A 57,671-nucleotide genomic window follows, 5' to 3' on the forward strand; every position below is an offset into this window, starting at 1 on the left:
GAGCCGTGTGATGGGAAACTATCAAGCACGGTTTTGGAGAGCGGCGACTCTCGTGAGGGAGTCGCCGACTTTAATTTCTTAGACCGAGATTTTCTGCCAGTGAAAGTTGGTGAAAAACCTGACAATTGGCAACCATCAGGTAAAAGAATCAAAAGAGGTTTGTACCGTTCGGCGAGCGGATTAATACTGAATGCAGATGTAAATGGTGCTGCCAATATCATCCGAAAATCAAATGTAGCCATAGACTCAATTGTTGAGCGAGTGGGTAGTGGCTTGCTGACAAACCCTTTAAGAATCAAACTTTGGGTGGATTCATCCCCCAAAGTTTGTCCTTAAGAATCCCCGTGTCTTCAGACCGGGGAGTGTCAAAATCAAACTTAGGGTAAAATATCCTAGCAGTTTTTAGAGCAGTTTTTAATGGTGTAAGCAAGTAGGAGCGATCGACAATGTGGAGTGGGGAACAAACAACCGCAGAATCACCGACAAAACAATCCCGTCAGACGTTGCTGTGGGACGGTGACGGGGGACTTTGCCAGCGGGCTTGGGTAGAAATCGATTTAGCAGCTTTAACTCACAATATAAAACAGCTTAAAAAGCTCTTATCTACCCACACAGAACTGATGGCAGTTGTGAAAGCCGATGCTTACGGACACGGTGCTGTTGCAGTCAGTCAAACAGCATTGCAAGCAGGTGCTAGTTGGCTGGGAGTGGCGACAATTCCCGAAGGAATAGAATTGCGAGAAGCTGGGATAGAAGCGCCGATTTTGCTGTTGGGGGCGACGCATACAGCCCAACAGGTAAAGGCGATCGCCCATTGGCACTTGCAGCCCACTATTTGTACTGTCAAACAAGCCCTAATTTTTTCAGAAGTTCTCGCAGGCATTAACCAATCTTTGTCAGTTCACGCTAAGTTAGATACGGGAATGTCTCGCTTGGGTACACCCTGGCAGGAAGCTACAGAATTTGTGCAATTAGTCAAGCGGTTGCCCAATTTAAAATTAGCCAGCATTTACTCTCACTTGGCGACAGCAGATAGTCCCGACCCCGCAGTTATGAGAGAGCAGCACCAGCGGTTTCAACAGGCGATCGAGCAAATTAAAATAGCAGGAATTAACCCCCCTCGCCTGCACTTGGCAAACTCTGCTGCCGCCCTCGCTGACCCGGATTTGCACTACGATTTAGTGCGAGTCGGTTTAGCTACCTACGGTCTTTATCCAGCACCTCACTTACAGTCGAGATCCAATTTGAAGCCCGCAATGCAGGTAAAAGCTAGAGTAACCCAGGTGAAAACAATTGAAGCAGGAACCGGCGTCAGTTATGGCTATCAATTTATAGCTCAGCGGCCGACACAGATTGCTGTAATTGGTATCGGCTATGCAGATGGTATTCCGCGCAATCTTTCTAATAAAATGCAGGTTTTAGTTAGAGGTCAATTCGTGCGGCAAGTGGGAGCCGTGACGATGGATCAGTTAATGCTGGATGTAACTGATATTCCCGATTTAGAAGTCGGGGAAGTGGTGACGCTGTTGGGCAAAGATGGGGAATATCAAATTAGTGCAGACGATTGGGCCGCGACTTTAGGAACTATTTCCTGGGAGATTCTCTGCAGTTTTAAACACCGATTGCCCCGCGTAGCAGTACACTATTAACAATAGTCCGGCAGGGGTTTAAACCCCTGCCTCATAGCAAAAGTCGGTTAAAACCGACTCAAGAGTTTGAAGGAGAAAATTATCGACTTTAGTCCTCTTTTAGAGGACTTTAGCGATGAGACAGGGGTCTTCAACCCCTGTCGGACTCTGGGAGTGAGCGATAAGACTAAGACTGCGTTTACCAATGCCCAATGCCCAATTCCCAATTCCCAATTCCCAATTCCCAATTCCCAATTCCCAATTGATATGACAGTTATTCAGACGTTTTTACCAATAGCCCAAACCTTTTATTCCCAGCTAAATGCAGAAAGAACACAAGCCTTGGAACTAGCCCAAGAATTCTCTAAAAAATTCGTAGAATTGGGGTTTAAAATTGTACCTCAACTGCTGTGGGCGATCGGCATTTTGTTAATTACGCGATTTGCGATCGACTTTGCCGGCCGCGTGACTCGCCGAGCACTGAGTCGCACCGAAGCCACGCTGCGGAAATTCTTAGTTCAAGCTGCTGAAATTACGATTTTGGTAGTGGGAGTAGTCGCCGCTTTGAGTCAGTTGGGAATTCAAACTACCAGTGTGGTGGCGGTGGTGGGTGCCGCGGGTTTGGCCATTGGTTTGGCGTGGCAAAATACTTTGTCGCACTTTGCTGCTGGGGTAATGTTGATTAGTTTGCGCCCCTTTGAAGTCGGAGATGGGATTGAAGCTGCGGATGTTAAAGGAGTGGTGGACAGCATCGGGATTTTTTCCACAACCGTCGTGACAGACGATCGCATAAAAATTATTGTCCCGAACAATCAGTTGTTTAACGGTACACTGAAAAATACAACGGCAATGGGAACGAGGCGAGTAGACTTGAAGATTGATATTGGCGATCGGCCGATCCGTCCAACTGTAGCTGAGTTATTAGAAATTGCCCACTCTCACCCGCTGGTGTTGGAGAATCCGCCCCCGACTTGTTTGGTAGCCGAGATTACTCCCGATACAACTATTTTATCTCTCCGACCTTGGTGCGCGTCGGTGGCATATGAACAAGTGCGATCGCAAGTTCAACAATACGTCAAAGAGGCAATGGATGCCGACAAAGATCAAGAACAATAGATAGAAATCTCAAATCTCAAATCTCAAATCTAGCCGAGGTATTTCCCATGAGTAAGTGGTATCCGCAGCAAATTTTGCAAGAACCCGGTGTCAGAATCACCGCCACCGAAAAACAAACAATTCTCAGCAAATTTCCGCCTCCAGACGAAAACGGTGACATCTATGCCGACGGGGTTTTTGAAGGCGGCGGCGTGCGCGGAGTTGCGTTTTTAGGAGCACTCAGATGCTGTAGCGATTTGGGCATCCAGTGGCGAAAATTGGCCGGCACTTCGGCAGGTGCAATTACTGCCGCAGTATTGGCAACCGACTTGTCAATTGATGATTTAGAGGAAATTTTAGGACAGCTCGATTACAGCATATTTTTAACTAAAAAAAATAGTCCTCTAATTTTAAACGGCGACCCGGCCGACGACTTGCAATCTCCTGCTTGGACTCTACTTTTCTTAACAGTTAGCCGTCAGATGGGAGAATATTCGGCGCAGCCGTTCCGGCAGTGGCTGGAAGCAATGCTCGGTCGAGGTAACTTGCACACTTTTGCCGATGTCAAACAAATCGTAAAAGAGCGGGAATTAAAAGTAGTAGTATCCAACCTCTCTCGCGGTGAAATGTTGGTGCTGCCCGACGACTTACACCGACGCGAATCGACTGATTCCGATCCTTTGTACGAGCAGTTGCGACTCCAAAGTGCTGAACATTTTAGTGTTGCAGAAGCCGTTCGGTTGTCGATGAGTATTCCGTTATTTTTTGAACCGGGAAAACTCGGCGATGACTTAATTGTAGATGGAGGAATTTTGAGCAATTTCCCCCTGTGGATTTATGACAAACAATCCGTCGGTTCGACTCCTGCGGCGCCGCGCTGGTTTACCTTTGGGTTTCGATTAGTCGATACCGGAATTGAGACTAAAGTTAATATTGATACTCCGCTGTCGATGCTGGCGGCGATGTTCAGAACGATGATGAAAGCAAGAGACCGCTATCACCAGCGGGAAATGGATAAGGGCAGGGTGATTAATATTGATGTGACTGAAGCTGGGGTGACAACGACGGACTTTAATCTCGATGGCGATCGCAAGGCTCACCTGTACCGCTTGGGGTATTTGTATACTAAGAGGTTCTTTTTGAGTTCCAATTTTAGTTGGGAAAAGCACTTGAAGGCTAGGGGCTTTGGGGAGTAGGTTTCGAGTCTGGAGTTGGGCCAGAGGCGGATATTAGGGAAAATCTGCCTCTGGCCTGCGACGGAAAGTATACAGAGTAAGGGATTGAGGAATTTTTCAATTAGGGGTTGGCAAGAAGAGGATGTGTGTGCTATAGTTAGTTACTGTCATCTTGGAGAGGTGGCTGAGTGGTCGAAAGCGGCAGATTGCTAATCTGTTAAGGGTGTTAACATCCTTCGAGGGTTCAAATCCCTCCCTCTCCGTTCTATTCGAGATATATCTAGGGAAACGGCATTTCCGTGTCCGTATGTGTCAACAAGCGCCTTAAACCCTCAGTCCGGCAGCGGTTGAAACCCTTGGCGGTCTTTCACGTTAAGTTGAAACTCAGGGACGCGCCATTACCGTTTCCCTACCGGGCTGCAAAACAAAACTCTTGAAGTTTAAAACGTATAGCAACCGCGCCCGGCGGCGCCGGACGCAAGCCGTAGGACATCCTCGATTGTATCTCGTAAGCAATCAAACTTATCTAGCTGTTTACGAATTCGACTTTTTAGCCAAGACTTTTCTTTGTTCAATTGTGTTCAAATCAGGCGAGTACGGCGGTAAATACAACAGTCTACACCCTACACTTTGAATCAATTCCTCAATTCGACCACCTTTATGAAACGTGGCATTGTCCATCACTACCACCTGTCCTGCCAAAAGTGTTGACAGTAAACTTGTTTAAGGCCAAATTTCAAAAACTGTTCGATTACACACTCCAACGACGGTAAAAGGAGCGAGCAATTTTTGGTTACAATTAGCAGCAATCATCTTTACCCTACCCTCACGCCGAGAAAGATTTCAGTGCATGAAACCGTTGCCCCTGTTGGTTCCAACCATAATCATACTGGTCTCTATTCTCCATGCCAGATTCATTAAGATAAACAATCTGAGCCGCGGGAATGGCACACAATTCGGCTACAAAAGCCTGCCGTTTGACTTCCAGAGCCTTCTTGGAATGCCGTAAGTCTTTTTTTCGAGTAAAACCAATTTTTTTCAAAGCTCGCGAGATCGTGCGTGAGCTAATTTCTCCATCTCAAAGTGAGATCATTTCCACCGCTCGTTTTATTCTCATGAATCTTGGTTTTCCCCACGAAAATGCTCAAGCGTCAGTGATTTTATGGCCATTACCCGGAGGCTAATTCGGTAAAGCTAGAAAGTCTCTTGTTTGCTCTTGTCGCTTCAGCCATAGGGCAATCATGTTGCGACTAATGTTGAAGAGTTGACGGGCGTCCATAATTTTTAAGCCATCAAGCTTTATAGCTTGAATGACTTTCTGGCGTAGCTCGCAGTTGTAGGGTTGAGGCATGAGGTGCGCGATCGCTCCGCAACAAAAGAGACTATTCTCACTTTACGCCATAACCGACGAAAGCGGTTGCCATAGTAACTCCTCACTCGTTGGGGAAACTAATTGAATGGGAAAACCCGGATAGCCTGTATGGTGACTGTCCGGGTTTTTCTGTCTTCATTCGTTGAGGGAAAGTTATACGATGACGCTAGAGAGTTTGTGATGGGTGCAACTAAGGCCAAGAAATCGCATATTGCGATGGTCTGTAGTGGTTCCAAGTCATAGAGGGGAAAATTTGAGCTTCCCAGGTACTTGAGTTGTGACTTTTTGGAATAAAACATCTCCCCAAAACCAGCCGAAGTTATTGACGGCAGCTGTATAAAAAGAAATGACTCTATAGTTATAGGGATGTAGGTAATTCAGAATTTCTACAAAATCTCCATGAGGATCTAGATTCTCTGCCTGATAAAAGCTACATTCTGCTAGGATGTAGTCAATCTTACCCTCCTTCAGAAGTTTTTCAGCTCCTTTGAGGACATTGATCTCAAAACCTTCAGTATCAACCTTGAGTAAATTAATAGACTGAATATCTTTCTGCAAGCAGAAACGATCAACTGTGTCAATATTTACAGTCACCATTTCTTCTTCAGTATCGGAGGCTTTTTTTTGTCTCCGATTGACAAGAAGAGTGTTAGTTTCACATAAAGGAGTCGTCAGAATTTCCGCCTGCCCAGCTTGCTCCCCAAAAGCGATATTGACTGGCTTAACATTCGCAAAAGGTTTCATCCGCTCAGTTAGTAAGTCAAACGTTCTAGGAATAGGCTCAAATGAATAGATCGTGCTATCAGGAAAGTGTTGAGTTATTAGCTTAGCTGTCTGTCCAACATTAGCACCTACATCAAAGACAGTCTCTAAACTTTTGTCCTGGAGGAAATATTTTATATCGTAATGCCAATAAACCCCAAAAGGGATATCTTTTTGAGCCTCTAACAAACCTATTTTACGCAATCCCTTTTGAAGCAGTTTGGTTAACATAAGCTCTTTTTCCCAGTCCCAAATTTTCTATCTTATCAATTATTACACAATTCTTTTACAAAAGTAACCCAGCCGGGATCATCTCATATTTGTAAAAACACTTCTTCTGGCTCATTCCTTCTGACTCTTTCCTCGCAGCCTCGAACCTCGCAGCAAGAGAGCCTCAAAACTCCAATTTCTAGCTTGGCTGCTTTCATTGAAATCCTCCCAACCCAGCCTCACTCTGCAACTCACACACCCTCACCCTGTACCATAAGGTGATCGCCTAACTTTTCCTAAATAGTTTCCAGGTCGGGACGAAACGAAACTACTATCGAGCTATGCACATAGCACGAATGACAAAACTAAGCCATAATCGATCCATTCACACAATTCGATTGAACGTAAAAAGTTAGATGGCAGTGAACCCAAAATCCCTTAACAACCTTTTACCTGGTGGCAACCACAAAAATGCTGTAAGGGTGACGTTGGCACTTAGCCCTTTAAAAGTAGAGTTTTTAAAAGCACAGGGCAACATGAGTGAGGCTTTAGCTTGAATGACTTTCTGGCGTAGCTCGTAGCTGTAGGGTTGAGGCATGAGGTGCGCTCGCTCCGCAACAAAAGAGACTATTCTCACTTTAGGCCATAACCGACGAAAGCGGTTGCTATACTATTCGAGATGTAGGTAGGGACACGGCATTGCCGTGTCCCTACGAGTTTCAATACTGTATTTAAATCAATCTAGCCCAATAATCAACTACTAAATCTAATTAAGTGCTTTCATCGCTTCGACAAATTGCCGCGAGATAAAAGGCAAAATCTCTTCATTCTTGCTATTCTCTTTCCCCTCGGTAAATACAACTAACAAATACGGCCGCAAACCGGATATTTCAATATAAGCAGCATCGTGACGCACTTGGCTTGTCAGTCCGGCTTTTGACCACAATTTTGCTGATTCTGGCAATCCGCCACCCAAAAAACCTGTAACTTGATTTTCGGGATCTGCCTCTAATTCTGCTGGGTCTAAAGTGCGTTTCATTAAACCCATCATTTCTTGCGATGCTTGGGCAGAAACAGCTACGCCGCCGATTATACTGTGCAGCAAACGCGCTGCAGCATTTGTGGTCAGCATATTTCTATTTTCCATTAATTCTCCCAGACAAGCTCGCTCGCGACCATAGGGGCCGTCACACCAGGTTTTCTGATTGACGTTAATATTTTGTAATTCCGGCCAATCTAAGGATTGAAAGTAACGGTTGACGATGTTTCGCTGCTGTTTCCAACTTTCAAAGGGGCCTGGTGATAATTCTGGGCCACTGGTGGTGCCGGTTAGGGCGTCTACTACTAAACTGGTGGCGTCGTTGCTGGAATCAACTATCATATCTCGGACGGCGCGTTCTAATTCTGGCGATGTTTGAATCATGCCTTTTTGCGCCCATTCCCAGATGGCAACGAGGTAGAATAATTTGACGATGCTGGCGGGATAAATTCGTTCGGAAGCTCTAGCGCTAAAACCTCGCGGTTGATATTTCCAAAATTCTTCTGGACTCAGGGCGCCGCCTGTATTGACTCGCACCGGCGGATCGTAGACTATCCAGGTAATGGCTGTACGATCGCCACTTAATCCTGTAAATTCTGACAATGTGGAGTCTATAATGCTACTGCCGAGGTTTTCTAATTGTTCGTCTTTGTGAAAAAATGTCATAGTTAATGGCTGACGGTTAACGGTTAACGGCTAGCAGCTAATGGCAATCTCTTATCGTTAAATGCGAACAATAAATGCGAACAATTAACAGCAAACAATGAGCAATTAGCAATGGCCAATTATCAATTATCTGATGTTGTGGAGTACCGAGCGCGATCGCACATAAATATTTACGATTCCCCAAAGTGCGATCGATTGGCAACTCAAGCAGCGCTGGGGCGGCATTTGCGAGTAGTTGACCCCCCCCTTCATAAGGAGGGGAGAAATGGCATAGACTCGGTTGTTGAGGGGGATACAACGGCTGTAATGGTGCGGCTGTGCGAAGATGATTATCCGGGATGGCTGGATATTCGAGATGTTGAGTTGCTCGATTTGGCAGAAACAGTGTATCATCCTCTGGTGGTTTCTGAGGCCCAAATCCAGGAAAAATTACCATTTGTAATTACTTTCGCTCGCGAGTCTATGAACCAATCCAATTATTATCTTTGGGGCGGCACAGTCGGGCCAAATTATGATTGTTCGGGCTTAATGCAGGCGGCGTTCGTGGCTGCGGGAATCTGGTTGCCGAGGGATGCTTATCAGCAGGAAGCTTTTACTAAACCTATTAGTATTAGTGCTTTAGAACCGGGGGATTTAGTATTTTTTGGTACGCCCGAAAAAGCCACTCATGTAGGATTATATCTCGGAGATAATCGCTACATTCACAGTTCTGGACAAGCACAAGGTCGCAACGGTATCGGTATCGATGTTTTGTCGGATGATGGCGATCGAGTCAGTCAAGCTTATTACCAGCAATTGCGGGGATATGGTAAAGTTGTGGCAAGTTATCAACCTAGTTAGTTGTTGACGGTTGACTGTTGACGGTTGACTGTTAATATTATCGAATAAAAAAATGGACGCTGCATTATTTTTGGAAAAATTGGCTGCACAGCAGGCTGGCTCTGAGGTTGTTCTCGACGTTTCAGTGGTGGTGCCGGTGTATAATGAGGTGGAAAGTTTGCCTCATTTGATTGAGGCGATCGCCTCTTCTATCCAACCATCTGGACTCAGCTATCAAATTATTTGTGTAGATGACGGTTCTAAGGACGGTTCTGCTGAACTTCTCCAGCAGTTAGCCAGCACTCGCGATGACCTTTGTGCTGTAATTTTGCGCCGCAATTACGGGCAAACTGCTGCCATGTCTGCAGGTTTCGATCGCGCTCGCGGCCGTGCTATTGTTACCCTAGACGGCGATTTGCAAAATGACCCTGCTGATATTCCGCTATTGTTGGCAAAGTTAGATGAAGGCTACGATTTAGTTAGCGGCTGGCGCAAAAATAGGCAAGACAATACTATTAGCCGGTTGATTCCTTCTAAAATTGCGAACTGGTTAATTGGTCGCGTTACAGGCGTAACTTTGCACGACTACGGCTGTTCTTTGAAGGCTTATAAATCCGAGTTGGTAGCAGACTTGAATCTCTACGGGGAATTGCACCGCTTTTTGCCAGCGTTGGCATTTATTGAAGGGGCGAGAATTGCAGAACTGCCGGTGCGACATCACGCCCGCCGTTTCGGTCAAAGTAAGTACGGAATTTGGCGGACTTTTCGGGTGTTGATGGATTTGTTAACTATTTCTTTTATGAAAAAGTTCCTGACTCGACCGATGCACGTTTTTGGACTTTTGGGACTGAGTTCTATGACGTTGGGAACGGTTTTAGGGATTTATTTGACCGTCTTAAAATTTGCTTTTGGTCAAAGTATTGGCAATCGTCCTTTGCTGATTTTGGCTGTGGTTTTGCTGTTAACTGGCGTGCAGTTATTTTGTTTTGGTTTGCTGGCGGAAGTGATGATGCGGACTTATCACGAGTCGCAGGGAAAACCGATTTATCGGGTGCGCGAGGTGTTTGGTTCTAAGTAAGATACCAATTAGACTCGGCGATTGAAATCGATCCTAGCCTACCAAAGTTCTATCCGAGGGAAACTAGAAAAATAGGAAAAGTTTTGAGTTTTAAGTTAAATAATTCGTAACTCAAAACTCAAAACTCAAAACTACTTTCTAACTCATTACTTTTTGAGCTTGTCGGAGAGATTGAATAGTTGCGATCGCGTGTTCGGCGACTGCATCTATTTCTGCTTCGGTATTGAATCGGCCAATACCGAACCGAATTGAAGCATAAGCTAATTTGTCCGATCGCCCGATCGCTGCTAAAACATGAGATGGAGATATTTTCGCCGAAGTGCAAGCAGATCCCGAAGAAACTGCCGCCGCCGGTTGCAAACCCAACATCAATGCTTGACCGTCAACGCCGCCTACACTAATATTGAGATTCCCCGGCAATCTCTTCGTAGCGTGACCGTTGAGAAAAACATCGCCCAATTCACTCAAATTTTCCCACAAACGCTGCCGCAAATTAACCACTCGTTCTGTTTCCGACGGCATTTCTGCAATTGCCAATTCTACTGCTTTGGCAAACCCAACTATTTGCGGTGGGTAGAGAGTTCCAGATCGCATTCCCCGTTCGTGCCCTCCTCCGTGCATTTGCGGCGCTAGCTGCACTCTCGGTTTGTTGCGGCGCACGTAGAGAGCACCGATCCCTTTTGGCCCGTAGATTTTGTGGGCTGTCAAGGACATTAGATCGATATTCATCTCCTCTACGTCGAGGGGAATTTTGCCGATCGCCTGTGCCGCATCTGTGTGAAAAATAATGTCATTTCCGCGACAAATTGCAGCAATTTCTGCGATCGGCTGGATGACACCAATTTCGTTGTTAGCCGTCATCACTGAAACTAAAATTGTCTCGGCCCGAATCGCTTTGATCAAATCGCCTATATCAATCAGCCCGTCGCTTTTCACCGGTAAAACAGTAATGTCAAACCCCAATTTTTGCAAATAGGTACAGGGGTCGAGAATTGCATTGTGTTCGGTTTTTACTGTGATAATGTGCTTTCCTTTACTGAAATAAGCTTCGGCGATGCCTTTGATCGCTAAGTTATTTGCTTCGCTGGCACCGCTGGTAAAAACAATTTCTTCTGGCGAGGCGTTGATCGCTTCTGCTATGATTTGTCGTGACTGTTTTACCGCTGCTTCTGCTTCCCAGCCGTAGACGTGATTGATACTGGCTGCGTTGCCGAATTGTTCGGTGAAATACGGCAGCATCGCATCAAGTACCCGTTGATCTACGGGGGTTGTGGCGTGGTTGTCGAGGTATATAGGACGTGCGGACATAGTGCAGTTTTGGGTGAAAAAAGTGTTAGGTTTATTGTAGACGAGCCCCTTGTTCTACTACAAAACTTTATAATTAACAAATATTTGTAAAGATTTATGCGAGCTGACATTCAGGGATTAGAAATTACTCTCGGTGAGCTCAAGCACCTCACCGGCGCGGGGCCCGATCGCGTATACCGGCCGCCGACAGCGACTAAGTTTGCCCGCGAAGCTTTGAAAACTGTCGGTTTAATTGTTTTGGTTCTCATCAGTTGTTGGCTACTGGTTGCGATATTTCCTAGAGCTTATTTGTTGTGGTTCGCTCTCCACTTGGTTGCGATAGTCGGTTTAATCCTTGAGGATGCGTGGAAAATTCGATGCAGTCGGCAAAACAAAGATTTAATCAATCTTTTTGATGATGTCGATCGCTATAATGGTATAATCGAAGCGATCGCCATTAATGATCAGATAGAAGATGCTGGAAATGCGGAAGTCAAAATCGGCGATCGAGCAAAAGTTATTGAAGCCTTGCAGCTAATCAGAGACGATTTAGTTCGAGCTTTGAAAACCGAAAGAATTCTCAGAGAAAACAAAAAATTTGTCGATACTAACTCCGAATTGTTTGCCAATAATTTGAGAACTTTGAATGCCCTGCAAATTAGCGATCGAGCCAGCGAACAAGGGCGATTGCTCAACGAAGCTTTGCAGGTAGCCGTGGGAGTTCAAGCAGAAATGAAAAAGTTGCAAGCTCGAAACGCTGCTAATTTTAAAAAGGGCAAAACTTAGTAGCGTATACGGCTGCGTGCACCTCTTACCCAGTAGCAATATGCAGCTTACTGAACCGAGCGAACTCAAACACATTCTCCAAATTAGGAGTTATGATAATTGTGAAAAAAATATCATAATTATTGTAAATTTTTACCTGTTACGTAACAGGTAAGGATATCTTGGAAAGGTGACGTTAACAACCAGGTCATATCATTTCCGGTTACACCGGAATGATGTTGACTGTTGACGGTTGACTGTTGACGCCGTGAACAGTGAACAGTGAACAGTCAACAGTGAACTCGAATTTACTATTCCGATGCTAACGGATTTGATATCAGTATGTCTTCTGCCAAACCCAAGATTATAGTTCTCGACGACGATCCGACTGGTTCTCAAACCGTGCACAGTTGCTTGCTGCTGACACGTTGGGACGAAGACACCCTGCGTTTGGGGCTGCGGGACAAGTGCCCGATTTTCTTCATACTGACAAATACTCGATCGCTAACTCCCGAAAAAGCAGCCTCCGTCACCCGCGAAGTGTGCCAAAATCTAAAAAGGGCGATCGCCAGCGAAAAAATCGAAGACTTCCTAATAGTTAGCCGTTCCGATTCTACCCTGCGCGGTCACTATCCCATCGAAACCGACGCGATCGCCGAAGAACTCGGCCCCTTCGACGCTCATTTTCTAATTCCCGCCTTTTTTGAAGGAGGGAGAATTACCCGCCACAGCGTGCACTACCTAATAGTTAACAGTGTCCCGACACCAGTACACGAAACCGAATTTGCCAAAGATTCAGTCTTCGGATACAGTCACAGTTACCTGCCAGACTATGTAGAAGAAAAAACCAAAGGTCGCATCCCCGCTGATGCAGTCGATCGCATTTTACTCGCAGACATTCGCTACGGAAGTTTAGATAGACTGATGGACATGACAGACAACCAATGTGCAGTTGTTGACGGCGAAAGCCAAGGCGATTTAGACACATTTGCCAAACACATTCTCGCGGCAGCCAGTCAAGGCAAAAAGTTTTTATTCCGTAGTGCGGCGAGTATTTTAACATCCTTAGCTGACCTCGGCCCGCAGCCAGTAGCAGCCGACGAAATGGCAAAATATGTGAGGGATGGCAAACCCGGTGCAGTAATAGTTGGTTCCCACGTTAAGAAAACTACTGAACAATTGGAGCGCTTGTTAAAAGAACCCAATATAGTTAGCATTGAAATAGATGTATCTCACTTGCTAGAAGATTCACCAGAGTATCGCACCCAAATGCTCGATGAAATTCTAGAAAAAGCCAGCACTGCTCATGCCGATGGCAAAACGCCTGTAATTTATACCAGCCGCAAGGAACTCGAATTTGAAAATACCGAAGTCCGGTTAAAATTTGGAGAGGCGGTTTCTGCTTTATTGATGGATATCGTGCGGGGACTGCCCACAGATATCGGGTTTTTGATTAGCAAGGGCGGCATTACTTCTAATGATGTCTTGAGTACAGGTTTGTCGCTAAAAAGTGTCAGGCAAATCGGTCAAATTATCGCAGGTTGTTCTGTGGTGAAAACCGAGGCTAATCATCCTCTGTTTCCCAATTTACCAGTTGTTTTGTTTCCGGGAAATGTGGGGGATAGCCATGCTTTGGCTACGGTTTACAAGCGGCTGAGTAAGTAGTATAGCTCGTTGAATCGCTGATTAACCCAGATGAATTTAGCTTCAAGTCAGGGAGGATAATGTTCATCTGCGGTTGGTCGATGGGTTTCAAAGCTCGATCGAACTTTAGGGCAACTGCCACTGCACGGTCACTTCAAAAAAAATCTCTAGCCTACTTTTTCTTTGCCAAATCCACCCAACTATGATATAATAGAGAGTCTGTCTTTAACTAAAGCCGATCGCCCCATCTCCAAATCCCCCCTCAGCATTCGCTGTCCAAAAAATCAAATTTAGGAAAAAAAATTAAGGCAGAACTCTACATATAGAGCCAACAGCGCAACAGTTACTGCTATCAGTAGCGTTTCCAGCTTGTACCCGCCTAAATTTTAAAATTAAGTAGAAATTTCCACATAGTAATTTTCAGCTCAAAGGATTAGCATATAAGGGTGACAGAACATTATCATCCCCTAAACTCATTAAAAGATGGCCATTGGTTCAAGCTGATCTGTGGGGCGAGCTTTCAACACCTGCCTGCTGTACGGAATCTCACCTTGGCTTACACCCTAGCAGGCGCTGACTGTATCGATGTCGCGGCAGATCCCGCCGCCGTCGCAGCAGCGAAAGAAGCCCTACAAGTGGCCAGCGACTTACAGGCAAGAACTCAAAACCGCAGGTTTGGCGGCAAAGGGTTGCCGTTGCTGATGGTGAGTTTAAACGATGGGGAAGACCCGCATTTTCGCAAAGCCGAATTCAACCCAGCCGATTGTCCGGCGGACTGCTGGCGGCCGTGCGAAAAAATATGTCCAGCCGAAGCAATAGTTTTTCAGAGTGCTGGCAGTGGTTTTTCCGGGGTGATAGACCAGCAATGCTATGGCTGCGGTCGCTGTCTGCCGATTTGTCCGAGCCAACTAATTTATACTCGTTCTTACGTGTCTGCTCCCGCCGCGATCGCACCTTTAATCTTGCAATCCGGTGCGGACGCCCTAGAAATCCACACGCAAGTAGGCAGAGAGGCAGATTTTGGGCGACTTTGGTCGAGCATAGCTCCCTGGGTCGGTCAACTCAAGGTAATAGCAATTAGTTGCCCAGATGGAGACGGTTTGATTGATTATTTGCGGACACTCTATCAAATAATTTCCCCCCTTCCTTGTCCGCTAATTTGGCAAACGGACGGTAGGCCAATGAGCGGAGATATCGGAACAGGAACTACTAGAGCCGCGGTCAAACTCGGTCAAAAAGTTTTGGCTGCCCAGTTGCCGGGATACGTGCAACTTGCAGGCGGCACTAATGCTCACACTGTCAGCAAGTTGAGAGCCGAGGGACTGATGAAGAATGTCGGGAAAAATTTCTCAGATCCCCCTGTCCCATACATTGCAGGTGTAGCTTACGGCAGCTATGCCAGGGTTTTGCTATCGCCAATTTTAGAACAGTTAGAAACAATGCAGACCGATCGAGCCTATGCCGTTCCGGTGGCAGTCGCGCGGCCAGGAGCCGGAGTTCAAACATCTCGGCTACCTCAGCTCGAAGCCGTCCCAGAACTTCTCTCACAGGCCGTGAGTTTAGCTCGTTCTCTAGTTTCCCCGCTCAAAGAATTTTAGTCAGTAGTCATTAGTCAGTAGTCATTAGTCATTAGTTAGTGGTTAGCAGTTAATTCCAACAACAACTGGCAACTGACACATAACAACTGGCAACGGACAACTGACAACTGTTAACTGACTAAAAAGTTGAAAACGTCACCGAACACATCGAGGCGAATGCAGATTACAGACGACCTCAACAGATTATTAGACATCGTGCCAGATGAGATCCGGCAGCCCTTAGAGCAGCACCCGCAGCGCAACAATCTCATTGAGATTGTCATGGATTTGGGCCGCCAACCTGAAGCTCGTTTTCCATCCTCGGCCGAACCTCTTTCCCAAACCCCGGTTTCCAAGGCACACCTCAACTATTGCATCGAGCGAGTCGGCCACTTCGGCGGCGACAACCGAGCCGGTATCGAGCAAACCCTGCACCGAATTAGCGCCCTTCGCAACCGCAGCGGCGAGATTATCGGCTTGACTTTGAGGGTGGGCCGCGCTGTGTTCGGGACGATCGGCATTATCCGCGATTTGGTGGAAACCGGTCAGTCAATTTTGATGCTCGGCCGCCCTGGGGTTGGCAAAACCACGGCCCTGCGGGAAATTGCCCGCGTGCTTGCCGATGACTTGGAAAAACGGGTGGTAATCATCGACACCTCCAACGAAATTGCCGGAGATGGAGATATTCCCCACCCAGCGATCGGTAGAGCTCGCAGAATGCAAGTTTCCCGTCCCGAACTCCAGCACCAAGTCATGATCGAAGCAGTGGAAAACCATATGCCGCAAGTGATCGTGATTGACGAAATCGGCACGGAACTCGAAGCTTTGGCTGCTCGGACGATCGCCGAAAGGGGCGTGCAGTTGGTCGGTACCGCCCACGGGAACCGGATCGAAAACTTGATGAAAAACCCGACTCTGGCCGATTTAATTGGGGGCATCCAAGCGGTGACGCTGGGAGATGACGAAGCAAGACGGCGCGGTTCTCAAAAGACGGTTTTGGAGCGCAAAGCACCGCCAACTTTTGAAATTGCCATCGAAATGCTGGAACGCCAGCGCTGGGTGATCCACGAGCGAGTTGCAGATTCGATCGACACTCTGCTGCGGGGACGCGAACCCAACCAGCAAATCAGAAGCGTCAGCGAGACGGGAGAAGTAATTATCGAGCGCGAGTCAGCCGCTCCCCCCGCCCGGTTTCCGGGGATGTCAGCTTCCAGCGGCCCGGCTGCTGTATCGCCAATCCGACCCGTCACACCGATCTCTGGGTGGCGGAGTGCTGGCAAAATGGTGCCGATGCCCGCTCCCAGCGAGAACTTAGCTGCTAAGAGCGCGCCGGTTGCTGAGACTCGGTATTTCGAGCAACTGCTCGAAGAATCCCTGTCCGTCGAACCAGTACCCAAGGCCGGACGCTATTCCCATAATGTCGGCCCTAACGGCGAAGATTTGCCCCTCCACGTTTATCCTTACGGCATACCTCGCCACCAGCTCGAACAGGTGATTTCGACGCTGAACCTGCCGGTGCTGCTGACGAAGGATATTGAGAGTGCTGACGTGGTTGTGGCTTTGCGATCGAACGTTCGGAACCAGTCGAAATTGAGGCACTTGGCCAAAACTCGCCAAGTTCCCGTGCACACAATTAAGGCCGCCACTATTCCCCATGTAGCGAGAGCTTTGCGACGGCTGTTGGACATGGATGACCCCGGCACCCCGGAAGTAGCAGACCTCGCCTTATTCGCCCGCAGCGGTTCTTCTGATGAGCTCGAAGCTCTGGAAGAAACGCGCTTAGCAGTCGAGCAAATTGTCATTCCCAAGGGACAGCCGGTGGAACTCCTGCCCCGTTCTCCCAACGTCCGCAAAATGCAGCACGAACTTGTGGAACACTATCACCTGAAATCCCACAGTTTTGGGGAAGAACCCAATCGCCGCCTGCGGATATATCCAGCTTAAAGTTGGAGATTACTGCCTTTGAAGGCAGAAGGTGGAAGGCAGAAGGGATAATTTTTTCCTGGTTTCTGTCTTTTACCTTTTGCCTTTTTCCTTTAAGTACCAGGCAAGTTTCTGATATGATGTGCTGTGACACTGTTCTTGTTCAGTCGATCGGCTAAATTCCCAATTTATAATTCCAAATTCCCCAATTTCCAATTACCAATACTTCGACTACACGAGCTTACAAGTTCCCTAATTCCCAATAGTTCAGCTACGCACTTCCCTTCGGCTCCCTTCGGCTGTGCGAACCGACGAGCCGCAGGCTAGCAGCTATGCTCAGGACAAACTCAGCACCAGCTCAGTAAAAGTTGCCACTTCCCAAATTATTTATTTAATTAATTTACCTCAGTTGACATGAATGATTCCATAATTCAGCTATTTATCAACTTAATTACTACGGAGATGGGTGTGCGAATTAGGTCCCAAGATAGACCTGGTTTGTCTCATAAAATCATGATTCGGATGAGAGAAAAAAAAATTGCAGAACCCGAACAATATTATAAACTTTTAAACGCTAAAACTTTTGAAAGTAAAAATGAATGGGCAAAATTAGTATTGCTATTAACAACAACTGAAAGTTATTTTATGCGAGACAAAGGACAGTTCGCTCTCTTAAACAGAGTGATTTTTCCTGAATTGATAGAGCAGAAAAGAAACTTGCACAAGACCTTGGGAATGCAGCCGACACTGCGAATTTGGAGTGCGGGCTGCTCCACCGGTGAAGAACCTTATTCTTTAGCTATTGTTTTAAAACAGTTGATTCCCGATTGGAATCAATGGAAAATATTAATTTTAGGTACAGACATCAATGAAAAAGTAATCAAAAAAGCGCCCCAGGGAGTTTACAGTCATTGGTCGTTTCGCTTGGTTGAACCGCAGATACAAAAGCAGTATTTTCATCAGAGGCAAAATGATTGGGAAATCAATCTAGAATTGCGCGAAAGTGTCAACTTTAGTTGTGTAAATTTAATCACAGATGACTTTCCTAATATTTACCAAAATCTTTATAACATAGACTTAATTTTGTGTAGAAACGTTTTTGTGTATTTTGAACATAAGTATATTTCACTGGTACTGAAAAAATTTTCCAAGACCCTGAGACCTGAAGGATATTTAATGACCGGTCACGCTGAAGTTTACGGTCAAATTATGAACGAGTTTGAACCCAAGGTTTTCCCCGAATCGGTGGTGTATCAGCATCGGGAGGCAGTACCGGAGGAACACTGTCAAATAGAGTCTAGGTTTGCGACGGTAGGGGAAGCGAACTCGGCATTTCGGGAATTCCCGAAAGCAGATAATATGGGCGATGATAGTGGTGAGTTGCTAACAGGGGAAACGATGCCACCTCGTTTTACTACTAACAGCAATTTTCCAGAGATAGAGATGCCTCCGGTATTAAAAATAAGTAATCCGCTGGGGAATATGCTGCCCTCTCGCTATCTGGAGGGCGCCTTGCCGAACAATGCCGTGTCAGTTACAGAAAAAATAATAGCAGAAAATACTCAAAATCCCACGCCTCAAATGTTAATTTTAGAGGCTAAAAAATTATTTAAAAATCAAGATTATGCTGAGGCTATCAATAAGGCACAAGAGGCAATAGACTTGCAGGGGCATAATTTTGATGCTTATTTTTTAATCGCTCAAGTTCAGGCAAATGCCGGCAATTATTCTCAGGCAATAGAATACTGTAATCGAGCTAGAAAAGTAGAGCCTGGATCAGTATATACTGATTATTTACAAGCTCAAATTGCTGAAGAACAGGGGCAATTGGAAATAGCCAAAAAATTATTAAAGAGGACTATTTATATGTGTCCCTTTTTTGTTTCAGCTTATATAGAACTAGGGAATATATACAATAAAGAAGGTCAAGTAAAAAGAGCTATTAAAATGTACAATTCATCTTGTGAAATCCTGGAAGGACTACCGGCCAACACTCCCATTGATTCACAGGGAAAAATGACAGCTAGTCAAGTGCTGATGAATGTTAAAAAAAAATTGTTAAAATTATACAGTAAAGAAACTGTACACTAAAATATGGAAACTAAACCGTATCTTATCTTTGAACAGAACGGTTTTCTCTGCGGTATAGAAGCCTGCTTCGTTCGGGAAATTTTCTTTCTGCCGGAGTTGACAGCAATTGCAGAAGCACCTCAAGATATTGTTGGGGCGATCGACCTTCGGGGCGAAATTCTGCCCGTGATGGATCTGAATCTTCGTTTTGGATACGTTTGGCAAGAGTATTCTGTGACAGATAGTACGATCGTCATAGAGTGGCAAGAATCGAAAATCGGTATAATTGTCAATCAAGTTCGCGAAGTTAAGGAACTCTCAGAAGATGCCATCACTCCGCAGCTATCTTACGGGCGAGAGAATTCAGAAGCCTCTCATCATTTTGTAGCTGGATTGGCCCGCTGCGAAGCCGATATTATCATGCTGCTGAATCTCGATCACTTAATTCGATATTCTCCCGAAAAGTCAGAGGAAAGCTGGCCTGTTTCTCCAAACAATGCAGGTAGTGAAGCAGCAGCCGGTGAGGCAGAGACGGAAAATTTACAGGGGCAAATAAGTGCAAATTTGTTAGGTAAAAATCCTAAAAGTTTGAGCAATCGTCACGTTTTTTGCCCGCAGGCTACCCCGGAAGAAAAAGCAATTTTTCAATCGCGCGCTAATCATTTGAGGCGGCGAAGCGAGGGGGAAAATGATGCTGCAATTAATATGTCCCTGGCGGTGTTTGTTTTGAATAACGAATACTTTGGTATTCATTTAGATCTAGTCCGCGAATTTACTGAGATTAACCAAGTAACTCCGGTTCCTTGCACTCCAGATCGCATAGTGGGAAATATAAACTTACGGGGAGAAATTGTGACGCTAATTGATATTCGCAGTGTTTTAAATATGTCTTTAAATATGTCGGAGACTGCCAATTATCTCTCTAAGGCGATCGTTGTTGAAGTAGCTGATTTGGTCGCTGGTATAGTTGTTGACGAAATATTAGATATTATATACTTAGATGTGTCGGAAATTGCGGCTGTTCCGGTAGCACTGCATTCTGCCAACCGCGAATATCTAAGGGGGACAGCTATTTACGGGGAAAAAATGATGGCTATTCTGCACTTGCAAAAACTGCTGACAAAAGGAGGAGTAGTTGTTGATGAAGAGGTTTGAATCCAGAACAGGACTTAGGCAAAGCATATCTGTCATGAGTCAAGTGAAGCATCTGGCTTGATACTTCATTTCCTTCGCAATCGCGATCCAACGCAGAGATATGGACTGGTAACGAGCGCGACTCAGCATGAGAGAATTATCTTGAAATACCTCCAAGACTAAAGAAGTTAGTTATACCATAATACGCTTGGGTTAAGCTCGCTCCCCCCGTGCCCGTCCAGCCCATAGACGAGCGAGTCGGGGTTTCAGATATGGGGTTTCTTCACGAGGGATTGCCCCTACAAGAGAATGAAACAGCCCTGCCTACGAAGGGTGGGACAAGAACTTACTCTTGCGTCCCCGCAACGATGGGGGGGATGCGAGGGGGATCTCTGAGGAACACATAGTTTTAACCAAACCGTATTGAGTTATACTAAATGCGCTTTTCAAGCGAGATTTTACTAAGCAATCTAATTCGTGTATGCACGTGCTTAAATTAAGGAGAAAAATATGTTTTCTAAGTTAATAAAATTAAATATTAGAAATAGAATGCTGCTTGCATATGTAGCACCCGCAACTATATACTTGGGTTTTCCTGTGCTAGTTTATACAACCACAAATCAGGTATTGAATAATTTTCAAGAAGTAGAAAGGATCGAAAATGTGATCAGATACACAAATGAGATGTCCGCAGGTGCTGAACAAATGGTACGGGGAATGCGGGGGTATTTCATTAATAAAAATTCTCAGTTTTTAAAGGATTTTCAAACAGGTGGAGAATTAGCTAGTCAGTCGGGTAAGAGTGCGCTGTTAACAATCCAAAATCCTGAACAGAGAAGTCGTTTAGACAAGATGTTATATCTCTGCCAAGAATATTATGATGGTTCTAACGAAATAGTTGTTTTAGTACAACAAAATAAGAGAAGCGAAGCATTGGCTATATTTAACACAGGAAAACAAACAAAATTTGTGCAGGAATTTGTAGAAGTGAATAAGCAATTTCGCGAAGTAGAAGTAAAAGCGATTAAGCAAGCTACAGAAAAAACCAAGCAATCTTTAGTTTGGTTGATCTCGGCATTGGTATTTGGTTCCGTGTTTTTATTGGTGTTAGGTGCGGTTATAGCTTGGCTGATTTCGTCAGGAATTGCCCAAACTATCGATCGGGCAATTAGCTCGATCGCCACTTCTTCCACTGAGATTGCAGCCACCGTGGAAGAACAGGAACGGATGGCAAGTCAGCAGGCAGCTTCAGTAAATCAAACTACTACTACAATGGACGAATTGGGAGCATCTTCTAGGGCGACATCACAGCAGATCGAAACCGCCGTGGTTCAAGCAATGCAAGCCTTGAATTTAGCTGGAGGTGGCACAAAAGCTGTAAAACAAACTTTAGAAGCAATGGCAACTCTGAAAACTAAAGTTCAGGATATCCAAGGACAAATTATAGAGTTGAGCGAACAAACAGATCACATTGGTAATATCTCAACTTTAGTTAGCGATTTGGCCAATCAAACTAATATGTTAGCACTCAATGCTGCTGTTGAAGCAGTGCGGGCGGGAGAACATGGCAAGGGGTTTGGCGTGGTGGCGTCAGAAATTCGCAAACTTGCCGATCGCAGTAAAAAGTCAGGAGTGCAAATTAATCTATTAGTTGCTGATATTCAAAAGGCGATCAACTCAACAGTAATGGTGACAGACGAAGGAACTAAAACAGTGGAATCGGGCGTAAATATTGCCTCAGAAACCGCCGCGGCATTTGCAGGAGTTGCCAATGCCATTAATAATGTGGTTTTGAGTTCTCAGCAAATTTCGCTGAATGCCAAACAGCAATCGATCGCGATCGAACAGGTAGTACAAGCTATGAACTCTCTCAATCAAGCCGCAGCCCAAACCGCTTGCGGTATCAGCCAGACTAAAGTCGGTACTCAAAAATTGAATGAAGCAGCCTTAGATTTGAAAGCAATTTTGTAGGAGATAGATGAATTATGAGTAGTTCCCCAAAAATGCCACATATATATACCCTTAAAAATTAAATCAATTGCTTTGGCGATTGACCTCCCTACAAATTCCAGCCATATTAACCGGAGTAATAACTTGTTTATGTGCAAATTAGAACGTAATCTCAAATCAGCAGTATAGTTGTGAGTTGTGAGTTATTATTTGGGAGTTGTTATTTTTTCTTTACTACCAATTCCCAATTCCCTATACTTCGGCTACGCGGGAGCATCTCAATGAAAGCAGCCCAGCTATAATTTGGAGCCAGCAACCAGGAGCCAGGAGCCTGAAGGAAGAAAGAAGAAGGAAGGAGCCAGAAGAAGTGTTTTTACAAATATGAGATGCTCCCGGCTACGCAAGCGTACAATTTCCTAATTCCCTATACTTACGACTATGCGATCGTACAAGTTACCAGTAACCAATTCACCGTAACAAATGATGAACAAATTTTTCCAAAAAATGCAGCATCGCCTGCTCCTTCTCCTAATTTTAAGTACCTTGATTCCAGTATCTATTGTTGGTTGGTATGGAATTTCTTCTTCAACAGCAGCACTACAAAATCTAGCATTAATAACCCTTAGTGATAGTGTTAATTCCACCGCCAATCAAATGATTAACAAATTTGAAAATCTGAGAACCGATATTTTGTTTCTCCGTAAAACTCCCCCAGTCCAAGGAATGATTAGAGCTAGAGAAGGAAAGGGAGTAGACAGACAAACTAATTCAACTTATAAAGATTGGGTTTATCGAATGCAACTCACATTTTTATCCCTGATGGAAGCCAAGCCATATTATATGCAACTGCGTTATATAGATAACAGCGGTAAGGAGATCGTGCGCGTAGACTCTGACGGCACAAATATTAAAGTTGTTCCCGATTCTCAACTACAAAATAAAGCAGACACAGATTACTTCTCGGCAACTATGAAGCTAAAACCAGGAGAAGTATATGTGTCTTCCTTAAACCTGAATAAGGAAAGGGGGAAAATAGAAATTCCTTACAAGCCAACAATTCGCTACGCAACTCCAATTTTTGATACCAAAGGAGAAAGACAAGGCTTTCTCATTACGAATGCTCTGGGTAGCACTCTGCTCGATATGGTTGAAAATTTCAATCCTGAACTATCAGACCAATCTTTTATCTTAAATCAAGATGGGTATTATCTGGCTCATCCCAATCCTAAAAAAGCATGGGGATTTGAACTAAAAACTAAGGAAAATGTCAAAAATGATTATTCAGGAGACATTATTGCTAAAATACTCTCAGGTAACCAGGGAAATATTGATAATAGGGATCTAGTGATTAGCTATAATACAGTTTTCCCCAGCAAACAAAATCCAAATAAATTTTTAGTAATTGTGGATACTTCACCCAAAAAGTTGCTATTTTCTTCCATCGACTTTTTTCAAAAACTAGCAGCGTTGATTACTGTTATTTCCCTGGCTGTGGTGCTGGGATTTGGATGGTTTTTTATGCAAAAGATTGTTGCTCTCATTCGGGGGATGATTTACCAGATCTCGTTATTTTCCATGGAAATAGAATCTAATATGAACAGGCAAGAACAAATAGCAGATAGGCAATTTGTTTCGGTTAATCAAACAACTATAACTCTAGAAAATTTGGGCCGATCTTCTCAGCAAACAGCCGAGCAAGCTGAGTCTGTTGCCATTGCCGCTCGCCAAGCTTTAAATCTAGCTGAAGAAGGTGCTAAAAAGGTAGATAAAACTCTTAATCAAATGCTGAATCTTAGAGAAGCTGTGGTGGCAATTTCTAAGCAAAATCATCGACTCGACGACAGCACGAGTCAGATTGGCAATATATCGACTCTCGCAAGTTTGGTTAGCGATTTAGCCAGCCAAACTAATATGCTGGCTCTCAACGCTGCTGTTGAAGCAGTCAGAGCCGGTGAGTACGGTAAAGGTTTTGCGGTGGTAGCAAGCGAAATTCGTAAGTTAGCAGATGAAAGCCAACAAGCTGCACAAAAGATTAATGGTATTGTTCCAGAAATTAAGGGCGCGATCAACTCAACGGTGAAAGCCACTGAAGATAGTCGCAAAACGGTTGCAGAAGGGGTGAAAACAGCACAAGATACGGCAGAAGCTTTTACGGGCGTGAGGGAAGCTTGCAATCTGGTGTTTGCTAGCAACCAGCAAATTTCATTTAATGTTAAACAACAGGCAATCGCGATTCAGCAAGTAGGTGATGCCATGACTTCTATGAAGGAATCCGCCTCTCAAACAGTCAGCGGCATTACTCAAGTTAAAATCGGTACTCAACAACTCTCAGAAGCTGCCTTTAATCTTAAAGAAGTAGTGTAGTTATGAGTCATTAGTCATTAGCAATAGACTGAGTATTCAACATAATTATCATTACCAATTACCCATGAACCATACTCAATTACCTATTACTTAACAACATATATGATGATTGAAGATCAAGAACTTCGAGATGTATTTAAAGTCGCTAGTGAAGAACACTTACAGAAACTAGATGACGGATTGCTCTACTTAGAACAACATCCCAACGACTTAGCTAAGTTAGAACTATTGTTGCGGGAAACCCATTCTCTTAAAGGTGATGCTGGGATGCTGGGAGTAAAAAATGTAGCATCTTTAGCTCATCAAATGGAGCATATTTTGGGAGGTGTTAAGCGGGGAGAAACTCCACTAAATTCAGATATTAGCGATCGACTTTCGCAAGGTTTAGACGCCATGCGGAAACTCGTTGACGAAGCCGTTACCGGCGAAGATTCCGGCATTAATACATTTTATATCCTCGCTAGCATGATGGGGGCTTCTAGTCAGTTACAGCCACAGGCTGCTGACTCAATAGTAGAGCAATCATCTTCACAAGTACCAGAACAACCGTTGGTAGAACTGCAATTTACTGAGCCTGCTACCCAAGAACTAGAAACAAATGTTCAAACTTCTGAAGTCATTAACTTAGAGAAAAATTCCTCTTTTTTACCCTTACATTCCAAGCCAGAATTTCTACTACAAGCTCAAAACTTGCCTGCACCTTCTGGGCCCGCCACTGAGTCGGCTTCGCAGTCGGCAGTTACTGCATCCTCAACCTCATCTTACCGCATTGAAACCATTCGCGTTGCTACTCAAAATTTAGACGATTTAATGACTCAAGCAGGGGAACTTACTGTCACAAAAACTCGGCTAGGACACCGAGTTGCAGAGATAGAACAAATTACAACTTTGTGGGAAGAGTGGAGCCGAGAATATTTTGTAACGAGCTTGACTTTTGATCGGATGCAAATAGATGAAAACGGTATTAAAGCCAACGGTAAATTTAGCCAATTGCAGGATTACTATCAACGTACAGAAGAACGTTTAGAACGTCTCGGAACTTTAGTCAACTGCTTGAGAAATCGAGTTTATGAAGATACTGCCAGACTCGAATTAATCGCTGAGGCATTAGAATCAGGAATTCGCACTCTGAGACTGCTGCCTTTGTCTACTATTTTTAATTTATTTCCTCGAACTGTACGAGACTTAGCGAAACGGGAAGGTAAAGAAGTTGCATTAGTTATTGAAGGAGGCGAAACTACAGCCGATAAACGCATTTTAGAGGAAATGAAAGACCCTTTAATGCACATGATTAGAAATGCGATCGATCACGGTATTGAAACTGTTGAGGAGCGGAAAAAACTAGGTAAATCTCCTGTAGCCACTCTCCGAATTAAAGGCTATAACATTGCTAGCAATATTATTATTGAAGTTGCTGATGATGGCCGGGGACTAAATCTAGATAGCATAAAACAAACGGCTGTTAAACGTAATATTTGTACGCTTGAACAACTGGCAGAGATGACAGAAGCTCAAGTACACTCTTTAATTTTTACTCCTGGTTTTTCGACCAAAAAATTTGTTACCGAAGTATCGGGGCGCGGGGTTGGTTTAGATGTAGTTCGTACTAATGTTGAAGCCCTAAAAGGTAGTATTCAAGTAGAGTCTTTACCGGGTAAAGGATGCACTTTGAGGCTGCAAATCAGCACGTCTTTAGCTACAGCAAATGTATTAATTGTCGTAGTTGAAGACATTCCTTATGCTCTGCCAGTCGAGTTTGTAGACACTGCACAACAGGTGTCTCAGTCTGAGATATTTGCTATAGAAGGTAAGGAAACTATACTTTCAAATGGTCAGCCTTTGTCAGTTGCTCATCTGACAGATTTACTAGAATTAAACAATAGACAAGAGTGGCAAAAAAATCGGTATTTGAGACAGGAGAACGGGAGAGAAATTCTGAGAAAAAATTCCAAACAATTCCTAAATTCAACTTATTCAAAAATTCCTTGTATTGTTGTGAAAGTTGGAGAGGAAAGATTGGGATTATTTGTAGATGCTTTGATAGACGAACAGGATGTGGTGATGAAACCTCAAAGTCAATTGCTGAAACGGGTGCGAAATGTTGCTGGTGCCACAATTCTCGGTACAGGGGAAGTTTGTATGATACTCAATCCCCACGATTTGATAAAATCTGTACGCCAGCAAGTTTCGTCCCGTGGGGTTTCTGGTGCGCGATCGCAACTTGAGACTGCCAGCAGAAAACAAGTTATACTATTAGCAGAAGACTCGATCGCCACGCGCACTCAAGAAAAGCGCATCCTGGAAGGTGCGGGTTACGAAGTTGTGACTGCAGTAGACGGATTGGATGCTTTCCATAAATTGAAAACTCGCGATTTTGATGCTGTGATTTCTGACGTACAAATGCCAAATTTAGACGGCTTGGCACTGACTATTAAGATTCGGGAGCAAAAAGAATACAGTGAGTTGCCGATAATTTTAGTGACATCTTTGGCATCGGATGAAGATAAAAAAAGAGGGGCTGATGCGGGGGCAAATGCTTATATTCCTAAAGGTACTTTCAATCAAGATGTGCTGGTAGAGACACTAAAAAGGTTAGTTTAGTCATTAGTCATTACTCCTTGGTTATTAGGGATTTGTTATTTACTACCAATTAGCAAGGCCCAATATCCAGTACGCAGTGCACCATTACCAGTGCATCGATGCCCAATGCCCAATACTTTGACTAAGCGGTTACTGAGCGATTCGTGCTGGGATTAGCCACTCGCCCTGCGCGGTTTGCCCGCTCAGCTTCCCCGAAGGAAAGTAAGTCGAAGGGCAGTACAAGTGCCCTATTCCCCATTCCCCATTCCCCATTCCCGATTTTCCATTCCCGATTTTCCCATCCCCCATTTCCCAGCAAACTGATGTTATCGCCCATTAAACTATTGTTAGTTGAAGATTCTCCAGTAGTTACGCTCGTCCTCAAACGAATTTTTGAGTCCTCGCCAGACATCCAAGTTGTAGGAACCGCTTGCAACGGATTAGAAGGACTAGAATTAATCCCCAAACTTCAGCCCCAAGTAATCTGTACGGATTTGAACATGGCACCTATGAACGGGTTAGAATTTACGGAAGAAGTAATGAAGAAATATCCGCTACCCATTTTAGTAATTAGTGCTTCAGTGCAAGCGAATGATACTCAGAATGTATTTCAAGTGTTAAGGGCTGGTGCATTGGATGTTTTTCCGAAACCGATTGGCGGGTTAGTATCTGATTACGCTCGCCTCGCCAATCAATTAATAGCTAAAGTCAAAATACTCTCAGGAGTGAAAGTATTTACACGGCATCAAAAAAAGATGCCAACCGAAGATCATAATCCACTTGTAAGAATCAACCAAGCACCAGTTCATAATTACAAATTTTCCAACGAAAATGTTAACTCTCCAACTATTAAAGTATTGGCTATAGGGGCTTCGACAGGGGGGCCGCAAGCACTATACGCAATTATTTCTAAACTTCCGGCTAGTTTTCCTGTGCCTATAATTTGTGTCCAGCACATCAGTGAAGGTTTTTTGCAAGGATTAGTTGATTGGCTGGGTTATGAATCAAAACTGCCTGTTAAGATAGCGGCTTTTGGAGAATTGCCACAAGCAGGAATTGTTTATTTTCCGCCAGAAAAACGTCATTTAGAGTTGGACTCTCAAGGGCGATTTGTTTATTCAGAAGATCTTCATGCTGCGGGACACTGCCCTTCTGTAACGGTGACATTTAAGTCGGTAGCTAATTTTTATAGTCGGGCAGCAGCGGGGGTTTTGCTGACAGGAATGGGTAGAGATGGTGCTGACGGAATGTTGGCTATCGCCAGAGAAGGGGGGTTAACAATCGCCCAAGACGAAGCTAGCTGCATTGTCTTCGGAATGCCCAAGGAGGCGATCGCCCTTGGTGCCGCCCAATATGTTCTACCTGTCAGTGCGATCGCTCCCTTACTCCTGGCAAAATTAAAAATTTAGGACTTACCTCGCAAATTGTGCAGAATACCCCGCCCCCCGACTTGTTAAAGAAGTCGAGGATCAGAGAGGGCGATCGCAACTTTTTAGTTCATTAATTACTCAAATTACTTCATTAATTACTCAAAACTGATTTTTTGTCGTCAGTCCAATTATTTGATTTTGATAAACTTACCAATGACCTCGCGCAACTTATCAGCATCAAACGGCTTAGTTAAATACTCTGTTGCTCCCGCCAAACGCCCCTGTACCTTATCAAAGGCTCCATCCCGCGCTGTCAGCATTACGATCGGCAAATTCTGAAACTGAGGCAAGCTCCGCACCGTGCGGCAGAGTTCCAATCCGTCAATACCAGGCATCGAAACATCGAGCAACAAAACCGAAATTTGTTCGTGATAAATCGTTGACAAAGCATCCACTGCATTGTCGGTTACGAGAACTCGAAACTCTTTGCTTAAGGCCTGTTTAACAAGTCCTTGCATCACGACGCTATCATCAACTGCCAAAATAGTTGGTACTTGACTGCTACTTGCAGACATATTCTTCTCCCTGTTTATTTATAGTTCTTGAAAATACAAAACATACTTCCTGCAGTTATTTTGTGAGAGTTGCCTCTACGTAATAATTGTCAACCCCGTTGGAGCGTTAGTTGAAAATTGACCCCTGTTTTTTTACCTCAAACTCGAAAAAAGGGATTGGGAGAGTGGTCGATCGGCAATTACAACAGTTGCAAAATGTGCATCCGGGCCCAGAAACCCTAAAAGGTCGAGTTTGAACAACTATTGTTACAAAGTTTAACATCTTACCAATCTTTTGTAATTCATCTCCTAACTGTAGTTGAACTCCCGGCTAAGGCACAGCTCGGTAAAGGACATTGGTATTGTGGCACAAACCCCTGATTTAAATCTACCAGCAAGCCAGCTACCCACGATTAGACAAGTCTGTTAAAATACAATTAAACTGATAAAAAAAATCTAGGTAAGCAATAGTCATATATTTGGGAAAGCTGCTTCATCCCAACAGAGGCTCTTAGATTTAGAGAGCCGGAGGTATTCAAAAGCATAGTCAACTGGAAGTATAATTTATATAGTCTTAGATCTGGGGTACTCTAACTGCGATAACTCAAAAGTTTCCAGATCAGTCAAGAGGTTAGTCTGAATTTGGCACAAGCAACCTGCGCCGAACTTGCGCCCCGAGTCTCCCAGCACAGAATTCATAGCTTGTTTTTCAAGGGAAGTATTGAGAAGGGCGGTTGCCAGCAACTAGACGGGCAGTTACACATGATGAAAGCACCCTTGCCTCTTGGTGAAAAAGTGTTCAAGCTCCATAACATTGACTTGTATCAGCTTCTTGGCTCTGCTCCAGAAGCTTGCTTGGACAATTTGGTCGGTTTGGCAGCTCAGATCAGCCGAACTCCTATTGCTTTCTTGAGCTTGATTGACGGTAACCGCCACTGGTTGAAGTCGCAGTTAGGTATTGATCAAACTTTGGTCGATCGTTACCTGAATTTTTGCGATCGCGCGATCAACCAAATTTCCGAAGAGTTCGCCCAGAGATCAAACTCAAACTCAGAATTTGACCGGGCAATTTCCCTGCAACAACCGCCCGTTGCTCCCCAATTTGCGATCGAACCCCCTGCAAATTCCTTTAAGGAACTGCCCCCCGCCCTTGTCCGAGACGCTTCCACAGATGTGAGATTTGGTGAACACCCGCTGATCGTTTTCTACCCCTTTGTGAAATTTTACGCCGGAATCCCAGTTGTCAGCTCTGATGGGCAGGTGCTGGGAGTGCTATCCGTCATGGACTCGGTGCCGCGAGACTTGACAAAAGAAACGATAGAAGGTGTGCAAGCTTTGAGTCGGCAAGTTGCTAGTTTGGTGGAGCTGCGCTGGCAATTAGTCCAAGCCCAGAAACAGTTGCCACAGGTAGAAGATATTACCTCGGACAGCCAGCAAATCTCCGAGTTAGTCAGTGGCTCGAACCCCTCCAGCTTGTGTGCCGTACAGACGCCACAGAGCGACAGGAGAATATACGGAACAAACAAGCTCCCTACGATCAAGGAAAAAGGAAAATCTCAATATTTGTGGGAAACTTCAGCGGGCATCGGGCGCGCGGACGATACCCAACAAATCCGAGAAATCGTTGCCGGAGCCCGGGACACCTCCGAGCGCCAACTAACGGCAGCGTCCCTACAAGAGCGATCGCGCTTGGGAGCTCTGCAAGCTAAAGTCGGTGCAGCCCTCGGACAAGGTGGGAAAATATCGCCCATCCTCAGCCGCTGCACCAAGGCAATGGTAGATTACCTCGACGCCCAAGAGGCGAGTATCTGGACATTCAACCCGCAGACAGAGCAGTTAGAATTGCAGGCCGATTCAGGACTCACCACCGAAGGGTGGGAACGAGAAATAGAAGATTGGGTGCGAGCAGAACCGGGAAAACTCCAAACGGCTCCTGTATGCCTACTGTCGAACCCGTCTCTCTGCGCCATTGCCTATCCGCTGATAGTGGAGGAGCGGCTGGTGGGAGTGATGGCTCTGTGCAGTAGCGCTTTGGTAAGCGAGGGAGCGCTAGAAGTTTTGGGCTGCATGGCTAACGCCATCGCCGTGGCGATCGATCGCATCACGGCCCGAGAAGAATTGTTGAGCCGCCGGGAAGGCCTGCTCTTCGGCCTCGCCAGCCAGATGCGGAATTCCCTCGACCTGGACAAAATTTTAGATACGGCTGTCAACGAAATTCGCAGCTTGTTGCAGGTTGACCAGTGCTACTTTTTGTGGTACTCCATCTCGCCAGACGGGCAGCCAAGCTTTGCAATCACCCACGAGGCGGCAAATCCCGAACTGAAAGAGCGGCTTACAGAATACCCGATCGAACAAGTAACGCTGCTGGGCGAGAAAATTTGCCACCGCCAAACGCTCCGGATCGGCGACGCGGCAACAGCACTGTGCATCGAACCGCCCACGCGAGCTTTTTTGAGCAGTCTCGGGATAGTTTCTAACCTGCTGCTGCCGCTCAAGACTCGCTCCGGTCAAATGGGTGCTGTAGTTTGCAACCATTACAGCAGCCACCGTTCCTGGGCGACCAGCGAAGTGGAATTGCTGCAAGCGGTGGTGGATCAACTGGCGATCGCGATCGACCAAGCCGAACTTTACGCCCAAACCCGGGCGGCAGCCTTAGCGGCTCAAACTCAAGCCCGCCAACTGACGGAAACTTTGCAGCAGTTGCAGCAGAAAGAAACTCAGCTCATCCAAAACGAAAAAATGTCCTCTCTCGGTCAAATGGTCGCCGGCGTCGCCCATGAAATTAACAATCCGGTTAATTTTATTTACGGGAACTTGACTTATTGCAAGCAGTACATGAAAAATCTACTGGATTTGCTGCACTTGTATCAAAAGCACTACCCCGACCCTTGCCCCGAAATTCTCGACAAAAACGAAGAAATAGATGTTGATTTCATAGTGCCGGATTTGCTGAAAATTCTGTCTTCAATAGAGATGGGAACTGAACGCATCCGCCAAATTGTCCTGTCTCTGCGGAACTTCGCACGGCATGACGAAGCAGAGATGAAGCTAGTGGACATTCACGAAGGGATTGACAGCACGCTGCTGATTCTGCAGAGTCGCTTGAAGTCAAATGGGCTAATACCGGGAATTGAGGTAATTAAAGACTACGGCAACTTGCCCAAGGTAGAGTGCTATGCCGGGCAACTCAACCAAGTATTTATGAATATTTTGGCGAATGCGATCGACTCTTTGGAAAATCAGCCTCCACCTAAGACGATCAAAATCTCCACGGCTGTGGTGGGCCCAGACTCGGAGGCTGATGAGTCAGGAAAGTCGAGGGGTCAAGTTGTGCTGATTCGGATTCAAGACAGCGGGCCCGGATTGCCCGAAAAAGCTAAATGCCACTTGTTTGACCCTTTCTTTACCACTAAACCTGTAGGCAAGGGTACGGGACTCGGCTTGTCTATCAGCTACCAGATAGTGGTGGAAAAACACGGAGGAAGTTTGAAGTGTATCTCGGAACCGGGACAGGGAGCGGATTTCAGGATTGAAATCCCGGTAGCTCGCCCCCCTGCGATCAAAGAATAAACCTGGGGGCGATCGCTTACAAAAAGATTTTTTAAATTTTCTTGTCAAAATGCTTGACAGATTGCTGTGTTTGAATGTTAAGATAGTGAAGGTTAAGACGTTGGGGCGTCGCCAAGTGGTAAGGCAGCGGGTTTTGGTCCCGCCATTCAGAGGTTCGAATCCTTTCGCCCCAGTTTAATTGGGTCAGCTCAATCAATTGTTTAAGTCATCGTTTAGAGTTAGCGATCGACCGACGAGAGACAAACGACTACCTAAATACAAACCTAATTAGGACTTGCTCACAGGATATAAGAAACCGGGTTTCTTGCTGCGGGTTTTACCTAAAATGCTAGATTTGTGGTCAAGAAATTGGTTTTTTGGGTCGCCAGTCCCCATTTTTCGCAGAAACCGTTGTTTGTGCGTAATATCACTTCTGACTGCGCCGGAATTGTATAGCAGAAGTCCGATGGAAGTCGGAAGAAGGAAGAAGCAATAAAATCAATCGTTTCAGCCATTAACAACGCCCTAACCATCTTGGCGGTTGCTATAAAATCGAGTCAACATTCAACACTCATATCAAATCCGGTTGCATTGGAAGGATTAAACCGCCGTTGACGCAGAGAACACAGAGGAAAAGAACAGAGAGATGAATAATTCCGATGCTACCGAATTTGATATCAACCATCCTTAAATTTTTCGACTAACAGTCAACAGTTAACTGTTAACTGTTAACTGTTAACTGTTAACTGTCAACCCGCCCTACTCCATATCACTGCAAAGTGCTGGGGCCACGATCATTTAGCCGATCGAAAACGTATCGGGAAATGGCAGGAAAAGCTGTTTCGTCCTTGGAATAAGCAGGATCGTCTGCGAAAACAACTAAGATATAAATCGCGCGATCGTCTAAAGTCCTGACAAATGCCGCTTCGCTGCGGGATTTGGAAGTATAGCCAACTTTGGAACCAAAATAAATATTAGTTGGTAAAGACTCGCCGAGAAATCCTTTTATCGAGTTGCTAGGGTCATTTTTCCAGGCCTTGGGGTCTAAGTCTCTAGTCAGCAAGTAAGCCATTTTGCGGCTGGCGATGCTGGAAACCGCTTGCCTAGTATAGATTTCATATATTAATCTGGCAGCTTGGTCGGTAGTTACTTGATTGCGAATCGGCTGAGAAGCATCGCCCCGCAATTGCAAGTCGCGACCGATTGGCCCTTCTTGTCTTAAATAGTATATGGGATAATTTTTGGTGCTTATACGAATATCATTGTAGCCTGCTGACTGGAAAAATGTGTTAATTTGAGTGCGCTTTTTCAGCCATGTTTGCAACTCTTCTCCTGCGAGCCGTCCGCCGGATTTTGTATCTGTGATTTTGTCTAAAAGTCGGCTGGCAGCATCGTTGTTCGAGACGCGAATCATTTGCTCTAGGTCGTTTTTAAAGGCAGATTCTCTTTGCGTAATGATGCCTTTTTCTATGGCTGAGTAAAACGCTGCCATCCAAAATAACTTGGCAACACTAGCGGGAAATCGGAGAGTTTGATTTTGATATCCGGCAAAGGTGTGACTTTGGGAATTGCTGACATCAAATAAGGTAATTGATAGCCGTTCTGCGGGCATTCCTTTGGTGGTTGCAATCTTCACCGCTTCATCAACAATCCCTTGCAACTCTTGAGAGTAAACTGGATTGGGAGGTGTTTTGATGTTGTAGCTGAAGGTAGGTTCGCTTTGACGATCGGCTAAATTTTTCGATGGTTCAATTGTCGGAGGCGAGAGTGTTTCTTGAGGCGAGACGGCCTGTTTAGCCAAGATGACTGGCGGTTCTGGGGCACGGCGAATTCTGAACGGTATTGTGACAATCCAACCGATCGCGATCGCCCCGGCAATTAAGCACAGGATGTTACGGTATTTTAAGCGAGAAAATTTCGTCCTGACTCGACGACGGGATTGGACAGGAGGCTGGCTGCTTTGGCGTCGTGGCCGGATTGGGCCTAGGGGCTCGATGGGGCGTCGGGCGGGAATTGGGCGTGGGCGGCGTCGGCGTTCTACTTGCATTACAGTTTTGTGCTATCAAACTCGCACGATCAGTTTATAATAGGGCGGCATCTAAATGACAACTGTATCGATCTAGTCCGCTATTGCCAATTTTATCTGTCTACTAGGCTGATTGAGACTTCTAGTAATTGTAAAATTTTCAGGATAGCACTGAGTTGAAGCAAAATCCTTTGAAAAACATGAGAAATTTTTGGAGTCTGGCTGTTTTGGGATTTGCGATCGTCGGCGTGAATAATTCTTTGATACCTGATGTTTGGGCATTTCAGTCTCACTCTGCTACGGGATATGTTGTCGATCGACAAACAGCAGGACAGGGCGCGGATGTAGCGTTTTCCTTGACGCCAGAAAGCGAAAATCTGGAATTAACCAACAAGCCAACTGTTTCCAGTTTTCCGAGTATGTTGTGGGACTTCAACAATTTAGCGGAAATTTCCTATTCCGAATTGCTGAAAGTGCTTGCGAGACGATCGGACTCCAATAATACCGAGAGAGAAACCGTTGCACTACCTGAAGACATAGCACGTTTTGAAAAGGTTGTACAGTATGCAAAACAACAAAATTTGCACGATCGCTCGATCGGAGAAATTGTCCAGGCGATCGCCGATAACTTCCTAGGAAAGCCCTACGCCGCAGGTTTACTGGACAAATCCGGCGAAGAAAAGTTGATCATAACTTTGAATAAATTTGATTGCGTTTTATTTGTAGAAACCGTTTTGGCGATCGCCAGGGGCGTAGCAGTACAAGATTACGACTATCAAAATTTTGTCGATCGCATAGAACAACAGCGATATTTAAACGGTAAAATTAACGGTTATTGCAGCAGATTGCATTATTTTTCCGAATGGATTAATGACAATCAAAAACGGCAAACAGTGGAAAATATCACCGCTGAATTAGGCGGAGTGCCCATGAATAAAACACTAAATTTCATGAGTCAGCACCGCAACAGTTATCCGCAAATGGTTAAAGACGAAGCAACTTATCAGTGCATAGTCAGCCAAGAAGCAGACTTAGCAAAAACTACTGTTAATTACATCCCCACAAATCAGATAAAAAGTGTTTATTCTCAGTTAAAACCAGGGGATATTATAGCAGTAGCGACGGATGTTAAAGGATTGGATGTCACCCACACGGGTTTAGTCTACCGTAATGCTGACGGCAATATGGGTTTAATTCACGCTTCGCCGGCTGGGCAGGTGACAGTTGCTTACGACTTGCAGAGATATATTAGGAGAGTCGAAAGTGCGATCGGCATTGTGGTAGCGAGGGCGAAAACCCCTAATTAAATTAGTTTGTATTCGTAAAGTGCATCAGCTTGCATTATTTTAGCTGAAAATTTAAAATTTCTGTGTTGACGAACCCTACAAACTCTGTTGTGGGGAGTAGGGGTTGGGCTTCTAGCCCAACCGGAATATACAAATTAAATGCACAACAGTTTATTGAACAATTTCGCTGCGAGATACCTTACTCTTTCTAGCAGGATTTGGCGTTAATTCCGGCGGCGAAACTTGAACACTTCCCCACTCATTCAAAAAGCTTTTCAGCAAAACCTCTTGCTGAGTGCGAAATGTCTCGACATTTGCCCCTCCATTCATAATCACAAACCACACAGTTTCTTGTTTTTGAGTTGGCAAAGCTCCGCCCAAAGCGCTAACATTATCCAACGTGCCCGATTTGACCACTGCTAATTGGGGAAGCGCGCGTTCTGATAGTATTCCTTGATCTTTCCCAACTACAGTTAAGACATCAGCAACTGTCATGCTGTAAGGTTCAAGATAGCGTTCTAAAGCGATAAATAACGCACAAGCAGCCCGGGGAGAAATGAGATTTTCTTCGCTCAATCCCGAACCGTTGACAAGTTGAATTTCTGCGGGGGGAACTCCGGTTGCTGCGGCTGCTTTTTGGGCGACTGTTTTTGCACCACCGACAGTATCAGCTAGCATATCTGCCATGAGATTGTTGCTGTACTGATTCATTTTTTTGATCAGTTCAGCAAGGGGCAAAGAATAATGTTTGACTAAAGGCTGTACGTCATTGGGAGGTGCTGACAAAACTTTGACAGTACCCTCAATTGCTATTTGGGGTTTTGGCGTATTGGGAGGCAGGGTTTGATACTGGGCGGCGGCTTCGCTGGGCCAGATTTGACTGTTCAATCCTTGTTTGAGCAATTCTCCCGATTTGAGGGGATCAAGTTCAAAGTTCATGTAAAACTTATCGACAATTATCAAATTGCCAGTGACTCGCTTGATCCCTTTTTGATTTAAGGCGTTGCCGAGGGCGATCGCCTCTTCCCAAACAAACAACGGATCGGCGCTTCCCTGAACAATTAAAGATCCTTTTAATACGCCGTCTTCTATTTTTCCAGTTGTACCAATTAAGGTGATAAATTCATGTTCTGGCCCGAATTTTTGCAGTGCTACGAGAGATGTTGCTACTTTGGTAATAGAAGCGGCCGACAGAGGAACGGTACCTTGATGATTAGCTAGCAAAGTGTTGCCAGATTGCATCCAGACGCCTTGGTTTTCTTTGGCAAAACCTTGGGCAGCCAACCCGTTGAGATATTGCTGGATTTTGGTATTTGTGGCTGTTTCGGGATTGCTAACAGAGACTATTAAGGGCTGAGGCTGATTTGGTTTAACTGGGGGCGAGGAAGTTTCAGCTACAGGAGAGGGAGATGCAAGTTGAGGTGATTCAGTAGCTGCACATCCGGCAATAATTGTGAGAAGGGCGATCGAACTCGCAGCAGTCAAGTAGCGGTTTTTCAGCATTACTTTAATTTTGTTCATCAAATGTACGATCGTCTGTTCGGCACGCCCGATGGAAAGTTTAGCATTCTTCTCGCGCGTGGGGCGAGCCTCCGGATCTGTGTTACCAAACTCCCGAACCGCTAAAATTGCCTATCTTCTTCCTTCTCTAATTTTGCTTCGCGCACTTCGCGTCTTCGCGGTTCGTTAAATATATCTCCTTGAAATGCTTCGGAAACCCATCTTCAGCGCCTGGGGCCTTCACCCCAGGCCGATCGCTCTCGCAAATTTTCGATAAACTGGTTTATCCAGCCATACTCCCTATACTCAGCGGCACCATTTCGCCGTGCATCGTCAGACCTAATAACATCGGCCCGCCCGGTCGGATCAACTCTCCTGTAAGCGCGCAGCGTTCCTCCTGCTGTGCTGTGGCATTAATGCTGGCTCGAATATCCGATCGAGAAAACATCTGCCGATACTCTCCAGACTTCTGCTGCACGTAATTCCAGAGCAAATCTCGAATCAAAGCTTGATAGCCTTGATTGCCCGCGAGCTCTTTAAGTCTCTCTTTGAGCTCTCTTTCGAGTCGAATGCTGGTGACTTCCATTTCGGTGGTTGAGGTTCTAGGTAGGGTATGCATAATTTTTTCTCCGTGACGGGTGGACATATGTGTAATATCAGTGTAGTATGTTTACAGCTAGATTGAAAGCCTCTTAACCACCTTCTGCCTGCTGTGAAATTTCTCCCCACCTACTCCACCTATCAACTGAAGTGCGATCGCCCCACGGGTCGCTCCGAGTCGTTACGGCACGTCTTTAGCACGGGTTTTGCGACTGTTGCAGCGACTTCGTGGGCGGGCTTGGGCCTAAATAAACACGGTTATAGTGGATTAGGAGAAATTGCAGAAATTAATGACAACGAGGTAGACCAGCACGGTCGGCAAGTGGCACAGCCATATCGAGATACGCGAAGCGGGAGGTACAGCTAAACGACTGTACCAAGACAGGATGAAAATTTGCATGAAAGCAGTTTTTCTAGCCCCCGCTTCTAAGTAAGAGAAGCGGGGGCATTTGATTGGATATTTGAGAAATTCGATCAGCTTGGGGAACTGGGAAAAAACCAGATGTAGCCAATGCTGACGAAGCAACCAAAATTCAAAATCTAAAATCTAAAATCCAAAATCTAAAATCCAAAATTGACGAGGAGGGGCAAGCCATGACCGTAGTAACTGATGTATTGAGGCAATCTGTGGTGGTGTTTTCTCAGAATTACCTACCGATGAGCCGTGTCAACATCAAACGGGCGATCGTACTTTTGGTAACAGGCAAGGCTGAACCTCTGGATTTTAGCATCGGTAACGGCTGGCTGGTGCGATCGCCCAGCACCAGCATCCACGTACCCGAACAAATCCGCTTGACTTTTGGTAACAGGGAACGCCTGTGGAAAGTGCCCCCGGTCAATCGCCGGGAAGTTCTGCGCCGCGACGCTCATTCTTGCCAATACTGCGGTAGCAACCGACATTTGACGCTGGATCACGTGATGCCTCGATCGAAGGGCGGCCCGCATACTTGGGACAACGTGGTGACTGCTTGCGAACGGTGCAACTCTCGTAAGGGCGATCGAACTCCCATAGAAGCTGGAATGTCTCTGCGAACTAAGCCGAAAGCCCCCATACACCCCACTGTTGCTTTTGCCGAACTGTTTTGGCACGAATACCAAATTGGGGAATAGGGAATGGGGAATAGGGCATGGGGCATGGGGCATGGGCCAAACAGGTAATTGGTAATTGGTAATAGCTAATAGTTAATAGCTAATAGTTAATAGCTAATTCAGTCCTGTAATTGAAAAGGATTTTAGGTCGGAATAGCAAACTTTTTATCCCGACCTATCCAATGCCCAATGCCCAATGCCCAATGCCCAATGCCCAATGCCCGATCGCCAATTTTCAATTACCAATTTTTAACTTTCAATTCCAAATTTAGGGCTGTCAATATGCTGAAGTTGACTTACACTGAAACGGGCTTTAACCTCGAGCGTTTGGCTCAATCTCCCGAACAGTTAGTGGCGCTGCGAGTTGTGCTGGCTATGCGAGTTGGTCAAAGCATCAGCGTCGAACCGAGCACTGCGGCATTTTTGTTGCCCGCGAATTTGCCAGCGCTGTCTTTGTTGGAATCGGAGGCCCGCCGAAACGACAACGATGCGATCGAGCTTTGTGTTGCTGATGCTGACTTTGTAGAAGTGACTCTGCGCGGTACGTGGATTTCTGGTCAGTCTGAGGGGGCTGACGGCGTGTTTGCGACTGTTTTGGGCGATCGGGCGGAGCTCTTGCTGCTCAAACTCTGGCTCGAAACTCAGGCTGCTGCGGAGGTTGTCGGGGAAGTCGGCGATTAATATCGGATGTGGAAGGAAGAGGGAACAAGGAAGAGGGAAGAAGCAAGAAGGAAATATTTTCTTCATATCACACTCCCCCACTTTTTCCCCCTCTCCCGCCAGAAGCGCACTCAATTCCATTCTCCTTGCAGCCCAAAAGCAGCCCAATAATAAGGAGATTGCCATTCTGGAAGCTGTAGCACTTCGATTTGCGCCGCTCGCAGTGCCGCAGCAGGCGCTAATTTATCTTGGAGCATTTTTTTGTAAAATCGTGTCATCAGCTCAGAAGTTACTTGATCCTCAACACTCCACAGAGAAACCACCACACGTGGCGCCCCCGCATACATAAACCCTCTCGTCAAACCCACCAACCCTTCTCCTTTAATATCTTTTCCCAAACCCGTCTGACACGCACTCAGCACCACCAATTCAGCCGGTAAATTGAGATTAAAAATATCATTCAGTCGCAAGTAGCCATTTTGTAACGTGCCTTTCTCATCAACTAAAGATAGCACCAATCCCGATAATTCTGGATGTTTGCTATTAGCAAATCCGTGCGTAGCGAAATGAACAATGCGATATTGAGATAAATCGGGATTGGTTGCCGTGGTACGATTAGCCGTAAAGTCAAGCGCTTGTTTTTCCAAATCATCAGGAACCAAAGCCAAGATTTGCTCAGCTTCAGTTCGCGAGAAAGGTAAGCGAGTCCAATAAATGTTAGCCTCAGAGGCAGATCTCTGTAATTGTTGCGCTTCCACTGGCAGATTTTCAACAGTTTGATTCTTCGTTACAGGCGATATACTCGTGCCTTTGAGCCGTTCGTCGTCCGAGCTAAAAACTGGATCTGCAAACAAGGCGATCGCCTTTGGAGCCGGTTGACGAGTCGCCATATCCCGCCGCAGAATAGCTAAAGTGGAAGCAGAAGGCAGATTAACAATTTCATGCTTAACTATTAGCGGCACTTCAGATTTTTCCAGAGTAAGGGCGCTGAAAGGGATGTATTGCAAGGCTCCATCCGCAACAATTAGCAAGCGCTTGTTGCCCAACTCAGAAGCAACCGGAGCGAGGATCATTTGGCTCAGAAGTCCAGCAGATTCGGCAACCATTTGAGGAACGGTTCTCGTGGTCTCTTTGGTTAAAGTATCGCGGAAATTCTTACCCGTGGCTTCAATCTCGGTGCGAGAAGGGAGTTCGTAACTGGTGAAAGAAGTTTTCGTCACCGCCCACAAATAACTGCGCTCCTCACCCAGAGAATATTCTAAAAGTAGCGTATTGTCATCGAGTACCTGTTGTTGAATTTGTTGCAAGTTGAGAGGTTCGGGATATTTTAGAGCAGCGTAACGAGGACTGCTGGCGCGAATTTTAGCTTCTATTTGAGCGAGTTGCTTGAGAACTGTGTCGATTTTTTGTTGAATTTCATCCACAGCTTCTTGGGTAGATCTAGCGATGACAATTTGGTATTTGCGAGTCTGAAAATCACTAAGTTGTTGTTGCAAGTTTTGTTCCTCTGCTAGCAGTTGCGGGTCAACACCTTGGCGAATATTTGCGCTGGCTTCGCTGAGGAGTTCAAGCAGACTGCGGGCACGGGCACGTTCGCTAGCATGAAAGGCTTGTGCGTCGTAACCTTTATCGGGATTTTTCTGGTGCAGTTGCATCAACAAATCGATGTAAAACTGATAATAATCTTGGTTGCGGGCAAAGTAAGACTGCCGAAGTTCTTGGCTACCGATTTGAGTGCGGAGGTTTTCAATAATATTAATTGCGGTTTCGATTTCGGTTTGGGCAACTGTGAGGTTATTTTGTTGGCGGTTTAAGATGGCTTGATTGTAGATGATGTGCGCTTCTTCTGTTTTGTAACCGAGTTGTTGGGATAGAGATAAAGCTTGGTTATAGTTTTCAAGGGCGGTAGAATTCTGACCTAAAGCAGCTTGTATTTTCCCCATTTGATTGAGAACTGTGGTTTCTTTTACTTTGTCGTTTAAGTGTCGGGAGATGCTGAGGGCTTGGTTGTAGGCATTCAGGGCCGTTGACCATTCTTTTGAAACGATGTAGGTGCTACCAATGCCAGTTAAGGCAGTAGCTTCGGCTGCTAAATTAACTGCAGGTCGAGAGATGACTAGGGCTTTGCTGTAGGAGTCTAGGGCATTTTTCCAGTTTCCTGTAGCAGCGTGAATATCACCAATGTTGTTGAGGGTGTTGGCGACTGCCGTTTGGTCATTTAATTGATAGAATAAGGGCAAAGCTTGGTTATAGTAATCCAGGGCGCTTGTCGGGTCAGCTAAATCGGTGTAGAGTTGACCAAAACTGTTGAGGATAGTGGCTTCTTCGGCTTTGCCACCCGCTTGTTGCGATAAGGGTAATGCTTGGTTGTAGGAGTCTAGGGCAGATTGAAACTGTCCGAAATTGGCGTAAATTTTACCCATTGAAAGGAGAGTGCGTGTGGCTTGGGCGTAGTTTCTATCTGCACGATAGAGTGCGAGGGCCTCTTCTAATTTTTGAAGTGCGAGTTGTCTAGATTCGACACTACCTTGGCTAGAAAGTTGAGTTCCTTTGATAAATGCTACTTCAGCCGCAGAAACTTTTATTCCAAGTGATAAGTCCCACAGGCGAGCAGTTCTATCGTCACTAGCAGTGAGAATTTGGCTACCATCGGGGCTAAATACTGCACTGTTGACCTCTTCCTCATGTCCCCGGAATATGGCTAGAAGATTACCTTTGGTATCCCACAGACGGACGGTTTTATCAACACCAGAAGTAATGATTTGCCGGCCATCGGGACTAAATACGGCACTGTTGACTCTAAAATTATGCCCCTGGAATTCTGCTTTGAGATTACCTTTGGTATCCCACAGGCGAACGGTTCCATCCCCACTGGCAATGAGGATTTGACTACCATCGGGGCTAAATACTGCCCTGTAGTGCGTAATCGAGCTTACATTTACATCCTTCCTGCCCGGGAACTCAGCCAAGAGATTGCCTTTAGTATCCCACAGGCGAGCAGTTCCATAAATCTGACGGCCCTCAGTCAGAATTTGGAGACCATTGGGACTAAATTTGGCACTGTCGATCAATCCCTCCAATCCCTCCTTCCCCCGAAACTCTGCCAAGAGATTGCCTTTGGTATCCCACAGACGGGCGGTTCTATAGGTAGTGGTGAGGATTTGGCTGCCATCGGGACTAAATATGGCAGTTCTGACATCATTCTCATGTCCTGGGAATATAGCCAAGAGATTACCTTTGGTATCCCACAGACGGGCGGTTTTATCACTACTGGCGGTGAGGATTTGACTACCATCGGGGCTAAATACTGCACTTTCAACATCATGCTTGTGTCCCTGGAACTCGGTGAGGATATTACCTTTGGTATCCCACAAGTGGGCGGTTTCATCACCAATTGTCAGGATATGGCGACCATCCGGGCTAAATACTGGTTTTCCGACCTCTTTCTTAGGGGCTTGAAACTCGGTGAGGATATTGCCTTTGGTATCCCACAGGCGGACGGTTTTATCGGTGGCGGTGAGGATTTGGCGACCGTCTGGGCTAAATACTGCACGCTGGACTCCATACTTCTCGTCCCGTAACTCGGCCAGTTGAGCGTTATTTTTAGATACGCTTTCCCGAAAAGTTTGCAGGGCTGCCATTTGCTGGGCTTGGGCAGCAATTGCCACTGATACATCCCACAGACGGGCGGTGCCATCATCACCAGCAGTAAGAACTTGCCGACCATCCGGGCTAAATACGGCACTGGAGATATAACCTTCATGTCCCCGAAACACAGCCAAGAGATTGCCTTTGGTATCCCAAACTCGTGCAGTTTTATCGTAACTGACCGTGAGGATTTGACTCCCATCGGGACTAAATACGGAACTGGTGACTCCTTCCTCGTGCCCCCGAAACTCTGCCAATAGATTGCCTTTGGTATCCCACAGGCGGACGTTGTTTATACCCTGCGTGAGGATTTGGCTCCCGTTGGGGCTAAAAATGGCTGTTTTCATCGGCTCCTTATGCCCCCGAAACTCTGCCAAGAGAGTGCCTTTCATATCCCATAGGCGGGCGGTTTCATCACTACTGGCCGTGAGGAATTGGCGACCATCGGGGCTAAATACTACACTTTTGACTGCTTTCTCATGTCCTAGTGGGAACTCGGTTAAGAGATTGCCTTTGAGATCCCACAAACGGGCGGTTCTATCATCACTAACGGTGAGAATTTGGCTACCATCAGGACTAAATGCTGCACTGTTAACCATCCACCGCAATACTTCTACTCTCTCGAGTTTCTTGGGTCCCCGCAACTCAGTGAGGAGATTACCTTTGCTATCCCAAAGGCTGACCGGGTAGCAAAGGCAATCGCTGGGGATGATTTTGCTACCATCAGGGCTAAATACTGCATTGATCAAACTGTGCCCTTGCAATACAGAGAGGAGATTGCCTTTCGTGTCCCACAAACGGATGTTCTCACCATTGGTGGTGAGGATTTGGCGAGCATCGGGGCTAAATATTGCTCTATAGACCCCTTCCTGATGCCCCCGGAACTCGGTTAGGAGATTGCCTTTGAGATCCCACAACCGTGCAGCTTCATCTCGACTAGCGGTGAGGATTTGCCTGCCATCGGGACTAAATACGGCACTGGTGACAGAACTATTGTGTCCTCGGAATATTGCCAGTTGAGCGTTATTTTTGGACACGCCTTCCTGAAAGGTTTCTCTGGCAGCTATTTGCTCGGATTGGGCAGTAATGGCGGCTGACACATCCCACAGGCGGGCGATTTCATCCCCACTGAAGGTGAGAATTTGCCTGCCATCGGGACTAAATATTGCCCCCACACTCTCGTTATGCCCCCGCAACTCGGTTAGCAGATTGCCTTTGGTATCCCAAATTTGAGGGGTTCCATCCCAACTAATGGTAAGGATTTGGCGACCATCGGGGCTAAATCCTGTTGTCCTCCAGATATAACTCCTGTGGGAATCATGCTGCCCAAACACAGTCAGGAGATTACCTTTGGTATCCCAAATGCCGGCGGTTGTATCCTCACTAATGGTAAGGATTTGGCGACCATCGGGGCTAAATATTGCTGTCCTAACATGATTTTCATGCCCCTGGAACTCGGCTAGGAGATTACCGTTGGTATCCCACAGGCGGGCAGTTTTATCCTGGCTGGCGGTGAGGATTTGCCGGCCATCGGGGCTAAATACTGCACTGAGGACAGGAGCCCTATGCGCCTGGAATTCTTTGAGAAGATTACCTTTGATATCCCACAACCGGGCGGGTTCATCCCAACCAGTGGTGAGGATTTGGCTACCATCGGGGCTAAATACGGCTTTTACCCAGCTTTGTGAGCCACTTCTGACCTGGAACTCTGCTTTGAGATTGCCTTTGGTATCCCACAAACGGGCTTTACCCCACCTGCCGGCTTTATCCGCCAGCCTACTAAGGGTGAGGATTTGGCTACCATCGGGGCTAAATACGGCACTTCTAGTTCTATTTCCAATAGTAGACTGATCGTCAAACGCCCGGAACTCGGTTAGCATATTGCCAGAAGTATCCCACAGGCGGGCGGTTAGATCGTTGTTAGTGGTGAGGAGAATTTGTCTGCCATCGGGACTAAATACGGCACTGGTGACATCATCCTCATACCCTGGGAACACTCTCAGGAGATTACCTTTGATATCCCACAAGCGGGCGGTTTGACCTGGACTAGCAGTGAGGATTTGCGGACCATCGGGGCTAAATACTGCACTTATGACTCTCCCCTTATGCCCCACAAACATGGCGACTTGCCCGCCAAAGGCTTGCACGGGTTGCTGCGTTCCTGATGCGCTTGGGTTTTCTGTTGTCGGTGACTGAGATGGTGTGGGAATCCTGGGTTGGCCGCTGATGGGGATGCTGTAGGTAGTAGCGAATACCACTCCCATCACCAGAGGGAGACAGCGATGTACTTTTCGGTATTTATCTGGCAGCATAATTGTTTTTTGGGAGAGTTAAGAATTGGGAGAGGGGGGTCAACTAAACCTTTCTCTAGCAAATCCGTAAAAGCCAAAAGCTATAGTTTCTTTTTGGATAGGCAAATCTGCTTAGCGTTGGCTCTTTTTTTTACTGAGGTCATCAAAATTAAGATGGGCTGGGGGTTAGTTGTCAGAAAAAATTATTTATGTTAAGGACAAACTCTATCATTTTTCATAATCTTTGTCTGTAATTGGCTGCGTCAAGGGTGAGGCAAGGACGTTAAGGGAAGTAACTTGAATCGGCTGCGGGGCGTTGGCTCGTCGATGTTATTATCTTTTGACGGGCTGACTGTGCTTTGTAAAGCGAGCTGATTTTTCTCAAGGACAGTTACCTGGGTCTAATACCAACTCCGGTAGCATGGGAATTAATATTACCCCCAGTCAGGAGACCGCGAGTGCCTAAGTCCTCAGATGTTGCACCATTCTCAATTAGCCTTTTATGAACAGGCAAGATGCCTGTTCCACAAGAAAATTTATATTTTGTGGAACAGGCATCTTGCCTGTTGCTGACAATGGTGCCAGATATCAGTAAGTCCCTTTAGGGTGTATAAATTATATTGAAGTAAATGCCGTTATCTTGCAGATTGTCGCCTTTATCGCTAATTCTCACCAAAGGAAAAGCGTAATCTACGCGCAGGTTCACCCGCTGTATCGGTTCCCAGATTACCCCTAAACCCACACCTGCTAAAAATGTCTGATTGGTTAATTTATTAGGATTGTTCGCAACGTTCCATACCGTACCCGCATCCAAAAATGGAGCCAATTGAAGTTTGGGATTTCCCGAAGCATCGCGCTGCAAAGTAATCCGATCTTCGATGGAAACTCTGAAGCCGTTATCCCCAGAACGGACATTTTGGCGGTAGCCGCGCAAAGATTGCCCGCCACCAATTACAAATTGCTGGGAAGGTAACAAACTATTAGCTGACAACTGCAAGTCTGCCTGCAAAATTAATAAATGTTTGTCATTCAATCGCTGTACTCGCTGCACTTGACCCAGCCAACTAAAAAATTGTCCGTCTGGATCGGAACCTTCGTTTTGAGTAGCATCAAACAAGCTAGTGCCGATCGTAAATTGCGATCGCAAGGCCCAAGCACCCTGCGGGTCGCGCCGAATGTAGTCCTGTCCCAGCTTAATTGCACTCGTAGTGGTGACACCATTGGAGTCCGGGCCGATGCCAAAAGCATACGGGTCGCCAGCGAGAAAAGTTCTCCCTGTTTGATACGTAAAACCGGCTGACAAGGCAAATTCTTCGATCGGCGTTCTCCGCAGAGGCTGGCGGTAACTAACTTCAAATAAATGCGATTTTCCCGAAATATCAAAACTGTCAAAAGGTGCTTGTACGATACTGTTGCGATTCGGTGCCGCCCTCAATTGCAAAGTGCCGTTCATCGCATTTAGCGGCACGCGATAGCTGAAATCAAACACGTCTGAATCGCCGAGTGATCGGTAATAAGCCGCCGCAAGTTCGTCGCCATTTCCTGTTATATTGCGGTGCCGCAAACTAACTCCCAATCTTTCGGAACCGACACTCGGAGGCGAGTAATTGTCAATGCTGAAAGTAGGTTGAAACGGATTAGCTTCCAAGACTCGGACGATCAGAATGCTCTCGCCTTCATTCTCCCCAGCCCGCAGACTGGCTTCTACATTGTCAAATAAAGGATCGACTCGCAGCAGCCGGAGTTGGTCTTCTAATGAAGCTGTGCTTAAAGGCATTCCGGCACCGAGTCGAATTCGGCTGCGGATGTAACTCGGATGCAATCTTTTAGTTCCTTCTACCTCGATTCGGGCCAGCTTGCCTTCGATAACTTGAATTTGGACTACCCCTGTGGTGATAGTTTGGGGCGGCAAGACTGCTCTCGAAGTGATGTAGCCACGATTGAGGTAAATTTCGGTAATTTTGTCTGCGATTTGTTTGAGCTGTTCTAGGGTGGTAGAACGGCCTTCTAAGGGGTTGACTAAGGCATTAATTTCGTCTTGGCTTAAAATTGTGCTGCCAACTACTTGAATTTTCTGCACCTCAATTGGTGTATTCGGCAGCGTTGGGGGAACTGGCGACGGGGGCCCCGGCGCTACTGTTGGCGGTACTTGGGGAGGTTCTGGGGAAGGCTGCGGGGCCGGTTGCAGAAATCGATCGCGATTTGGATCGGGCTCCGTCGGCGGCGGTGGCAGGTTTGGAGGCAGCGAGGGTTGGTTCTGGGCTAAAACATGATTACAATCTAGCGGGTTCTGACATTGGCGATCGTTGTCAACCAGATTTGTTGGTTCGGGCAAAATGCCTGCACCACAAGCAGTTTCATCGATTGTGGAACAGGCATCTTGGCTGTTCTCGGCGGGGTTCGATTGTGCTTCTGGTTCAGGGTTGGTCTCAATAGAATCGGGAAGCTGATTTAAGTTTGTTGCTGTTTCATCCTGCTTGATTTCCAGTTTTTGCAGTGCTAATACTTGATTGCCCGTATCTGCTGAGTTGTCAGCGGCGACGGGCAACTGAGAAATATCGTTTGTTTGGGATATAGCTTTATTGGCATACAAGCAAGCCATCGGGAGCGCAGTTAGAAGTGAAATCCCCAACCGAAATAGTGCAATATTTGCATTCGGGCGCATAATTAATAATTTCTCTAAAATAAGTTTGTCGGCTGCTTGACTATGCCAGTTTATCATTTAGTATTAGGCTAAATTTGACCATCAAAATTTCCACCGTCCGGCTTTCAAGATGCCAGAAGTCCGAACTGCTGATCAGTACAAAAATTTTAATTTATTTAGGACGATCGACCAAAGAACCCGCAACAGCCAAAAATCATCTGTGGCGCTGCCAAATACCGCGCTCGAAACCGAGCTTTTCGTACTTGCTGCACCCCTCATACCATTTTAGATTTTAGATTTTAGATTTTAGATTTTAGAATTGGCAATGACTTATGGCTATCCGGGTTTGGGGCACGGGCCTACCGTTGCATTTTTTGCGTGAAGCTGGTATCGAATTATTTTCTTGTGATGGGTGTTAACTCACTTGCGACTAAGGGTTCTTGGGCTATTTTGCCGAGTTCGACTGAGTTCAACACTGCTGACCACTTGATCGCTAAACTGGCATCGCTGGGAGACTCGATACGCAATTGAGCTAGAGTTGCCAGGTACTCATACCAAAGACTTTGTTGGGCGAAGATGCTGAGCTTGGTGAGATCGGGCGATCCATCCAACTCTGTTTTCACGGTTGGGGCGAGTGCGGTGCGGTTGATCCACCCGGAAACGAGAACATCATCTGTTGTATTTTTTGGGTTGCATTTGATAGTAAAGTACCATTGATAGTTTTTGCCAACTTCCAAGGCTGGCGAGTTCTCGTCGGAGCCGAGGCTGACACTAACTACACCTGCACGGCTAGTTACCATGCGAAAACTTTTTTTGTATAGTGTTTTGTCCCTTTCGTCTGCTAACTCAAACTGAACTGTTTTGTCGAGGGCTACGGGAAGGTAGTAGAAAAATGTCGGTTTTGCTGATATGGTTTGCCCCATAGTTGATTGGGGAATCAAGGCAGTTAAGGCAGTTGTGGCCGTGGGGCATTCTAAACCGCGGGTTCCTCCCCCTTCCCGCCTTCCGGGTACTCCGTCCTGCGGCGGTTGAAAGCTATTCCACGCGGCTCCCAATTGCTCGCTGTTCGGTCTACTTCCGCTTGCTTGGGCGGGTTGAACTGTTTGCCAGTTGAGGGGTAGCTGCGGTGGTGAGGCGCGCTGGACAATGTTTGCGGGGCTGTTGAGAGCCTCTGCTGGTATTAAAAAACTACCGGCGGCAACTGCCTCTAAAGACAGAATTAAGGAAAGAGCACCGATATTTAGAGCAGACTTCAAAGCCATGACGAACCTGCCTTCTGATGAACCTAGGAACTTTATCGCACGGTTTTATTCTATCCAAGGTTTTGACGGATATAGTAATCTGTTGTACTTAATTTATATCTTCAGGCAGATACGATTATTTGGGTCGCTCTGCTCAACATAGAATTCTCTGTCGCGTTTGTCAGTGGTAGCTTAGTAGTTATACTTACTTCCATTCACTGCAGCAGGTTGGGTTGAGCTTGTTAAACCCAACTTTGACAAAGACTAATATTCGGGGTCTTTTAACTCTAGCAAGAGGCTAAAACGCGTCTTGTCATAAAAACACCTGGTTGATGCGTCAGCCCTGGATATCAGGAAACTCGGCAATTTTGCTGGTGAAGCTCAAGCGATCGGCTACAAGTTACAAATCAGGTTTTCTGTACAATACCGGCAAGAAATTTAGCATGAATCTCGATTCACCTGTTCTCTCGGACAAACAGCCTTCGGGGCTGCGGATGGTAAGACCCATCGGAGTCTTGGCACTGCACGGCATTGCTTTTTTAGGAAATAGGTTGTTCGCTGTCGATCGCGCCGAAGGGCTTCTATTGGAGATCGATCGAGAAAGTGACAATACTACGGTTTTAAATCCTTATCAAACGGCTAAGTTTGCCGGCGCAACGGGGCTGGCTATTTCGGAAGATACTCTCTGGTTTGCGCGGGATGAGGATATTTGTTGCTGTCGGGGCGCAGTTCGGGACGGGGCGATCGCGGAACTCAAACCGGAACATTTTGTTTCACTTTCTTATCCTGCTGACGGGATTGCTGTTTGGAAATCTACGCTTTATGTGACTTGCCAGAGATTGGGAACGATTCTGGTTTTTGACCTAAAAACTGGTCGGGAAATTACTCGGTTTTACGCTCCCGGTATTGGGGTAGAAAATATCACAGTCCGGGATGAGGAAATTTGGGTTTGCGACAAGACTGAGCAAACTGTTTACTGTTTGGAACGGGGAACTGGGGAGATTAAATTTAGCGTTTTGACTCCCTTTGAGTCGCCTTCAGGTTTGGCTTTTCATAAGGATTCCGAAACCGGGGAGGAGGTTCTGTATGTGGCTTATGCCGGGGATGAACTTTACATCCGGGATGACCCGAATTCCGAAGATCCTTTTCAGTTGACGAAGCGCGATCGCACTTTTATTCAGCCTTTGTCTTTTTACTACAATGAAGCTGACCGCTACGCTTTGTCAAACGGTTTTTTGATGGAAATGTCTTATGTGGAGGAACTGTCTCCTCTCGATGAGGTAGAAATCGAAAATTTGGAGTGGCGGATTGCTTTGCCTTCGGAAACTCATCGGCAAAAGGTAAGGGAAATTACGCCGATCGGAATGCCTTTTACTGAGGAAATTCAGGAAGGGGAACGGGTGGCGGTGTTTAAGTTTGATCGGCTGCACCCTGGGGAACGCCGAATTTTTGGCTGGAAGGCTTTGTTAGAAGTTCGATCGATTAAGTATCAGTTGTCGCCTCGGGATGTCGAAAAGGCTCCGAAGCTGTCGCCGGAGTTTGCAGCTAAGTATTTGGTGGATAATGACAATTTGGCTATGGATACGGAGATTGTGCGATCGGCTGCTGTGGCTGCCATTGGTTCGGAAACTAACATTCTCAGGCAATTGCTGAGCATTCGTAATTTTGTTTACGATCAACTTTCTTACGGAATTAGACCTCACATTGACACTCCCGATATTGTGCTGCGCCGTGGTATCGGTTCCTGCGGCGAATACGTGGGAGTCTTGTTAGCTTTGGCTAGGTTAAACGGGATTGCTTGCCGCACGATCGGGCGCTACAAGTGTCCGGCTTTTGCTGACAGAAAAGGTGTGTCGCTGGAGCCGGATTTCAATCACGTTTGGCTGGAATTTTACATTCCAGGTTTTGGCTGGGTGCCGATGGAATCTAATCCTGATGATATTCAAGACAGAGGTCCTTATCCGTTGCGATTTTTTATGGGTTTGGCTTGGTATCACGTAGAAATTGGCAAGGGAATTCGGTTTCAAAGTCTCACTAGCGGCGGTCTTCCTTTAAACAAGGAGGAGGTTTCCGTGGGAAGTCTGGCAATTAATCATGTGAGGTTTACAATTTTGTCAGAGTTGCCAGCAGTTTGACGAGAGTGTTAACAGTTCACTGTTAACTTTTAACAGTTAGCAGTCAAAATTCAACTGTTAATTGTTAACATTTTTAATCTAAAATCGAAAGTAGAAAATGTAAAATCAGAGGAAGAGGGGTTGTGGAATTTTCGATTGCTAATTTTCTCGTTTTAGTGGCCTTTGCACTGCTGGTGACGGTGACTGGCGGGGTCGCTTATTTGACTTCTGTTGAGTGGCGCGATCGCAGGCGGTTAGATAAGGCTAAACGGAAAAAAAAGTAGCTCTTTGCTGTTGACAAAGTGCATATTTTATGATATTAAACAAGGCGACCGGGTTGGCTCGCCTTGTTTTGTGATTTGAGGTACTTTCACCGCAGATGATATCAAGTTTGGTAACATAAACATTGCAGGTTCGTAGTGAGGACTTCATTTTTCATACAAAACTATGATTCATATCGTTTCCGCTTGGATCGGAAGGATTTAACCACAGAGAACGCAGAGAACACAGAGGGAGACAAGAGAGATGAATAATTCCGATGAAGCGTGGATTTGAGATCGCGGGCGGGACGCCCGCGCCACAATAAAAACCCTAAAATAAACACAGATGAAAAAGGGAATTTTGGAGTTGATATCTTAAGTCCACTGTCTGAAAAATGTATTTTCTTGCCAAGCGGCGGCGGTGCGTTTTTCAAGTGCTGCCATTTCTGTTGTGTTCAGGGGTTGGAATGCTTGGGCGACTTTTAAGTTTTCTTCTAATTGCTTTACTGAGTCGGCAGCGATGACGCAGCAGTGCACGCCGGGAAGTGAAAGCGTGTAGCCCATTGCTTGGTGCATTCCATCTAAAACACCGTTCTCAAATAATTTGCCGTAAGCTGGTATTTTCATGGCTATGACACCGATATTTTTGGCTTTGGCAATTGGTAAAGCGCTGGTAACAAAGGAGCGCGGGTGATGTTTTTCGGCGGCGTTGAGGGAGATTAATGTTGTGTCGAAAGGATAGCGCTGCAAGCCTGCGGCAATGATGGCTGGTTCGTGGTGTCCGGTGATGCCGGAAAAACGAATTATTTTTTGCTGTTTGGCTTCTTCGATCGCCTTTATTGCTCCTTTGGCACTGAAAATTTGGTCTAATTCTGTTTGGAATGAGACGTGGTGGAGTTGCCACAAGTCTAGCCGATCGGTTTTCAATCTTTTGAGCGATTGCTCTAAGTCTCTCCACGCGCCATCTCTGTCTCTGGCGGAGGTTTTTGTGGCTAGGAATAGGCGCGATCGATATGGTGGCAAAACTTTGCCTAAGTTTTCTTCGCTGGACCCGTACTCGGCCGCCGTGTCAAAATAGCGAATGCCTAGTTCGATCGCGCGTTCAATTTGCACCGCCGCTTCTGCTTCTCTGCCCTTCTGCGACAGCGGTGTTTGCCCGCCTCCCCCCAAACCGAAAATCGGCACTTTCACGCCGGTGTTGCCTAAGAGTCGTTCTGGCATTTTTACTGTGGCGCCCGCCTTGTTATTGGGTGCGGCTGCGATTTCCCGATCCTGCTGTTCAATCGCCTTAGCACCTGCAATGCCGCTGGCAACAGCTATACTGCTCAATATAAAATTGCGGCGAGTCTTTTTGCGGGTCATTGTTTCCGTCTCCTCAGAATGTTTGAGTTGAGATTAACCAGAAAGTTAAATGAAGTCATCAGTCAGTAGTCAGTAGTCAACAGTTAACAGTCAACAGTCAACAGTCAACAGTCAACAGTCAACAGTCAACAGTCAACAGTCAACAGTCAACAGTCAACAATGCCCTTGTCAATTATCCATGCGCGAATCAATTCGTTTATCTGTTCTGGTACTTCGTCGTGGGGACAGTGACCAGCTTTGATAAAGTGTTCTGTCAACTGAGGATAGTGTTTGCGAAATTTGGCGCTTCTTTCTGTGGAATTCATCCACGGATCGCCTTCTCCCCACAGCATTAGCAACCGGCAGTTTAATTGACTAAGTAATACGTCAATTTTTTCGCCTTGGGGTGTTCGGAATACGGAAGCGAATACTTTGGGGGCACCGGGATCGCAGGAGGGAAGGTAAATTTCTTCTACTAATTGGTCTGTAACGGCGCTTTGGTCGAGATATACTTTTTCTAGGGTTTTCCGAATTGTCGATCGCTGGCGCACGTACTGGAACAGCAGAAAACTTGCCCAATCTTGCTGAAATAAGGTTTTAGCTACCGCAGATATGGCTTTTTGCAAGGGCGGGGCTTCGGGTGCGGGCTGCGGTTCGCTGAAGGGGCCGGCGCTGTTGATTAATATGAGTCCGGCTGCTGATTCGGGGCGCTGGGCTGCTACACACAAGGCGGCGTAGCCTCCGAGGGAGTTGCCGGCTAGTACGGCGGGCCGGCCGATGATGTTGGTGATAAAGTCGTGGAGTTGGTCGCGCCAGAGGTCGCCGCTGTACTGCAATTCGGGTTTTGCCGATCGCCCGAATCCGATCAGGTCGATCGCCCACACTTCAAAGTCTTTGCTTAGGCCGCTGATATTTTTGCGCCAGTGGTCTGTGGAGGCTCCAAAACCGTGAATTAACAGCAGGGGAGGGCGTTCTGGATGCCGATCGCTGGATCGAACGTAGTATACTGAATGCCCCCGCCACTGCCAGTAAGTGCCGGCTATGGGGGCTGTGGTGATGGCTGGGGTTGTTTGCATGATGTAAAGAAATAATTATTTACTTTAACTATTGTATCGCGACGCTCAGATTTATAAAGTTTGGCATCCGCGCTGGGCTTCCGCTAGCAAAGGATTCGTGAATGTGAGCGAGTTGGGAGCTGGCGATCTTCCGCACTCAGGATTAATAAGTTTTGTAACGAATATTGATTTTGTGAGGGGCGCAGCAATGGGAGGTGTTTTCCCAGATCGCATTTCGGAAAATAAATCGGGTTTTGGCTGCAACATACCTAGGTATGATGATTTTGCTGTTTGGCAGCAAAAGCAAGTTCTGGGCGATGGCGTAAAGCAGCGGCTGCTAGGGTCGAGCCTCATTGGCGAGGGTGAAGGGATCGACTTTTTTATAGTTATTTCCGAGCTTTTCCAGGTGGGGATCGTTTGTTCCAGAGGTGTTGACGGCTTGGGGGCTGCAGCGAACCTAAGCGTTGCGAGTTGGCAAAAGCTGAAATCAAAAATTTCGTGACCGGGAAAAGTTATAAGTAGAATTACTGATGGTTCTCTGCAGAAGTTTCTCAGAATCGCAGAATATTTTGTGACGTTGTTTGCTGTTCTTAATTGCTTTGATACTCTAAGATAGAAGTAGAGCTGCGCCGCTCAATTAATTAGCATTTTGAATACTAGGGAGCCAACTATGCAGGGTGTGAACTTTATCCACCTGAAAGTTAGGGAGTTTTCTGAGTGATTGCTATTTCACCTCGTCCCGTCGGACGCAATTGGATCACGATTAGCTTCGCTTCTACTCTATACCTTTGTCCTATTTTGGATCTGCTCCTAGCAGAGGTGCCAGATTACTGGCAAGCGGAATTGCGGTTGGGGCTTCAAGAAGCTTTGGTAAATGCTGCTAAGCATGGAAACAAATTAGATCCCGGTAAAACTGTTGGAGTCCGTTTTTCGATCGTCCAAAACCAATATTGGTGGGTGATATCGGATGAAGGTTCTGGCTTTAAGGCTCCTTGTGGTTGCAACCTTTATACCGATGATTGCGACAGTCTCCTAGCAGAGGACGTTGCAGATAACTCTGGACTACCCCATGTGGAACAGGAATGTGGTAGGGGGTTGTTTATTCTCTACCAAATATTCGATCGGGTAGAGTGGAATTCTGAAGGTACGGAGTTACGGCTGTGCAAAGAACTTGCCAGTCGCTACCGGCTGCCTCGCTTGCGCTAGCACCGCTATTTGGCAGTAGTTTTCACCTCAGCTAGACCTGGAAATTTTTTCGTTATCGGGCTCAAGCTTGCAGTGAGAATTTGAACGCTATGGCTATTGATAGCTGATCATAATGCAAAATGTGAGTTTTGAGTTAAAAAAGTATAAATCTTTTGAACTCACAATCGCGCTGCTCGATCAAGCGGCGCGATTGTCTAAGTTTTGAGCGACTACTCAAGTCAAAACTCAAAACCGCGAAGCGTTACGAAGAACGAAGCAATCTAATTATTTGCCGTGGGTGGGACAGGGAGGAGCAGATATCGATCGATCCAGCCATCCTGCTGCTTGGTTTAAGCGCGGGAGAGCTTCTTCGGGCTGTTTTTTGAGCAAAAAGACCAAAGCGGCCGCAGCTTGCTCGCAGGCCCGCGCAGAACGGTTGCCTTTGAGGCGATGCCAATCTTTTTCGGGGATGGCGAGGCGCGCGGCGAGAGCTTGGGCTAGTTCTACCGTACTCAGCTCGTTGAGGTTGACAGTTTGGGTTGTTTGTGTAGTTTCAAGCATAATTGGCAATTATACGGATTTGGCTGCCGTTTCAGAATTTTAAAAATATACTGCATATAATAACAACTTAATTGGAAATCGGTTTTTTTTATTATTATTGTCAGGTTTGCAGATCGAAATGCCTCAACAGCAGTCAGAGTTAAATCCGGAAGAGCAAGAAAGTGAGTTTGTTCAAGCGATCGCAGCAGTTGAGCGATCGCTCGCAGCAGTCAAAGAACGGTACACTCAAATTCAGGTCGATCGACAGCGCCAAGTAGAACTCGGTCATCGGCGCGAAGAAATCCGCCAGTCGGGACGCCGAAATCCATTGCCCGAACTCAAAAAAGAATTGCGGGAAATTGAGCAAGAATTGGAAACTATCGAGTTGAATTTAGAAAGCAGCCTGTTTTCTTGGGGAAGCATAAAACAACCTTTTTGGCAAGCAGTTCGCTTTGGCGGACTTGGCATTTTGCTCGGTTGGATTTTGAAATCCTATGCAGGTTGAACTATGTTGAGATTTATGATTTTTTTCTTTACCGCAGAGGGCGCAGAGGAAGAGAAAAGAGAGAAATATGGTGCAAAATATTAAATAAACAGGAGTGGATATGACAACTCAACGAATAGCAGCAATTTTGCGCGCAGGTGAACCCGACGAAACTGTAACTGTTCAAGGTTGGGTTCGCACTAAGCGCGAATTGAAAGAATTTGCCTTTGTCGAAGTCAACGATGGTTCGGCGATGGCTAACTTGCAAGTAGTGATAAATTCAGATTTGCCAGACTTTGAAAATGTACTCAAACAACTGAATACAGGTGCATCTCTAGAAGTGTCGGGAGTCCTGGTAGCGTCTCCAGCAAAAGGACAGCGAATTGAGTTGAAAGCTTCACAAGTACAAGTTTATGGCGATGCAGACCCGCAAACTTATCCGCTGCAAAAAAAGCGCCATTCCTTTGAATTTTTGCGGACAATCGCGCATTTGCGGCCGCGCACAAATACCCACGGTGCTGTCTTTCGAGTCCGCAATGCTTGTTCGGCGGCGGTACACCAATTTTTTCAAGAACGCGGTTTTTTGTGGGTTCATACTCCGATTATTGCTGCTAGCGACTGCGAAGGTGCGGGGGAAATGTTCGCCGTTACCAACTTTGATTTAAAGAATGTGCCGCGCACAGATTCGCAAGAGGTTGATTATGCTAAAGACTTTTTTGGAAAGCGCGCCTATTTAACAGTTAGCGGCCAGTTGGAAGCGGAAGTTATGGCGATGGCTTTCGGCAATGTTTACACTTTTGGCCCGACTTTTAGAGCGGAAAATTCTAATACTTCGCGACATTTGGCGGAGTTTTGGATGATTGAACCGGAGATGGCTTTCTGCGATCTGCAGGGAGATATGGATTTGGCTGAGGCGTTTTTAAAGTACATTTTTAAATACGTTTTGGATCATTGCCCGGAAGATATGGAGTTTTTCAATGAGCGCATTGACAAAACGGTTTTGGCTACTGCTGAAAATATCATTAATAATCAGTTTGAGCGGATTACTTATACCGAGGCGATCGCACTTTTGGAAAAAGCCGACAAAAAGTTTGAT

42 protein-coding genes, 2 tRNA genes and 2 pseudogenes (1 of these 46 running past the window's edge) are annotated in these 57,671 nt (G+C 46.0%); 29 read left to right on the top strand and 17 right to left on the bottom strand.

Annotation, left to right across the window (positions count from 1 at the left end; translation table 11 throughout):
• The 5 genes and pseudogenes from QUA36_RS15290 to QUA36_RS15310 form a co-directional block, all read left to right on the top strand.
• Positions 1-336 (top strand): annotated as a pseudogene (locus tag QUA36_RS15290) (hypothetical protein); the annotation flags it as partial.
• A 110-nt stretch (positions 337-446) separates the two neighbouring features.
• Entirely contained in the window at positions 447-1,649 is a 1,203-nt protein-coding gene (alr, locus tag QUA36_RS15295) for an alanine racemase (protein ID WP_333458274.1), read from the top strand.
• Positions 1,650-1,802: 153 nt separating this feature from the next.
• A complete protein-coding gene (locus tag QUA36_RS15300) occupies positions 1,803-2,744 on the top strand; it encodes a mechanosensitive ion channel family protein (RefSeq protein ID WP_333458275.1) in 942 nt (313 codons plus the stop codon).
• 47 nt (positions 2,745-2,791) lie between these two features.
• A complete protein-coding gene (locus QUA36_RS15305) occupies positions 2,792-3,919 on the top strand; it encodes a patatin-like phospholipase family protein (protein WP_333458276.1) in 1,128 nt (375 codons plus the stop codon).
• Between the two features lie 153 nt (positions 3,920-4,072).
• Positions 4,073-4,161 (top strand) — tRNA-Ser (locus tag QUA36_RS15310).
• Between the two features lie 177 nt (positions 4,162-4,338).
• Here the strand turns inward: QUA36_RS15310 and QUA36_RS15315 are convergent.
• The 4 genes and pseudogenes from QUA36_RS15315 to QUA36_RS15330 form a co-directional block, all read right to left on the bottom strand.
• Positions 4,339-5,249, bottom strand: a pseudogene (locus QUA36_RS15315) (IS630 family transposase).
• Between the two features lie 258 nt (positions 5,250-5,507).
• Positions 5,508-6,263: an FkbM family methyltransferase gene (locus QUA36_RS15320; RefSeq protein WP_333458277.1), complete on the bottom strand. Its 756-nt coding sequence runs from the start codon at positions 6,261-6,263 to the stop codon at positions 5,508-5,510.
• A gap of 391 nt (positions 6,264-6,654) precedes the next feature.
• Positions 6,655-6,840, bottom strand: a complete 186-nt coding sequence (locus QUA36_RS15325; RefSeq protein WP_333458278.1) for a hypothetical protein — start codon at positions 6,838-6,840, stop codon at positions 6,655-6,657.
• 168 nt (positions 6,841-7,008) lie between these two features.
• Entirely contained in the window at positions 7,009-7,947 is a 939-nt protein-coding gene (locus QUA36_RS15330) for a serine hydrolase (RefSeq protein ID WP_333458279.1), read from the bottom strand.
• A 111-nt stretch (positions 7,948-8,058) separates the two neighbouring features.
• On the opposite strand from QUA36_RS15330, the gene QUA36_RS15335 reads away from it, so the two are divergent.
• Complete coding sequence (locus tag QUA36_RS15335; protein ID WP_333458280.1) at positions 8,059-8,787, top strand: C40 family peptidase; 729 nt, start codon at positions 8,059-8,061, stop codon at positions 8,785-8,787.
• Positions 8,788-8,839: 52 nt separating this feature from the next.
• Positions 8,840-9,844 carry a glycosyltransferase family 2 protein gene (locus QUA36_RS15340; protein WP_333158587.1) on the top strand — a complete coding sequence of 335 codons (1,005 nt, stop codon included), beginning with the start codon at positions 8,840-8,842 and terminating at the stop codon, positions 9,842-9,844.
• A 138-nt stretch (positions 9,845-9,982) separates the two neighbouring features.
• Here the strand turns inward: QUA36_RS15340 and QUA36_RS15345 are convergent, their stop codons facing one another.
• On the bottom strand, positions 9,983-11,152 hold the full coding sequence (locus QUA36_RS15345; RefSeq protein WP_333458281.1) for an IscS subfamily cysteine desulfurase: 1,170 nt from the start codon (positions 11,150-11,152) through the stop codon (positions 9,983-9,985).
• Positions 11,153-11,248: 96 nt separating this feature from the next.
• On the opposite strand from QUA36_RS15345, the gene QUA36_RS15350 reads away from it, so the two are divergent.
• The 9 genes from QUA36_RS15350 to QUA36_RS15390 all read left to right on the top strand — a co-directional run bounded on the left by QUA36_RS15350 (position 11,249) and on the right by QUA36_RS15390 (position 27,159).
• Entirely contained in the window at positions 11,249-11,917 is a 669-nt protein-coding gene (locus QUA36_RS15350; RefSeq protein ID WP_333158584.1) for a hypothetical protein, read from the top strand.
• A 321-nt stretch (positions 11,918-12,238) separates the two neighbouring features.
• Entirely contained in the window at positions 12,239-13,561 is a 1,323-nt protein-coding gene (locus QUA36_RS15355; RefSeq protein ID WP_333454188.1) for a four-carbon acid sugar kinase family protein, read from the top strand.
• A gap of 425 nt (positions 13,562-13,986) precedes the next feature.
• Positions 13,987-15,138: a circadian clock protein LdpA gene (gene ldpA / locus QUA36_RS15360; protein WP_333458282.1), complete on the top strand. Its 1,152-nt coding sequence runs from the start codon at positions 13,987-13,989 to the stop codon at positions 15,136-15,138.
• Positions 15,139-15,294: 156 nt separating this feature from the next.
• Complete coding sequence (locus tag QUA36_RS15365) at positions 15,295-17,061, top strand: R3H domain-containing nucleic acid-binding protein (RefSeq protein ID WP_333451148.1); 1,767 nt, start codon at positions 15,295-15,297, stop codon at positions 17,059-17,061.
• A gap of 393 nt (positions 17,062-17,454) precedes the next feature.
• A complete protein-coding gene (locus QUA36_RS15370) occupies positions 17,455-19,131 on the top strand; it encodes a CheR family methyltransferase (protein ID WP_333458283.1) in 1,677 nt (558 codons plus the stop codon).
• A gap of 3 nt (positions 19,132-19,134) precedes the next feature.
• A complete protein-coding gene (locus QUA36_RS15375; RefSeq protein WP_333458284.1) occupies positions 19,135-20,265 on the top strand; it encodes a chemotaxis protein CheW in 1,131 nt (376 codons plus the stop codon).
• Between the two features lie 528 nt (positions 20,266-20,793).
• Positions 20,794-22,215, top strand: a complete 1,422-nt coding sequence (locus tag QUA36_RS15380; RefSeq protein ID WP_333458285.1) for a methyl-accepting chemotaxis protein — start codon at positions 20,794-20,796, stop codon at positions 22,213-22,215.
• Positions 22,216-22,848: 633 nt separating this feature from the next.
• Complete coding sequence (locus QUA36_RS15385; RefSeq protein ID WP_333158570.1) at positions 22,849-24,558, top strand: methyl-accepting chemotaxis protein; 1,710 nt, start codon at positions 22,849-22,851, stop codon at positions 24,556-24,558.
• Between the two features lie 105 nt (positions 24,559-24,663).
• Complete coding sequence (locus tag QUA36_RS15390; RefSeq protein ID WP_333370316.1) at positions 24,664-27,159, top strand: hybrid sensor histidine kinase/response regulator; 2,496 nt, start codon at positions 24,664-24,666, stop codon at positions 27,157-27,159.
• A gap of 121 nt (positions 27,160-27,280) precedes the next feature.
• Here QUA36_RS15390 and QUA36_RS15395 read toward each other — a convergent pair whose 3' ends face one another.
• Positions 27,281-27,475, bottom strand: a complete 195-nt coding sequence (locus QUA36_RS15395) for a hypothetical protein (protein ID WP_333370306.1) — start codon at positions 27,473-27,475, stop codon at positions 27,281-27,283.
• On the opposite strand from QUA36_RS15395, the gene cheB reads away from it, so the two are divergent.
• Positions 27,462-28,547 carry a chemotaxis-specific protein-glutamate methyltransferase CheB gene (gene cheB, locus QUA36_RS15400; protein ID WP_333458286.1) on the top strand — a complete coding sequence of 362 codons (1,086 nt, stop codon included), beginning with the start codon at positions 27,462-27,464 and terminating at the stop codon, positions 28,545-28,547. The two genes, QUA36_RS15395 and cheB, sit on opposite strands and share 14 nt — an antisense overlap.
• 149 nt (positions 28,548-28,696) lie before the next feature.
• On the opposite strand, the gene QUA36_RS15405 is transcribed toward cheB, so the two are convergent.
• A complete protein-coding gene (locus QUA36_RS15405) occupies positions 28,697-29,083 on the bottom strand; it encodes a response regulator (RefSeq protein WP_015175702.1) in 387 nt (128 codons plus the stop codon).
• Between the two features lie 621 nt (positions 29,084-29,704).
• Between QUA36_RS15405 and QUA36_RS15410 the strand changes: the two genes are divergently transcribed.
• Complete coding sequence (locus tag QUA36_RS15410) at positions 29,705-32,632, top strand: GAF domain-containing protein (protein ID WP_333458287.1); 2,928 nt, start codon at positions 29,705-29,707, stop codon at positions 32,630-32,632.
• 101 nt (positions 32,633-32,733) lie between these two features.
• Positions 32,734-32,805 (top strand) — tRNA-Gln (locus QUA36_RS15415).
• A gap of 575 nt (positions 32,806-33,380) precedes the next feature.
• Here QUA36_RS15415 and QUA36_RS15420 read toward each other — a convergent pair.
• Entirely contained in the window at positions 33,381-34,658 is a 1,278-nt protein-coding gene (locus tag QUA36_RS15420) for a serine hydrolase (protein ID WP_333158561.1), read from the bottom strand.
• Between the two features lie 179 nt (positions 34,659-34,837).
• On the opposite strand from QUA36_RS15420, the gene QUA36_RS15425 reads away from it, so the two are divergent.
• Complete coding sequence (locus QUA36_RS15425; protein ID WP_333458288.1) at positions 34,838-35,944, top strand: N-acetylmuramoyl-L-alanine amidase-like domain-containing protein; 1,107 nt, start codon at positions 34,838-34,840, stop codon at positions 35,942-35,944.
• A gap of 150 nt (positions 35,945-36,094) precedes the next feature.
• Here QUA36_RS15425 and QUA36_RS15430 read toward each other — a convergent pair whose 3' ends face one another.
• Positions 36,095-37,444: a D-alanyl-D-alanine carboxypeptidase gene (locus QUA36_RS15430; protein WP_333458289.1), complete on the bottom strand. Its 1,350-nt coding sequence runs from the start codon at positions 37,442-37,444 to the stop codon at positions 36,095-36,097.
• A gap of 262 nt (positions 37,445-37,706) precedes the next feature.
• Positions 37,707-38,042: a ribbon-helix-helix domain-containing protein gene (locus QUA36_RS15435; RefSeq protein WP_039886507.1), complete on the bottom strand. Its 336-nt coding sequence runs from the start codon at positions 38,040-38,042 to the stop codon at positions 37,707-37,709.
• Positions 38,043-38,135: 93 nt separating this feature from the next.
• Here QUA36_RS15435 and QUA36_RS15440 point away from each other — a divergent pair, with 93 nt between their 5' ends.
• The 3 genes from QUA36_RS15440 to QUA36_RS15450 all read left to right on the top strand — a co-directional run bounded on the left by QUA36_RS15440 (position 38,136) and on the right by QUA36_RS15450 (position 39,793).
• On the top strand, positions 38,136-38,390 hold the full coding sequence (locus tag QUA36_RS15440; protein WP_333458290.1) for a hypothetical protein: 255 nt from the start codon (positions 38,136-38,138) through the stop codon (positions 38,388-38,390).
• Positions 38,391-38,617: 227 nt separating this feature from the next.
• Entirely contained in the window at positions 38,618-39,133 is a 516-nt protein-coding gene (locus QUA36_RS15445) for an HNH endonuclease (protein WP_190660760.1), read from the top strand.
• A gap of 261 nt (positions 39,134-39,394) precedes the next feature.
• The gene (locus tag QUA36_RS15450) at positions 39,395-39,793 is read left to right on the top strand and encodes an alr0857 family protein (protein ID WP_333158553.1); all 399 of its coding nucleotides are present in this window, start codon (positions 39,395-39,397) and stop codon (positions 39,791-39,793) included.
• A gap of 110 nt (positions 39,794-39,903) precedes the next feature.
• Here QUA36_RS15450 and QUA36_RS15455 read toward each other — a convergent pair whose 3' ends face one another.
• The 4 genes from QUA36_RS15455 to QUA36_RS15470 all read right to left on the bottom strand — a co-directional run bounded on the left by QUA36_RS15455 (position 39,904) and on the right by QUA36_RS15470 (position 49,617).
• A complete protein-coding gene (locus QUA36_RS15455) occupies positions 39,904-45,732 on the bottom strand; it encodes a CHAT domain-containing protein (protein WP_333458291.1) in 5,829 nt (1,942 codons plus the stop codon).
• 580 nt (positions 45,733-46,312) lie between these two features.
• A complete protein-coding gene (locus tag QUA36_RS15460) occupies positions 46,313-48,433 on the bottom strand; it encodes a ShlB/FhaC/HecB family hemolysin secretion/activation protein (RefSeq protein ID WP_333458292.1) in 2,121 nt (706 codons plus the stop codon).
• Positions 48,434-48,508: 75 nt separating this feature from the next.
• Entirely contained in the window at positions 48,509-48,634 is a 126-nt protein-coding gene (locus QUA36_RS15465; protein WP_333458293.1) for a hypothetical protein, read from the bottom strand.
• A gap of 116 nt (positions 48,635-48,750) precedes the next feature.
• Positions 48,751-49,617, bottom strand: coding sequence for a DUF928 domain-containing protein (locus QUA36_RS15470; protein ID WP_333158548.1), 867 nt, complete (start codon positions 49,615-49,617; stop codon positions 48,751-48,753).
• A gap of 422 nt (positions 49,618-50,039) precedes the next feature.
• On the opposite strand from QUA36_RS15470, the gene QUA36_RS15475 reads away from it, so the two are divergent.
• Together QUA36_RS15475 and QUA36_RS15480 are read left to right on the top strand one after the other, a co-directional pair.
• Entirely contained in the window at positions 50,040-51,731 is a 1,692-nt protein-coding gene (locus tag QUA36_RS15475) for a transglutaminase domain-containing protein (protein ID WP_333458307.1), read from the top strand.
• Positions 51,732-51,853: 122 nt separating this feature from the next.
• Positions 51,854-51,994 (top strand): hypothetical protein, encoded by a 141-nt coding sequence (locus QUA36_RS15480; RefSeq protein WP_333160187.1) that lies wholly within the window; start codon positions 51,854-51,856, stop codon positions 51,992-51,994.
• Positions 51,995-52,345: 351 nt separating this feature from the next.
• Here QUA36_RS15480 and QUA36_RS15485 read toward each other — a convergent pair whose 3' ends face one another.
• Entirely contained in the window at positions 52,346-53,332 is a 987-nt protein-coding gene (locus QUA36_RS15485; protein WP_333458294.1) for an aldo/keto reductase, read from the bottom strand.
• Positions 53,333-53,478: 146 nt separating this feature from the next.
• On the bottom strand, positions 53,479-54,387 hold the full coding sequence (locus tag QUA36_RS15490; RefSeq protein ID WP_333458295.1) for an alpha/beta fold hydrolase: 909 nt from the start codon (positions 54,385-54,387) through the stop codon (positions 53,479-53,481).
• 31 nt (positions 54,388-54,418) lie between these two features.
• Here QUA36_RS15490 and QUA36_RS15495 point away from each other — a divergent pair, with 31 nt between their 5' ends.
• Positions 54,419-54,868 (top strand): hypothetical protein, encoded by a 450-nt coding sequence (locus QUA36_RS15495; protein ID WP_333458296.1) that lies wholly within the window; start codon positions 54,419-54,421, stop codon positions 54,866-54,868.
• Between the two features lie 215 nt (positions 54,869-55,083).
• Positions 55,084-55,572 carry an anti-sigma regulatory factor gene (locus tag QUA36_RS15500; RefSeq protein WP_333158540.1) on the top strand — a complete coding sequence of 163 codons (489 nt, stop codon included), beginning with the start codon at positions 55,084-55,086 and terminating at the stop codon, positions 55,570-55,572.
• Positions 55,573-55,836: 264 nt separating this feature from the next.
• Here QUA36_RS15500 and QUA36_RS15505 read toward each other — a convergent pair whose 3' ends face one another.
• Positions 55,837-56,112, bottom strand: coding sequence for a DUF6439 family protein (locus QUA36_RS15505; protein WP_333158538.1), 276 nt, complete (start codon positions 56,110-56,112; stop codon positions 55,837-55,839).
• Between the two features lie 118 nt (positions 56,113-56,230).
• Between QUA36_RS15505 and QUA36_RS15510 the strand changes: the two genes are divergently transcribed.
• Both QUA36_RS15510 and asnS read left to right on the top strand, forming a co-directional pair.
• Positions 56,231-56,596, top strand: coding sequence for a DUF2203 domain-containing protein (locus tag QUA36_RS15510; RefSeq protein WP_333158536.1), 366 nt, complete (start codon positions 56,231-56,233; stop codon positions 56,594-56,596).
• Between the two features lie 100 nt (positions 56,597-56,696).
• Positions 56,697-57,671, top strand: the 5' portion of a protein-coding gene (gene asnS / locus QUA36_RS15515) for an asparagine--tRNA ligase (protein WP_333158534.1). The gene runs 417 nt beyond the window's last position; the window shows 975 of its 1,392 coding nt (coding positions 1-975); the start codon lies at positions 56,697-56,699; its stop codon lies beyond the right edge, outside the window.

The organism is Microcoleus sp. Pol10D4 (assembly GCF_036701555.1).
In the GTDB taxonomy this organism is placed as follows: domain Bacteria; phylum Cyanobacteriota; class Cyanobacteriia; order Cyanobacteriales; family Microcoleaceae; genus Microcoleus.

Coding starts and splice junctions, on each gene's coding strand:
- QUA36_RS15490 (WP_333458295.1), bottom strand. CDS start 54,387: ATGCAAACAACCCCAGCCATCACCACAGCCCCCATAGCCGGCACTTAC.
- QUA36_RS15370 (WP_333458283.1), top strand. CDS start 17,455: ATGAATGATTCCATAATTCAGCTATTTATCAACTTAATTACTACGGAG.
- QUA36_RS15380 (WP_333458285.1), top strand. CDS start 20,794: ATGCTGCTTGCATATGTAGCACCCGCAACTATATACTTGGGTTTTCCT.
- QUA36_RS15350 (WP_333158584.1), top strand. CDS start 11,249: ATGCGAGCTGACATTCAGGGATTAGAAATTACTCTCGGTGAGCTCAAG.
- QUA36_RS15475 (WP_333458307.1), top strand. CDS start 50,040: ATGAATCTCGATTCACCTGTTCTCTCGGACAAACAGCCTTCGGGGCTG.
- QUA36_RS15505 (WP_333158538.1), bottom strand. CDS start 56,112: ATGCTTGAAACTACACAAACAACCCAAACTGTCAACCTCAACGAGCTG.
- QUA36_RS15430 (WP_333458289.1), bottom strand. CDS start 37,444: ATGAACAAAATTAAAGTAATGCTGAAAAACCGCTACTTGACTGCTGCG.
- QUA36_RS15455 (WP_333458291.1), bottom strand. CDS start 45,732: ATGCTGCCAGATAAATACCGAAAAGTACATCGCTGTCTCCCTCTGGTG.
- QUA36_RS15510 (WP_333158536.1), top strand. CDS start 56,231: ATGCCTCAACAGCAGTCAGAGTTAAATCCGGAAGAGCAAGAAAGTGAG.
- QUA36_RS15485 (WP_333458294.1), bottom strand. CDS start 53,332: ATGACCCGCAAAAAGACTCGCCGCAATTTTATATTGAGCAGTATAGCT.
- QUA36_RS15365 (WP_333451148.1), top strand. CDS start 15,295: ATGCAGATTACAGACGACCTCAACAGATTATTAGACATCGTGCCAGAT.
- QUA36_RS15470 (WP_333158548.1), bottom strand. CDS start 49,617: ATGGCTTTGAAGTCTGCTCTAAATATCGGTGCTCTTTCCTTAATTCTG.
- QUA36_RS15450 (WP_333158553.1), top strand. CDS start 39,395: ATGCTGAAGTTGACTTACACTGAAACGGGCTTTAACCTCGAGCGTTTG.
- QUA36_RS15445 (WP_190660760.1), top strand. CDS start 38,618: ATGACCGTAGTAACTGATGTATTGAGGCAATCTGTGGTGGTGTTTTCT.
- QUA36_RS15425 (WP_333458288.1), top strand. CDS start 34,838: ATGAGAAATTTTTGGAGTCTGGCTGTTTTGGGATTTGCGATCGTCGGC.
- QUA36_RS15385 (WP_333158570.1), top strand. CDS start 22,849: ATGATTAACAAATTTGAAAATCTGAGAACCGATATTTTGTTTCTCCGT.
- QUA36_RS15390 (WP_333370316.1), top strand. CDS start 24,664: ATGATTGAAGATCAAGAACTTCGAGATGTATTTAAAGTCGCTAGTGAA.
- cheB (WP_333458286.1), top strand. CDS start 27,462: ATGTTATCGCCCATTAAACTATTGTTAGTTGAAGATTCTCCAGTAGTT.
- QUA36_RS15320 (WP_333458277.1), bottom strand. CDS start 6,263: ATGTTAACCAAACTGCTTCAAAAGGGATTGCGTAAAATAGGTTTGTTA.
- QUA36_RS15420 (WP_333158561.1), bottom strand. CDS start 34,658: ATGCAAGTAGAACGCCGACGCCGCCCACGCCCAATTCCCGCCCGACGC.
- QUA36_RS15405 (WP_015175702.1), bottom strand. CDS start 29,083: ATGTCTGCAAGTAGCAGTCAAGTACCAACTATTTTGGCAGTTGATGAT.
- QUA36_RS15395 (WP_333370306.1), bottom strand. CDS start 27,475: ATGGGCGATAACATCAGTTTGCTGGGAAATGGGGGATGGGAAAATCGG.
- QUA36_RS15355 (WP_333454188.1), top strand. CDS start 12,239: ATGTCTTCTGCCAAACCCAAGATTATAGTTCTCGACGACGATCCGACT.
- QUA36_RS15435 (WP_039886507.1), bottom strand. CDS start 38,042: ATGCATACCCTACCTAGAACCTCAACCACCGAAATGGAAGTCACCAGC.
- QUA36_RS15340 (WP_333158587.1), top strand. CDS start 8,840: ATGGACGCTGCATTATTTTTGGAAAAATTGGCTGCACAGCAGGCTGGC.
- alr (WP_333458274.1), top strand. CDS start 447: ATGTGGAGTGGGGAACAAACAACCGCAGAATCACCGACAAAACAATCC.
- QUA36_RS15460 (WP_333458292.1), bottom strand. CDS start 48,433: ATGATAAACTGGCATAGTCAAGCAGCCGACAAACTTATTTTAGAGAAA.
- QUA36_RS15305 (WP_333458276.1), top strand. CDS start 2,792: ATGAGTAAGTGGTATCCGCAGCAAATTTTGCAAGAACCCGGTGTCAGA.
- QUA36_RS15375 (WP_333458284.1), top strand. CDS start 19,135: ATGGAAACTAAACCGTATCTTATCTTTGAACAGAACGGTTTTCTCTGC.
- QUA36_RS15330 (WP_333458279.1), bottom strand. CDS start 7,947: ATGACATTTTTTCACAAAGACGAACAATTAGAAAACCTCGGCAGTAGC.
- QUA36_RS15335 (WP_333458280.1), top strand. CDS start 8,059: ATGGCCAATTATCAATTATCTGATGTTGTGGAGTACCGAGCGCGATCG.
- QUA36_RS15345 (WP_333458281.1), bottom strand. CDS start 11,152: ATGTCCGCACGTCCTATATACCTCGACAACCACGCCACAACCCCCGTA.
- QUA36_RS15325 (WP_333458278.1), bottom strand. CDS start 6,840: ATGCCTCAACCCTACAGCTACGAGCTACGCCAGAAAGTCATTCAAGCT.
- QUA36_RS15465 (WP_333458293.1), bottom strand. CDS start 48,634: ATGAGGGGTGCAGCAAGTACGAAAAGCTCGGTTTCGAGCGCGGTATTT.